Source organism: Psychrobacter sp. S1-30-MNA-CIBAN-0213 (genome assembly GCF_040309845.1).
In the GTDB taxonomy this organism is placed as follows: domain Bacteria; phylum Pseudomonadota; class Gammaproteobacteria; order Pseudomonadales; family Moraxellaceae; genus Psychrobacter.
In genome coordinates this window covers 1-57,671 of record NZ_JBEOPE010000013.1, presented here as the reverse complement: position 1 = coordinate 57,671, position 57,671 = coordinate 1, and the positions used below count along the sequence as shown (strand labels likewise).

The 57,671-nt window shown below is 43.2% G+C and carries 45 protein-coding genes (1 of these 45 running past the window's edge); 23 read left to right on the top strand and 22 right to left on the bottom strand.

The annotated features are described in order from the left end of the window. Nucleotides 1–2,437, bottom strand: the 5' portion of a protein-coding gene (gene acnA, locus AAEY87_RS11610) for an aconitate hydratase AcnA (protein WP_350657303.1). Its footprint begins 371 nt before the window's first position; 2,437 of the gene's 2,808 nt are visible here — the first part of the coding sequence; it begins with the start codon at nt 2,435–2,437; its stop codon lies beyond the left edge, outside the window. A gap of 286 nt (nt 2,438–2,723) precedes the next feature. After that, a complete protein-coding gene (locus tag AAEY87_RS11605) occupies nt 2,724–3,791 on the bottom strand; it encodes a DUF3025 domain-containing protein (protein ID WP_350657302.1) in 1,068 nt (355 codons plus the stop codon). A gap of 114 nt (nt 3,792–3,905) precedes the next feature. Here AAEY87_RS11605 and AAEY87_RS11600 point away from each other — a divergent pair, with 114 nt between their 5' ends. Then, complete coding sequence (locus tag AAEY87_RS11600) at nt 3,906–4,622, top strand: metal-dependent hydrolase (RefSeq protein ID WP_350657301.1); 717 nt, start codon at nt 3,906–3,908, stop codon at nt 4,620–4,622. A 51-nt stretch (nt 4,623–4,673) separates the two neighbouring features. Continuing rightward, a complete protein-coding gene (locus AAEY87_RS11595) occupies nt 4,674–5,258 on the top strand; it encodes a YchJ family protein (RefSeq protein WP_502945474.1) in 585 nt (194 codons plus the stop codon). A 164-nt stretch (nt 5,259–5,422) separates the two neighbouring features. On the opposite strand, the gene AAEY87_RS11590 is transcribed toward AAEY87_RS11595, so the two are convergent. From AAEY87_RS11590 to AAEY87_RS11575, 4 genes are read right to left on the bottom strand one after another with little or no spacing between them, the layout of a single operon-like run. Beyond that, nucleotides 5,423–7,081, bottom strand: a complete 1,659-nt coding sequence (locus AAEY87_RS11590) for an RNA-binding domain-containing protein (protein ID WP_350657299.1) — start codon at nt 7,079–7,081, stop codon at nt 5,423–5,425. 8 nt (nt 7,082–7,089) lie between these two features. Further along, nucleotides 7,090–8,013, bottom strand: a complete 924-nt coding sequence (locus AAEY87_RS11585; protein ID WP_350657298.1) for a class II glutamine amidotransferase — start codon at nt 8,011–8,013, stop codon at nt 7,090–7,092. Next, nucleotides 8,014–8,379: a hypothetical protein gene (locus AAEY87_RS11580; protein ID WP_228138873.1), complete on the bottom strand. Its 366-nt coding sequence runs from the start codon at nt 8,377–8,379 to the stop codon at nt 8,014–8,016. A gap of 48 nt (nt 8,380–8,427) precedes the next feature. Then, a complete protein-coding gene (locus tag AAEY87_RS11575) occupies nt 8,428–9,588 on the bottom strand; it encodes a homoserine kinase (protein ID WP_350657297.1) in 1,161 nt (386 codons plus the stop codon). Between the two features lie 190 nt (nt 9,589–9,778). Between AAEY87_RS11575 and hisF the strand changes: the two genes are divergently transcribed. From hisF to AAEY87_RS11535, 8 genes are all read left to right on the top strand, one after another. Next, nucleotides 9,779–10,561, top strand: coding sequence for an imidazole glycerol phosphate synthase subunit HisF (gene hisF / locus AAEY87_RS11570; protein ID WP_350657296.1), 783 nt, complete (start codon nt 9,779–9,781; stop codon nt 10,559–10,561). A gap of 204 nt (nt 10,562–10,765) precedes the next feature. Beyond that, nucleotides 10,766–11,287 (top strand): 6,7-dimethyl-8-ribityllumazine synthase, encoded by a 522-nt coding sequence (ribH, locus tag AAEY87_RS11565; protein WP_350657295.1) that lies wholly within the window; start codon nt 10,766–10,768, stop codon nt 11,285–11,287. Nucleotides 11,288–11,550: 263 nt separating this feature from the next. Further along, nucleotides 11,551–12,648 carry a transcription antitermination factor NusB gene (nusB, locus tag AAEY87_RS11560; RefSeq protein WP_350657294.1) on the top strand — a complete coding sequence of 366 codons (1,098 nt, stop codon included), beginning with the start codon at nt 11,551–11,553 and terminating at the stop codon, nt 12,646–12,648. A 2-nt stretch (nt 12,649–12,650) separates the two neighbouring features. Continuing rightward, the gene (gene thiL / locus AAEY87_RS11555) at nt 12,651–13,706 is read left to right on the top strand and encodes a thiamine-phosphate kinase (RefSeq protein WP_350657293.1); all 1,056 of its coding nucleotides are present in this window, start codon (nt 12,651–12,653) and stop codon (nt 13,704–13,706) included. A gap of 3 nt (nt 13,707–13,709) precedes the next feature. Continuing rightward, nucleotides 13,710–14,291: a phosphatidylglycerophosphatase A family protein gene (locus tag AAEY87_RS11550; RefSeq protein WP_350657291.1), complete on the top strand. Its 582-nt coding sequence runs from the start codon at nt 13,710–13,712 to the stop codon at nt 14,289–14,291. Nucleotides 14,292–14,447: 156 nt separating this feature from the next. Then, nucleotides 14,448–15,830, top strand: coding sequence for a bifunctional UDP-N-acetylglucosamine diphosphorylase/glucosamine-1-phosphate N-acetyltransferase GlmU (gene glmU, locus AAEY87_RS11545; RefSeq protein WP_350657290.1), 1,383 nt, complete (start codon nt 14,448–14,450; stop codon nt 15,828–15,830). A gap of 175 nt (nt 15,831–16,005) precedes the next feature. After that, nucleotides 16,006–17,850, top strand: a complete 1,845-nt coding sequence (gene glmS, locus AAEY87_RS11540) for a glutamine--fructose-6-phosphate transaminase (isomerizing) (RefSeq protein ID WP_350657289.1) — start codon at nt 16,006–16,008, stop codon at nt 17,848–17,850. Nucleotides 17,851–18,252: 402 nt separating this feature from the next. After that, nucleotides 18,253–19,209 (top strand): GlxA family transcriptional regulator, encoded by a 957-nt coding sequence (locus tag AAEY87_RS11535; RefSeq protein ID WP_350657288.1) that lies wholly within the window; start codon nt 18,253–18,255, stop codon nt 19,207–19,209. A gap of 41 nt (nt 19,210–19,250) precedes the next feature. Here the strand turns inward: AAEY87_RS11535 and caiE are convergent, their stop codons facing one another. The 3 genes from caiE to AAEY87_RS11520 are packed head-to-tail and all read right to left on the bottom strand — an operon-like array spanning nt 19,251 to nt 21,439. Beyond that, nucleotides 19,251–19,841: a carnitine operon protein CaiE gene (gene caiE, locus AAEY87_RS11530; protein WP_350657287.1), complete on the bottom strand. Its 591-nt coding sequence runs from the start codon at nt 19,839–19,841 to the stop codon at nt 19,251–19,253. Between the two features lie 16 nt (nt 19,842–19,857). Further along, nucleotides 19,858–20,640, bottom strand: a complete 783-nt coding sequence (locus tag AAEY87_RS11525; RefSeq protein ID WP_068038549.1) for an SDR family oxidoreductase — start codon at nt 20,638–20,640, stop codon at nt 19,858–19,860. A gap of 13 nt (nt 20,641–20,653) precedes the next feature. Beyond that, on the bottom strand, nt 20,654–21,439 hold the full coding sequence (locus AAEY87_RS11520; RefSeq protein WP_068038552.1) for an enoyl-CoA hydratase-related protein: 786 nt from the start codon (nt 21,437–21,439) through the stop codon (nt 20,654–20,656). Nucleotides 21,440–21,720: 281 nt separating this feature from the next. Here AAEY87_RS11520 and AAEY87_RS11515 point away from each other — a divergent pair, with 281 nt between their 5' ends. The 5 genes from AAEY87_RS11515 (at nt 21,721) to AAEY87_RS11495 (ending at nt 29,239) form a co-directional block, all read left to right on the top strand. Beyond that, nucleotides 21,721–22,887: an acyl-CoA dehydrogenase family protein gene (locus AAEY87_RS11515; RefSeq protein ID WP_020444489.1), complete on the top strand. Its 1,167-nt coding sequence runs from the start codon at nt 21,721–21,723 to the stop codon at nt 22,885–22,887. 62 nt (nt 22,888–22,949) lie between these two features. Beyond that, on the top strand, nt 22,950–25,043 hold the full coding sequence (locus AAEY87_RS11510) for an acetate--CoA ligase family protein (protein WP_350657286.1): 2,094 nt from the start codon (nt 22,950–22,952) through the stop codon (nt 25,041–25,043). 163 nt (nt 25,044–25,206) lie between these two features. Then, nucleotides 25,207–26,835 (top strand): BCCT family transporter, encoded by a 1,629-nt coding sequence (locus tag AAEY87_RS11505; protein ID WP_350657285.1) that lies wholly within the window; start codon nt 25,207–25,209, stop codon nt 26,833–26,835. A gap of 805 nt (nt 26,836–27,640) precedes the next feature. Next, nucleotides 27,641–28,414: a tRNA pseudouridine(65) synthase TruC gene (gene truC, locus AAEY87_RS11500; protein ID WP_068329804.1), complete on the top strand. Its 774-nt coding sequence runs from the start codon at nt 27,641–27,643 to the stop codon at nt 28,412–28,414. Nucleotides 28,415–28,891: 477 nt separating this feature from the next. After that, nucleotides 28,892–29,239, top strand: coding sequence for a hypothetical protein (locus AAEY87_RS11495; protein ID WP_350657283.1), 348 nt, complete (start codon nt 28,892–28,894; stop codon nt 29,237–29,239). 168 nt (nt 29,240–29,407) lie between these two features. Here the strand turns inward: AAEY87_RS11495 and AAEY87_RS11490 are convergent, their stop codons facing one another. The 4 genes from AAEY87_RS11490 to AAEY87_RS11475 form a co-directional block, all read right to left on the bottom strand. After that, nucleotides 29,408–30,241 (bottom strand): sulfite exporter TauE/SafE family protein, encoded by an 834-nt coding sequence (locus tag AAEY87_RS11490; RefSeq protein WP_350657282.1) that lies wholly within the window; start codon nt 30,239–30,241, stop codon nt 29,408–29,410. A gap of 217 nt (nt 30,242–30,458) precedes the next feature. Continuing rightward, nucleotides 30,459–30,974 carry a flavin reductase gene (locus AAEY87_RS11485; protein WP_350657335.1) on the bottom strand — a complete coding sequence of 172 codons (516 nt, stop codon included), beginning with the start codon at nt 30,972–30,974 and terminating at the stop codon, nt 30,459–30,461. 176 nt (nt 30,975–31,150) lie between these two features. After that, on the bottom strand, nt 31,151–32,179 hold the full coding sequence (locus tag AAEY87_RS11480) for a methionine synthase (protein WP_350657281.1): 1,029 nt from the start codon (nt 32,177–32,179) through the stop codon (nt 31,151–31,153). 153 nt (nt 32,180–32,332) lie between these two features. Further along, nucleotides 32,333–33,370, bottom strand: coding sequence for a DUF1852 domain-containing protein (locus AAEY87_RS11475; protein WP_350657280.1), 1,038 nt, complete (start codon nt 33,368–33,370; stop codon nt 32,333–32,335). Nucleotides 33,371–34,273: 903 nt separating this feature from the next. On the opposite strand from AAEY87_RS11475, the gene AAEY87_RS11470 reads away from it, so the two are divergent. Continuing rightward, nucleotides 34,274–35,368, top strand: coding sequence for a sugar-transfer associated ATP-grasp domain-containing protein (locus tag AAEY87_RS11470; protein ID WP_350657279.1), 1,095 nt, complete (start codon nt 34,274–34,276; stop codon nt 35,366–35,368). A 126-nt stretch (nt 35,369–35,494) separates the two neighbouring features. Continuing rightward, nucleotides 35,495–36,217, top strand: a complete 723-nt coding sequence (locus tag AAEY87_RS11465) for a hypothetical protein (protein WP_350657278.1) — start codon at nt 35,495–35,497, stop codon at nt 36,215–36,217. Nucleotides 36,218–36,345: 128 nt separating this feature from the next. Here the strand turns inward: AAEY87_RS11465 and AAEY87_RS11460 are convergent, their stop codons facing one another. Both AAEY87_RS11460 and AAEY87_RS11455 read right to left on the bottom strand, forming a co-directional pair. Beyond that, nucleotides 36,346–39,456, bottom strand: coding sequence for an efflux RND transporter permease subunit (locus AAEY87_RS11460; protein WP_350657277.1), 3,111 nt, complete (start codon nt 39,454–39,456; stop codon nt 36,346–36,348). Then, nucleotides 39,453–40,730: an efflux RND transporter periplasmic adaptor subunit gene (locus tag AAEY87_RS11455; RefSeq protein ID WP_350657276.1), complete on the bottom strand. Its 1,278-nt coding sequence runs from the start codon at nt 40,728–40,730 to the stop codon at nt 39,453–39,455. The genes AAEY87_RS11460 and AAEY87_RS11455 overlap by 4 nt, the downstream gene beginning before the upstream one ends. A 538-nt stretch (nt 40,731–41,268) precedes the next feature. Between AAEY87_RS11455 and AAEY87_RS11450 the strand changes: the two genes are divergently transcribed. Further along, complete coding sequence (locus AAEY87_RS11450) at nt 41,269–41,433, top strand: hypothetical protein (RefSeq protein WP_350657275.1); 165 nt, start codon at nt 41,269–41,271, stop codon at nt 41,431–41,433. 216 nt (nt 41,434–41,649) lie between these two features. On the opposite strand, the gene recG is transcribed toward AAEY87_RS11450, so the two are convergent. Next, entirely contained in the window at nt 41,650–44,010 is a 2,361-nt protein-coding gene (gene recG / locus AAEY87_RS11445; RefSeq protein ID WP_350657274.1) for an ATP-dependent DNA helicase RecG, read from the bottom strand. A gap of 267 nt (nt 44,011–44,277) precedes the next feature. Here recG and AAEY87_RS11440 point away from each other — a divergent pair, with 267 nt between their 5' ends. Further along, a complete protein-coding gene (locus AAEY87_RS11440) occupies nt 44,278–45,315 on the top strand; it encodes a patatin-like phospholipase family protein (protein WP_350657273.1) in 1,038 nt (345 codons plus the stop codon). A gap of 107 nt (nt 45,316–45,422) precedes the next feature. Here AAEY87_RS11440 and AAEY87_RS11435 read toward each other — a convergent pair whose 3' ends face one another. Beyond that, nucleotides 45,423–46,013, bottom strand: a complete 591-nt coding sequence (locus AAEY87_RS11435) for a hypothetical protein (RefSeq protein ID WP_068038602.1) — start codon at nt 46,011–46,013, stop codon at nt 45,423–45,425. 343 nt (nt 46,014–46,356) lie between these two features. Here AAEY87_RS11435 and argA point away from each other — a divergent pair, with 343 nt between their 5' ends. Continuing rightward, a complete protein-coding gene (gene argA / locus AAEY87_RS11430) occupies nt 46,357–47,679 on the top strand; it encodes an amino-acid N-acetyltransferase (protein ID WP_350657272.1) in 1,323 nt (440 codons plus the stop codon). Between the two features lie 120 nt (nt 47,680–47,799). Here argA and bamJ read toward each other — a convergent pair whose 3' ends face one another. Next, nucleotides 47,800–48,531, bottom strand: a complete 732-nt coding sequence (gene bamJ / locus AAEY87_RS11425) for a BamJ family beta-barrel-assembly machinery protein (RefSeq protein ID WP_068038609.1) — start codon at nt 48,529–48,531, stop codon at nt 47,800–47,802. Nucleotides 48,532–48,947: 416 nt separating this feature from the next. Between bamJ and AAEY87_RS11420 the strand changes: the two genes are divergently transcribed. Continuing rightward, nucleotides 48,948–50,660 (top strand): mechanosensitive ion channel, encoded by a 1,713-nt coding sequence (locus AAEY87_RS11420; protein ID WP_350657271.1) that lies wholly within the window; start codon nt 48,948–48,950, stop codon nt 50,658–50,660. A gap of 275 nt (nt 50,661–50,935) precedes the next feature. Here AAEY87_RS11420 and AAEY87_RS11415 read toward each other — a convergent pair whose 3' ends face one another. Next, complete coding sequence (locus AAEY87_RS11415; protein WP_350657270.1) at nt 50,936–52,342, bottom strand: hypothetical protein; 1,407 nt, start codon at nt 52,340–52,342, stop codon at nt 50,936–50,938. 291 nt (nt 52,343–52,633) lie between these two features. Here AAEY87_RS11415 and budC point away from each other — a divergent pair, with 291 nt between their 5' ends. Next, nucleotides 52,634–53,416 (top strand): meso-2,3-butanediol dehydrogenase, encoded by a 783-nt coding sequence (gene budC, locus AAEY87_RS11410; protein WP_350657269.1) that lies wholly within the window; start codon nt 52,634–52,636, stop codon nt 53,414–53,416. A gap of 124 nt (nt 53,417–53,540) precedes the next feature. Here the strand turns inward: budC and AAEY87_RS11405 are convergent, their stop codons facing one another. From AAEY87_RS11405 to AAEY87_RS11395, 3 genes are all read right to left on the bottom strand, one after another. Continuing rightward, a complete protein-coding gene (locus AAEY87_RS11405; protein WP_350657268.1) occupies nt 53,541–54,230 on the bottom strand; it encodes a lysophospholipid acyltransferase family protein in 690 nt (229 codons plus the stop codon). Nucleotides 54,231–54,377: 147 nt separating this feature from the next. Further along, a complete protein-coding gene (parE, locus tag AAEY87_RS11400; RefSeq protein ID WP_350657267.1) occupies nt 54,378–56,267 on the bottom strand; it encodes a DNA topoisomerase IV subunit B in 1,890 nt (629 codons plus the stop codon). 140 nt (nt 56,268–56,407) lie between these two features. Further along, complete coding sequence (locus tag AAEY87_RS11395) at nt 56,408–57,067, bottom strand: YqiA/YcfP family alpha/beta fold hydrolase (RefSeq protein ID WP_350657266.1); 660 nt, start codon at nt 57,065–57,067, stop codon at nt 56,408–56,410. A gap of 187 nt (nt 57,068–57,254) precedes the next feature. Here AAEY87_RS11395 and AAEY87_RS11390 point away from each other — a divergent pair, with 187 nt between their 5' ends. After that, on the top strand, nt 57,255–57,515 hold the full coding sequence (locus AAEY87_RS11390; protein ID WP_350657265.1) for a DUF1289 domain-containing protein: 261 nt from the start codon (nt 57,255–57,257) through the stop codon (nt 57,513–57,515). Nucleotides 57,516–57,671: the final 156 nt, after the last annotated feature.

The following is a 57,671-nucleotide window of genomic DNA, read 5'->3' as shown; positions in this document are numbered from 1 at the left end:
AACCATACTCTGCACCGCCAAGTACTACTAGCGGACGCTTATCTTCTTTATACTTCATGGCTGCATCATAGATAGCCATTTCTTTGCCGTCTTGTAGCGTAGCTTTGTCGTCTTTGAAGTAATAAGTATAACCACCCTCTTTACCATCCATCATTGAGTTTTTGATACGGATGTTGGCAAAGGTACCACGAGTCATGACCGCGTCATTACCACGGCGCGAGCCATAGCTGTTAAAGTCAGCTTCCATTACACCGCGCTCTTGCAAGTACTTACCTGCTGGTGAGTCGGCATCGATGTTACCGGCTGGTGAGATATGGTCAGTAGTGATTGAATCACCGAATAAACCTAGGATACGCGCACCTTCGATATCTAGGATACCTTCTGGCTCCATGGTCATATCATCAAAGAACGGTGGGTTCTTAATGTAAGTAGATTCTTCACTCCATGGATACAGCTGGCTATCTGCTGAGCTAATAGCATTCCATGCTGCACTACCGTCAAATACTTCACCGTAGTTTTTGCGGAACATTTCAGCATCGATATTATTGGCAATCAGCTCGTTGATCTCTTCCGAGGTCGGCCAGATATCTTTTAAGAAGACATCATTACCCTCTAGGTCTTGACCTAGTGGATGCGTGGTCAAGTCAATATCGACCGTACCTGCTAGTGCATAAGCAACAACCAGTGGCGGTGAAGCCAAGTAGCTCGCTTTCACATGTGAGTGGATACGACCCTCAAAGTTACGGTTACCTGATAGTACGGCTGCGGCTACCAAATCACTTTCTTCGATAGCCTCTTCAATCGCATCTAACAGTGGACCTGAGTTACCGATACAAGTAGTACAACCATAACCGACCAGATAGAAACCTACTTTCTCAAGTTCATCCATTAGCTGAGACTTTTCAAGATAATCGGTCACAACTTTTGAGCCTGGTGCAAGAGAAGTTTTAACCCATGGTTTAGCGGTCAGCCCTTTAGCCGCTGCTTTTTTAGCGACTAAGCCTGCGCCAATCATAACGGCAGGGTTTGAAGTGTTGGTACAAGAGGTAATGGCCGCAATCACGACAGAACCATCACGTAACTTATACTCTTTATCTTCGATTCTGATAGTACAAGAGGTGCTACCATCCGCGCAGAACGGATTCGGTTTGGCTGCTAACTTTTTAGCCTGCTCTTGCTTACCGCCTTCTTCGTCAAAACGCACCTTGGCTTCGACATCGACTTTACGACCCTTAGTCATCTCTTTTAAGGTCTCGCCAAATTTTTCGTGCATATCAGATAGATTGATACGCTGCTGCGGTAAGTTAGGACCAGCTAGTGCAGGTTGGACAGTACTGAGATCTAACTGCAAGTTGCTTGAATAAGTCGCCGCTTTAGTATCGGCATCATGCCACATGCCTTGCGCCTTGGCGTATTTTTCAACCAATTCAATTTGTGCTTCGTCACGACCTGATAGACGTAAATAATCAATCGCCATTTGGTCAATTGGGAAAATACCACAAGTCGCACCATATTCTGGAGACATATTGGCAATAGTTGCTCGGTCAGCAAGTGGCATTTGGTGTAAGCCTTCACCGTAGAATTCAACGAACTTGCCAACTACTCCATGCTTACGCAACATCTCAACCACACGTAATACTAAGTCAGTTGCCGTAACGCCTTCAGTGAGTTTGCCCGTCAGCTCAAAACCAACGACTTGTGGAATCAGCATCGATGATGGTTGACCAAGCATCGCCGCTTCCGCTTCAATACCGCCAACACCCCAACCAAGGACACCAATACCATTAATCATGGTGGTGTGACTGTCAGTACCAAATACCGTATCAGGATAAGCCGTCAGTTCACCGTCGACATCAGCAGCCATCACGACACGCGCTAGATACTCTAAGTTAACCTGATGCACGATACCCGTTGCTGGTGGTACAACAACGAAGTTTTCAAAAGCATTACGTCCCCAATGCAAGAACTCATAACGCTCATTGTTACGCTTAAATTCAATTTTTTCGTTCAAATCAAGCGAGTCTTCGCGACCATACACATCGACTTGCACCGAGTGGTCAACGACGAGCTCACTAGGAATGAACGGATTGATTTGCTCAGCTTTACCGCCAAGCTTGACCACCGCATCACGCATCGCTGCTAAATCGACGACCGATGGTACACCAGTGAAATCCTGCAGCACCACACGCGCTGGCATAAAGGCGATTTCTTTTGAGGCCTCTGCTGCTGCATCCCAGTTGGCAACCGCTTCGATATGGTTTTTGCCGACAGACTGCCCGCCATCTTCGTTACGTAATAGGTTTTCTAGTACTACCTTCATACAAAATGGTAGCTTGCTAATATTTTCATAAGTTTTGGTCAGCTCTGGCAAGCTGTAGTAGGCGTGCTCCTTGCCATCGACCGAAATGGTGTCTTTTACATTAAAGATATCACTCATGGTAGCTTCCTTATCGTTGTTATAGATCCTGAGCATAAACTATTATAAATTTATGCTTATGACTGGTGGCTAGATAGTTTATTTATTGTTTTATCAAAAATTATAATTTTATGAAACAGTCTGAATGAGCTAAAGATATAAGCATATCTTTAGGGTTAACAATAGCTTCCTTTTACCATAACAAATATACGACGCTTTGTTAACCGCCTAGACGTTATCAAATCGTGGCACAATCGTAACCGCAACAGTAGCTTAGCGGTTTATTGGCAAGGTATGCCATCGTATTTCAATTTTTACGGCGACGACCGCTACGAAACACGAAAGAATCCTCGTAAAAGCTAGAATCTGTATTCTCTGGCCAAAAGTGTGGTACGCCCAAAATAGGCAAGGGTGCAAGTTGACGTGGTGTAACCCCATCTTGTGATAATAAGTTATCCATATGTTCGGCAACTTTATTATCCAAATATTGCATACGCTCAGATAATGATAAGGCAAAGAAATCTGGCGTTACATTTATCACGATACTATGGGCACATAAAGGTTTGCGTGGTTGTATTAACTGCTCGAGCAAGGCATGACCAAAAATATAGACCGCCGCCTGAGAATGACTATTAATTTGTTTTGGGTCATCCCACTTCGAACGCGTACTTACCAGACTGCCCAGCCAATCAAAATCAATGAGCGCCTTGCCAATACTAAGGTCAGACGTGACTAACACTGCGCCATTTTCATCAAATACCGTAATGGTATCGCGGATGCGCCCTCGACTAGCGCTAATACCTTGCTGCTCGATTTCAAGCATATGATAATAATTGAGCAAGGCTTTAGTCTTTGGAAAAGTTAGCCAAATACTGCCGTTAAATAAATCATGCAAGTTGTCACGCGTCGGAATACTGCCAGTCGTGGCGATAAAACTCTCGTAAGCCTCGCCCTCCGGTAATGCATTTTGCGAGACAAATTTTAGAGTTTGGGCCTCATTGTTATGCGCAGGTTTGGTTTGCGGCAGTGGCTGTTGTAAGCCATCAGCCTGTTTCTGCAACGCTGTATTTAACACTTTTGCGATAGTATCAGGCGTATTTTCGATTGTATTTTTATTGAAGAATTCAGTTTCAGAAGCTTTAGCATCAGAGTGCTCAACACTCAAATTACTTAGCTGAGTGATAGTTTTACTGATGTAGTTCAACTGGTTCAAATGACATAGCCATGGTGCTTGCCAGTTGATTTCTGCAAAGCTGTCATCGAGCCTGCTGTCGCATACAGACGGATTATTGATGGACGCATCAAGAGTTGCATCAACAGGCGCATCAGAAGAAGAAGCGGAATAAGGTTTGACAGGTAAATCAGTGGCGGTCATGTTCACTATCTCTATTAGACGATTGGCATGTCTATGGTATCATGGAGCGCTTTTTTACGGCTAGACGAGCCGCTCGAAATGAACGTTTCGCGCGCTATTTATTGATGAGTTTTTATGGCAAATTTTAACACCCACTTAAATGTTGCATTCATGGTCAGTGGTACGCTCAGTTTGACAGTTTACAAAGCGGGACTGATTGATGACTCAGGGTTTTTGATGTGCGTGGCGCTTGGCACCATTGGTGGGCTGCTACCTGATTTGGATTCTGATAACTCGACACCGATTAAGCTTGGGTTCAATATCACCTCCTTTATCTTTGCCTTTGGACTGGTGATGCATTGGCGCAGTGAGCTGAGTTTGCTGGCGTTGATAGCATTATGGCTAGCGGGCTATGGTTTTATGCGCTACGTGGTGTTCTATATTTTTACTAATATGACTGTACATCGCGGTGTCATCCACTCCGTGCCTTATATGGCGATACTGGGGCTTGGAATGACCTATGTCAGCTACGATATTTTAAACTTACCGTTAACGGTTAGCTGGTTTTACGGCTTGTTTTTATTCGGCGGTGCGATGGTACATTTGGCTTTGGATGAGTTATATAGCGTTAATTTATCAAATATGAAAATGAAGCGCTCATCGGGCACGGCGATGAAATTTTATCAGCATAAAGATAAATGGTGGTATCTGCTACTGTACGTCATCCTTGCGCTCTTGGTATATTTTGCACCACCGTTTGATGCATTTTGGCAGCAGCTACGTGACCCAGCACCTTGGGCACAGCTAAAAGTTGGCATCTTGCCAGAAATGCTAGAAAACTGGCTGAATTAAAATTCATAGAACCGCTAAAAATGTAAATAACAACTTGAGTAAATAATGTCAATTTCCGCACAGACCTGCCCTTGCCAAATTAATCCGTCATCAGATGACATCAGCACGCCCCTACCTTATAAGGATTGCTGTCAGCCTTATTACGATGGCATATGTAATAAAGAAGCTAATGAAGAAAATGATAATGCAGACGGTATAAAAGCGGACACGGCTGAGCGATTAATGCGCACGCGTTATAGTGCCTTTGTATTGGTCAAGCCAGAATATATCGTCAAGACCACGCTACCCGCGCAGCAAAACTTGTTAGATATCAAGGCGATTGAGTCTTGGGCAAAAGAGACAGATTGGGCAGGTTTAGAAATCGTAGCACACACGCCAAAACTCGGTAAACGCCATGCACAGGTTGAATTTAAGGCTTACTTCCATACAACAAATAATGCGGCTGATAGTGTAGAAGAAATGATACAAGCGCATCACGAACTGTCTGCCTTTGTAAAGGTAAAAGACAAAGCAAATAATGATGCACGCTGGTACTTTTTAGATCCTACGGTCGCAATGACTGTCAGCCAAAAGCAGCCATGCATTTGTGGTTCAGGTGAGAAGTTTAAACGGTGTTGTGGAGTTTATTTGGGTTAGTTTCTCTCTCAATTTTTGGTGTTTCTCTCTCAAATTACTAGTTCACTTATAATCATTCATTTTATAAAAGCTATATACATCAACGCTTTGAAAAAATTATCGCTCTTTCTCTCTCTCATTTAGGCTTTTTCTCTCTCAAACCTCTCTCAATTAAAATGCTTCCCTCATTTCATAACCCACTTAGAGTACCGACCCACTCCAACATTTTCTATCTTTTCTGTTTTTCTAAGCTTAGTTAATAAATGACCTATTTTAGTGATTTTCTGTTTTTCATCGAGAACTTCACTAAGTGTTGGTATTAGCAAACTGTCGATATCAGGCCTTGTAGCACATTCGTATTTGTCTATATAGTCCAAAATAAGTTGCATATAGAAAGTATCATCTTGAATTCTATTACGTATGTATTTAGCTTTTTTATTAGTGGCTTCTGCCACTGATGATGATACATAGTAATTGGGTCTTCGTCCTTCTATAAGGTTCTTCCGTTGTAACTCCCTAGCCATACTCTTAGAAATATTCTGACCTTTTTGAACTCTATCTAAAGCTATAATTTCCATTATTGATAAATCTGTATTTTTAATTAATAACTTGCTATATGCAGGATCTACAACATCACCGTATATAATTAACTTAACAGCCTGAGGCATTGTCAAATCGTAATCAGGTAACGGTAGATAGCGCTTCGCCTGTTTCTCGTACATTTCATGGATTCCATAACCCATTGTGTCAATCATATTCAGTTGAACCATAGCTTGCGCAAGCTTATAATTACGATACTTTTTTGGTCTTCTCTCTTCTGTTACATAATCTACAGGTTTACCTTCGAAAAAGCTTCCTTCACTTTCAAAGATTAAACGATCTATTTTTTCAGACACGATAATTCTAGAGTTTTTAGTATAGTCCTGATGGGCTATACAGTTATGCAAAGCTTCTAAAACGACACGTTGATTATATTTATCGATTTCAACAGGAATGAGCTCATCATCAGGTAAAATTCGTATTTGGAAGTTACGTATCTTCTGGTATAGCTGTGTTGATGTTAATAAAAAAGGTGGATAGAAGTGTTCGTAAGCTCTTTCTTCCGCTTCTAAGCTCCATACCATAGCCGCAGGGTGCGGTGAAAGAAATCTAGCTGACTCTGGTTTTCCAAGAAGTAAAAGTGTAGATCTAGTAATTTTGCCATTTTCAGTTAATCTAGCTTTGTTTAGAAAATCTAAATCGTCTAGCTCAAGCACTGTTTCATTTTCAAGCCTTTGACCCATTTTTCTAGCAAAACCTTGCTTTGCTTTATTTAATGCATCGGGATCTAGGTCATTTATAGTCGCTTCTGATACTATTTGTGCTGACCAATCTATCCATTTTTCTTGTTGATTAATCTCATTTAACTTATCCAATCCTAGTGCTACTAAGCTTTCACCAGCTCTAGCGTAGTAATGCCCGTTGTAAGATATTGGCGAACCTTTAGGTGCTGCTGGAATTTGAAACATAACAACACCCCCTTTAGGATGCTGCAATTCAAAAATATTTCTAAATGTGATTGTTGGTTGCGTATCTTGAGAAATCTGCTGACTCACTGCTTGGATACGTTCAGAACTCTTAGCTTTGTAGTCTGTGCCAATGACTTGTCGGGTCTTATCATCAATACCAAATACTAGCCAGCCAAAACTTTGCCCTCGCAAATTGGCTTCGTTAGATATAGCTGAGAAATACTTCCCGATATCAGATAAAGAGAACTCTTTTTTACCGCGCTTAAATTCGACAACTTCATTTTCCCAACATTCAATAAGAGTATCGAGTAACTCTAAAAGCTCATCATAGTTCATATCAACCCCTAAACACTCGCCCCAACCGACCGTGCAATCGCAATCCCTTCATCAATCGTCAAAAACTTACGCTGACTTGGGCTGTCTTTATAAATGACGTCACCATCTTGGAATATCAGACATTCATTGACCGCTAACTGTTGCCATTTTTCATTTTCAGTCAATGGCACAGTCACTAGAATCGTCACTTTGTCAGTGTCTGTGGTCACATCACCAAAATTAATCGCCAAATCATCATCTGCCAATTTTGCCTCACCAAACGGTGCTTTACGCGTAAGATAAAACAATAAGCTGCCGGCATAAGCCATTTGCCATCGACCGTTTGATATAAGGCAATTAAACAGACCGTTAGCAGATAAATAACGACATTGGGTGGTCAAAAAGTTAAACAGCGTTTGGTCATCAGGGCGGGTTTTAAAGCTGCTTTTAAGACGATTGACCAAATAACAAAATGCCATTTCAGAATCGGTTGAGCCGACTGGCTGGCAATGTGAAGCATTACCATTATCTTGCAGACGCTGACAGCGTTTAATAAACTCGCTATTCATCTGTCCGTTATGAGCAAATACCCACTGTTCACCCCAGACTTCACGGACGAATGGATGCGTATTCGCTAGGCAATTCTGTCCTTGGGTAGCTTTACGAATATGAGCGATGACGTTCATGGCTTTGATTGGATAATTATTAACCAAGTCTGCAACTGGCGATAAGTGGCTTGGGCGATTGTCATGGAACAAGCGCAGTCCGGTTGAAGCATTGGCCGCACCATCACCATTAAAGTTGTCGTTATTAAAACAGTCACTACGCTCAAAGAATGCAATACCAAAGCCATCCTCATGACTGTCTGTCATGCCGCCGCGACGACGAAACCCTGCAAAGCTAAAACCGATATCGGTTGGAGTATTACAGTTCATTCCTAAAAGCTGACACATTTATAAGTTACCGCCGTTATCAGTTTGATTGTCTAAGCTATCTGGATTGTCTTGACTATTTTGAGTGCCTTGAGAGTCTTGATCAACCTGAGTATCTGATATGATACCAAGGTCTGTGTCGCTCATATTGTCTAGCAGCACTTCACCACTAGTATCTGTATCAATATTACTTAAGATATCCTGTGCTTGCGCCAAATCCTCATCTTGCACCCAAAGAACGATACCAGAGTTCATACCCGGGATAGCGCTTAGCGGCTGCAAGGACACGGTAATGCCGTTATTACGTAGCAGGTTGGCGTGCAGCTCACCTTGCATATTGGTATCGTAGCGCGCTAGTTTGTGCCAGTTGTCGACTTGATTGGTCATGAGATCACCTTTGAGGTTTTGGTACATGAATAATTGAACAAAAATGGCTTATGCTAATGCATCTAACTTGTATTCTTTGATTTCAAACTCGCTGTTAGACTTTAGATTTTCACGTGCTTGCTCAGCTTGCTTAATATTGCTAAAAATGCCAGCTATTTGATTGTCTTTACTGGCATTTAAACTAGTATTTAACAGCACAAAAACGATGTTTTGCGCTTTTTCTACATGCGACCAATGATAAGCGGCAAGACGTTTCATTAGGTCAGGATTTTTGACCATGATGTTATCGCCAGTCCGCCCTTCGGTGCGATTGTAGTGAATGACGTTGAGACGTAATAGCCAAAAAATAACAGCCGCTTTTGCCAGCATAACAGGTAAGGCGCGTTTTTCATCGTTATTAAGCGGACGTTTTGACTCGTAGCCTTGTAAAAAAGAAGTCATCTTTTCACGGTCAAAGTGAACTCGCTCGCCTTGCTCTGCATCGCCCCAAGTAGTACAAAAGTCATTGATAGTAATAGCGATATCCATCACATAGTGCTCGACGCTGACTTCGGTAAAGTCTAACAGACCAGTCAGACGCTCTTCACCCTTCTGTAGATTCCATAGTGTATTGTCCGCAAACATATCTAAATGACATAGTCCTTTTGGCAAGCTGGCAAGCGGTAATGTGCTATATGACTGCCAAATATCGCTCATTAGCTTGGCTTCGTCACCGGGCATAAACTGCATTTCACGATCGCGTACATCGCTCCATGGATATAAAGGTACGCCGTATTCTTGCGCAGGTTGCAGCGCTTGCAGGGTCTCATGCAGCATCGCCAAAGCGCCACCAATCTCATGACACATGGCTTGCGTGGTTTGCTCTGGATGCGCGCCAGCCAGACAAGGCACCAAGGTAATCGCTTTATTATCATACTGAATGACATAGCATTTTTCTTCGCTATCAACCAATGATAACGGCGCAGCGACCGGTAATTTACCATCTAATTGATTTAAAATGACCGCCATTTTTTCGATGTCTTCTGGTGGACGCTCTTCAAATAAAGTAAATACGTAAGAGTGCGCGCCATCTACATCATCAGTTGTCTGAATAAACCAGTTAGAGTTTTTGATACCTTGGGTAATCGGAATGGCACGCACGAAAGATACGCCAAAACTTTGGCAAAAGGCGGCAAACTGATCATTGGTTAACTGGGTATAGACGGACATGACATCTCACTTTTGGCAATTAAATAAAAAGTTAAATAGGACGAATTTGGACGGTAATGACAGTAATTGTACCGCGCACGAGCAAACTATCATGAAAAGCGTAATAATCTTGCGAAAACCTGCCTGATATGGCAGTGATTTTGCTAGACTAGCGCTTACAGAATGAATTGATTATAAGGTGAAAGACCCTATGTTAGCAAAGCGTATCATTCCTTGTTTGGACGTTGATAATGGACGCGTGGTCAAAGGCGTGCAGTTTGTCGATATTAAAGACGCAGGCGACCCAGTTGAAGTAGCAAAACGCTACAACGAACAAGGCGCTGATGAGATTACCTTTTTGGACATTACGGCTACTAACGATGAGCGCGATACTACTTATCATACCGTTGAGCGTATGGCAGAAACGGTATTTGTGCCATTAACCGTCGGTGGCGGTGTGCGTAAAATCGCTGATATTCGTAACTTGCTCAATGCTGGCGCGGATAAAGTCGCGATTAATTCAGCAGCAGTGTTTACGCCTGAATTCGTCGGTGAGGCATCGCAGAAGTTTGGCAATCAATGTATCGTCGTGGCGATCGATGCCAAACGCGTCGCTGACATTGAAGTTGATGGCATCATCATGCCGCGTTGGGAAATCTTTACCCATGGTGGTCGCAAGCCAACCGGTATTGATGCGGTTGCTTGGGCGAGCAAAATGGCTGAGCTGGGTGCTGGCGAACTACTAGTCACGTCAATGGACGGTGACGGTACCAAAAAAGGTTATGATTTAGCCTTGATGCAACAGATTACTAGCCGAGTTAATGTACCCGTTATCGCCTCAGGCGGTGTCGGTAATTTACAACATTTAGCAGAAGGTATATTACAAGGCGGCGTAGATGCGGTACTCGCCGCCAGTATTTTTCACTTTGGTGAGTATACGGTTCAAGAAGCCAAAGAATACATGGCAGCACAAGGTATACAGATGCGCCTGTAATACGTTTGTAAAATATCAATGCATCTGCAAAAAATGTTATCATAGCGCTAACCACTTATTTTCGTTCATTTAACTACTAGTTCATTTAATAATTAACTAGATAGTCGAACATATAGTCGACCAAGCTATTTGAACCAATAATTATATTTAGCTACTAACTTACTCCTATATTTTAATTAAACTTTATTAAGCAAAGGATTTTTTATGTCGAATTTACAACAGCAACGCAATGACGTGACCCATATCGATGGCAACCTACACCAAAATGGAGATGCCCGTATTGGTATCGTCGTTGGTCGTTTTAATGGATTCGTCGTGGAGTCATTAGTTGATGGTGCAATTGATGCACTACTCCGTCATGGCGTATTGGGTAGCAATATTACCGTTATCCGTGTACCTGGTGCATTTGAATTACCATTGGTTGCCCAGCGCGCTGCTGAGTCAGATCGCTTTGACGCTATCATTGCTTTAGGCGCGATTATTCGTGGCAGCACGCCGCATTTTGACTTTGTGGCTAGTGAATCTGCAAAAGGCTTAAGCAGTGTTGCTATTGATTATAATATTCCAGTTGCCAATGGCGTATTGACGACGGATAGCATTGAGCAAGCTATTGAACGCTCTGGCACGAAAGCTGGTAATAAAGGCTCTGAAGCGGCGATGGTTGTGCTAGAGATGATTGCGGTTCTATCACAGTTAGATATTGACGATGATAGTGATGACGCTTAAGCTTTATTAACTCAGACTTTATTAAAAAGTGACCGTTTTTAAAGATATGATTAAATGATTAGCGTTGCTTAATCCCATTGTTTGATTGGTGCTGTTACTTAATGATAGCAGCACCTAAATAGTATTAGCCTGCTAAAAATTGGCTATTTTTTGAATTTTCGCCGTATTTCTATACTATTTTCAAAAAATAAAGTAGCAAATTTAATAATGCTCATTTATTTTTTGGATAGGTATCATCTCAAAAATTTAGGTACAGACCCCCTATGACTGACCAACTCAAGCGCGCTATTAGCGCTGCGAAAACCGCACAAACCGATGCTGAAAAGGCTGAAGCTACCAGTATAGCGAGCAGCAGTGCGGGTGATCAAAACTTCGATATGAGTGAGTCTTCTTATAAGACCAGTCACACCGCTGTCCGTAAGGCGCGGCGCTTTGCTATGCAAGGTCTATACGAATGGCTCGTTACTGATCGTCGCTTCGATATAGATGGTAAGCTTGGCTGGAAGGCCAATGCGCCGCATGATATCGCTGCACGTACGCGCGCAACCAATGCTATGCATACGGTACATATTGGCTATTATCATGAAATGATGCGTGATATTCCAGAGCAGATTGAAGCGCTAGATGCGCTAATTAGTCAGCAACTTGATCGTGAAATCGATAAGCTCGATACCGTTGAGCACGCCATCTTACTCATCGGTGCTTATGAGCTACAGAATCGCCTAGAGATTCCTTATAAAGTAGTGCTTGATGAAGCAATGAAGCTCAATAATCACTTTGGTGCGACTGATGCCCATAAATTGATTAATGCCGTACTAGATAAAATGGCAGTTGAGCTACGCGACGTTGAGGTGCAAGCAGATATCAAAACCAATCTACGCACCTCACAAAAAACGGCTGCTAAACCTGCAGTAAAAACTGATACGAATACAGATAATAATGCCAGTACACATGGCATTGAAGAAAAACCAACCGCTTCAAACAAACCACGTATCAGTGCTAATAATGCCACTATCAAACGCACTAGTGTTAGTAAAGCCAGTGCAAACATTAGTGACTTTAAGGCGAGTAAAAAAGACGAGGCTGAAAATACGGTTGAAAAAGAGAGCATTAAACCAGCTGTGATTGATAACGTGAATGAAGCTGCTGTTAGTACTGAAAGTGTCGTCAATGAAAAACCTGTAGAAGAAGACGTAGTTGCTAATTATGACAGCAACGAAAGCAACGAAAGCAACGAAAGCAACGACAATACTGCAGCAGATATTGGTCTAAGCGATTCTAATATGGTTAGTGTTGATGCAAAAGATACTGTACTAGATAGCGCTGAGCTAGACGTTACTGATGCAAAAAGCCAAGATTAACCATGAATGAATTTGAGCTGATTGAGCGTATATTCTCACAAATGCAAGCGGCACAGTCATCGCCTTATAATGTTGAAAAGGGCATTGGCGATGATGCTGCAGTAATGGCATTACCCACAGGAGCACGCTTAGTTAGCTGTATTGATACCTTAGTTCAAGGTCGACATTTTAGTACCGATTGGGATCAAGTTAACGAGCTGGCATTTGCCATTGGTTATAAAGCAGTGGCAGTCAATGTCTCAGATATTGCTGCTATGGGCGCGACACCGCATAGCATTCTACTAGCATTGGCATTACCAGAACGATTAGCCAATCAGCAATGGCTTACTGAATTTGGCAAAGGCTTATTTCATGCTTGTCAATTATTCGGTGTCACCCTTATTGGTGGTGATACCACGCGCAGCGATAATTTAATACTTAGTGTCAGCGCGCAAGGACTACTAGCCGCAGACACGCCAGCAGTCTACCGCTCAGGCGCGCAAGTCGGCGATAAAGTCTATGTATCAGGGTCACTTGGCGATGCCGCCTATGCCTTAAAGTATCCTGACAACGCTCAAGGCGTGGAGCTGGCGCATCGTCTGCACATGCCGACCCCGCGTATTGCATTAGGTGCAGCATTAGCCAAAATTGGCGCCACCGCGATGATAGATATCTCTGATGGTCTTTATCAAGATCTTGGACATATTTGTCAGCAGAGCAGCGTTAGTATGCGGATTAATCTAGAGCAGCTACCTACTAGCAAACCGTTAGCAAGCGTTGATTTATCTGAGCGCTTATTATGTCAGCTGGCTGGTGGTGATGATTACGAATTGGCCTTTACCCTACCTGCTCATATTGAGCCCCCTGTTAATAATAGCGGCAACACTCCAGTCACCTGTATTGGCGAGGTTATAGCAATGGTAGATAAGATAGACGCTGGCACAGATGCATCAACCAATCTATCTCCAAAAAAGTCACGTCCAGAAATTTTCTATCAAAACCAGCCAGTAACACCGACTCATCCCGCACCATTCTCTACATGGCCCAATCTTACTGGTTACCAACATTTTGCAGGTTAATCCATGACCGATCATGACCTATCTAAGCCTGATATCAGCAAAGCCAATGACTGCCCACCTCTACCAGCAAATGCTAGCATGCTTGATCGTGTGGTTTATTGGCTTGGTATTGGTTTAGGTAGTGGTCTGCCCCGCCGTGCCCCTGGTACTTGGGGAACGGTTGGTGGATTAATCGTCGCCATACCGCTATTAAGCTTAGGGTTTGTCCCATTTTTGATTATTACCATTTTATCCTGCATTATAGGTATTTGGATATGCGGTCGCACATCTGAGCTGATGCAAGGTCATGATGATCCGCATATTGTTTGGGATGAATGGGCAGGTATTTGGATTACCTTATTACCTTTCTCTTATATGGGTCTCACGGCAGCAAACTTTTGGCAAGATATATCGCAAAGTTTATCTATCATCGCCCTTATCGTCGCATTTGTGCTTTTCCGTTTTTTTGATATTATTAAACCTCCACCGATTGGTTGGGCAGATAAGAAGGTCGCAGGCGGTCTTGGTATTATGCTTGATGACATCATCGCTGGTATTATGGCCGCTGTCGTATGGATATTTGTTATGCTCGGCATGTTAGCGTAGATAGTTGCTGTTTAGAATAATAATGTTACAGACTACCTCATCATACTAAACTCGACGATAACAAAGCTCCATAATATTCACTTAAATGAATATGTATTTTCCCGACATTTGCGTTATAATATCCTTATATTTTGTTACACCTACTATAGAGTAATTATGACAAATTCCCTTTCTGTAATTATCCTTGCTGCCGGAAAAGGCACGCGCATGCAGTCTGCAAAGCCAAAAGTCTTACAGACATTGGCAGGCAAACCTTTACTTGGTCATGTTCTAGATACTTGCGATGAATTAACCGTAGCCAAGACTATCGTCGTATATGGCTTTGGTGGCGATCAAGTACAAACTGCGATGGATGATAAGTATGCGCACCTACCAATTACGTGGGTCGCACAGACTGAACAGTTAGGAACTGGCCATGCCGTTAAAGTTGCTTTAGAGCAACTACCAAAAGACGGTCAAAGCCTTATTTTATATGGTGATGTACCATTAGTAAGCTGCCAGACCTTGGCGACATTACAAGCGGCCAATACTGCCGGTATGTCTATGCTGACATTAACCGTAGATAACCCATTTGGGCTTGGTCGTATCAAGCGTGATGCATCAGGAAACATCGAAGCTATTGTCGAGCAAAAAGATGCCAATACAGATGAACAAAGTATCCAAGAGATCAATAGTGGAATTTACTGCGTTGATAACGCATTGTTGCATAAATATTTGCCTGAACTGTCAAACGACAATGCACAACAAGAATATTATCTGACTGATATTGTCAAAATGGCAGTCGCTGATGGCGTTACGATTGCTGCCATTGAGCCTGAGCATACGTTTGAGATTGAAGGCGTCAATAACCGTCAACAGCTTGCCAGCTTAGAGCGCACATGGCAGAACAAGCTAGTAGCTGACTTGCAAGAAGCTGGTGTACAGTTTGCCGACCCTACTCGTGTCGACATCCGTGGCACATTGACAGCAGGTCAGGACGTATTCGTCGATGTTGGTGTGGTATTCGAGGGTGATTGTACATTAGGTGACAATGTCTATATCGAAGCCGGCTGTATCATCAAAAACGCGCAAATTGGTAATGCTTGCCATCTTAAACCTTATTGCGTCATTGATCGTGCTGAAGTCGGTGCTGGCGTTGACATTGGGCCTTTTGCAAACTTGCGTCCTGAAACAGTATTGTCCGATAACAGTAAAGTGGGTAATTTCGTAGAAATCAAAAAATCAACGATTGGTCATGGCAGTAAAATTAATCATCTCAGCTATGTTGGTGATGCAACCGTAGGCGCTGACGTTAATGTCGGTGCTGGTGTTATTACTTGTAATTACGATGGCGTCAATAAATCGCAAACCATCATTAAAGATAATGCTTTTATAGGCTCGAATGCTAGTTTAGTGGCACCAGTAACGATCGGTGATACTGCTACTATTGCTGCTGGTTCTGTGATTACCAATGATGTTGATAGTAATGCTCTAGGCTTAGGCCGTGCTCGTCAGGTTCAAAAGGCTGACTTCCAACGTCCGACTAAAAAGTCAAAATAGTTAAGCTACTGACAGCGATGTTTGGGCAAACTTAGGCAGCGCGGCAATTTTTGTGGTGCTGCTTACTAATTTTAGGGCGTATTGATAAACCAACATCTAAATCAATATTGTCACCCTTATTACTTATTAATTTAATTTACCTAATATCATCATACATCTAAATTAAGGAATAGCTATGTGCGGAATTGTAGGCGCAGTTGCTGAGCGTAATATCGCTAATATTTTACTTGAAGGTCTCAAACGTCTGGAATATAGAGGTTATGATTCCGCTGGTCTGACTGTCATTCGTAACGGTGAATTACATCGCGAACGTCAAGTCGGCAAAGTATTGGCATTGGTCAATGCGGTCGCTGATGATCCAGCAAATTTTGACGGTCATATCGGTATTGCACATACGCGCTGGGCGACTCATGGTGAGCCTGCTCAACGTAATGCTCACCCGCATGTCTCAGGTAAAATCGCGGTAGTCCACAACGGTATCGTCGAAAACTATGCTGAGCTAAAAGAAGACTTGATCGCCAAAGGCTATGTGTTTACTTCTCAAACAGATACTGAAGTAGTCGCCCATCTAGTTAATGATATCTATCAAGAGACGTCTGACTTACTAGAAGCCGTTCGCGCTGTTATTCCACTATTACATGGCGCATTCGCTCTTGGTATTGTTCATGTCGATAGCCCAGAAGAGCTGATTGCAGTACGCTTGGGTTCTCCATTAGTGATTGGCGTAGGTATCGGTGAAAACTTTATTGCCTCAGATCAGTTAGCGTTATTGCCAGTCACCAACCGCTTTATGTATCTAGAAGAAGGCGATATTGCCAACATTACTCGTGATAGTATTCGTGTTTATGCAGACGGCGTAGAAGTTAGTCGCAAAATTCATGAGATAGATGCCAAGCAGCATAATGCAGATAAAGGCGAATTTAAGCATTATATGCTTAAAGAAATCTATGAGCAGCCAGACGCAGTTGCCCGGACGGTTGAGATGGCGGTAGATAACGGTGAAACAACTAAGCTACGTGATGACTTTTTACAGCGTCACGAAATAAAGCTTGCTGGTATTCAACACATCCAAGTACTCGCTTGTGGTACCAGCTATCACGCGGGTATGGTTGCAAAGTATTGGTTTGAGAATTTAACACGTCTGCCCTGCTCGGTCGAAATCGCCAGTGAGTTCCGCTATCGTAATCCTGTAGTTGTTGATAACTCGCTAGTTGTTTGTATCTCACAATCTGGCGAAACCGCTGATACCTTATCGGCACTACGTGAAATTCAAAAGCATAATCCAACAGGGCTAGTGAGCTTGGCGCTATGTAACGTGCCGACGTCATCGCTAGTACGCGAAACTGATATTTTCTTGCCGACGCTTGCAGGACCTGAGATTGGTGTAGCTTCTACCAAAGCCTTTACTACCCAGCTTGTAGCGCTAGTACTGCTATTATTGAAGATTGGAGTCGTACAAAATCGTATCGATAATGAGCGTTTATCATCGCTGCTAGAAAACTTGCATAAGCTACCTGGTCAGCTTCATGCCAGCTTAAAGCTTGATGCGCCTATTAAAATAATGAGTGAAAGCTTTGAAGAGAAAAAGAGCTGTTTGTTCTTGGGTCGTGGTTTGCAGTTCCCAATTGCCTTGGAAGGGGCGCTTAAGCTGAAAGAAATCTCTTATATCCATGCAGAAGGTTACGCAGCAGGTGAGCTTAAGCACGGTCCATTGGCATTGGTAGATAAAGACATGCCAATCGTCGTACTTGCACCGAAAGACAGTATGTTTGATAAGCTCAAAGCCAACATGCAAGAGGTACATGCGCGCCACGGTGAGCTGTTTGTATTCGCCAGTGAAGCCAGCCAAATGGTTGCAGAAGATCGCTTGCACGTGGTCTATGTACCGGATGTCTGCGAAATACTAGCACCGATCGTTTATAGTGTCCCTGTACAGCTGTTGTCGTATCATGTAGCTGTTATGCGTGGCACCGACGTCGATCAGCCACGTAACTTGGCAAAATCGGTTACTGTTGAGTAGGTTTATCCTTCACTAAAAAGCATATTGTCATTGAGTAATTACTTATCATACTGAATCCTCCGCCATCTTATATAAATTAGATGGCGGAGGATTTTTTTGTGAATAACAAGAGTAGAAAGAACCCGATGTAACTTGAAGATTATCTTTGCTATTCTCCCACTATCCGCTGTGCTGATAGCTGGCTGTGCCACAAACTCCGTTTCGACTATACCCTCTGAACAAAGGGCTGTGCTCATTTCTGAATTCCAATCATCACTGCTTTCTGGCAAGCAAGCTAGATGAGAAATAACTGAATGGATTTAGCCTAAAAAACTGAATTCGGGGGCAAATAAATTTATCTGATGTAGATACTTACATGTTCCGTTGTCTGTTATAGTATTCAGTAAAACTTGGCTTATCACTATGATCCTAAATCCTGATAACGATGGCGCCTTTACCATTTCCTTTCTGCTTTTACCTGAATACGCAATGGTAGCCCTGATGTCTGCCATTGAGCCAATGCGAGTAGCCAACCGCCTTGCCGGCCGCGAGATTTTTCGCTGGCAACTGCTTTCCGAGGACGGCCCACCGGTGGCAGCGAGCAACCTACTGGCATTGCAACAAACGGTTGCTATCCGGGATACCGCAACCCCCCTTAATCTTTTTGTCTGCTCCAGCTTTAATCCGAAAGATTATATCCGGGACGACACCGTGGCCTGGCTCAGAAAACTCCACCGCGTGGGTTCTTTAATCGGTGCCATAGACACCGGCTGCTACCTTCTGGCTGCAGCCGGGCTTCTGAAAAAGCACAGAATAGCCCTGCACTGGGAAGCAGCACCTTCCTTTCAGGAAGATCATCCCGAACTGGAACTCACCAACGAGCTGTTTGAAGTGGAGCACAATCTGATCACCTGTGCCGGCGGAACCTCTGCCATCGATATGATGCTTTATATCATTCAGACAGAGCTCGGCCACGCTCTCGCAATCAAGGTTTGTGAACAGTTTATAAAAAGTGGTATCCGTCAGAAATCGGACAAGCAACGCATCGACTTATCCGCACGGCTCAAAATATACCATCCACGCCTTCTGCGCGTGTTGGAGAAGATGGAAGCAAATCTGGAGTCGCCCTTGTCCACCAAAGAGCTGGCAAAATACGCCCACATTTCCGTTCGGCAGATGGAACGCCTGTTTCGCAGTTTTCTGAACGATTCACCTTCTGGCTATTACATGAAGTTGCGGCTAGAACGATCTCGACAGTTGCTGAAAGAGTCCAGCTTGAGCATTTCTGAAATCAGAATCATCTGCGGATTCAATTCAGCTCCCCATTTCACCCGAAGCTACCGCAAACAGTTCGCTCGCAGCCCGAGTGAAGACCGTTGACATGCATCAAAAAATCTTGAATATATCGCTTTGATTCTGTCTCATACTTTGGGTTGTACGACGGTCACTCCTTTGAGTCTAGGGCGATCCGCTTCCATCTCCAGCAGTGGCGAAACCACGTTCATGCTCGCGGCTGAGCGCCAGACCAGCGCCTGATATTCTTTTGTATTGAGGCCTTTCCAATGCAAGTCCTGTTCGCTAACCTCACGAATTACTTTGGCAGGCGAACCTACCAACAACTGGCGGGGTGCCCCTTTAAAGCCGGCCTTAACAAAACTGCCGGCGGCAACTATGCTGTCCTCACCAATAATGGCACCGTCCATCACTACCGCATTCATACCCACTAGCGCATTACGCTTTACTATGCAGCCATGAAGAATTGCGCCGTGCCCAATATGGCCGTTAGCCTCAACAACGGTGTCGGTGTCGCAATATCCATGCATCACACAACTGTCCTGAAGATTGGAACCATCCTCTAAGATTAAGCGGCCATAGTCTCCACGCAGAGATGCTAGCGGGGCAATGTAAACATTAGGGCCAACAATCACATCACCGATTAGCACTGCTGTGGGGTGAACATAAGCACTGGGATGCACCACCGGAATCAAACCTTCAAACTCATAACAGGGCATAGAATTCATCCTTTGATTAGCGTTGCGGAGACGCGCCTGTCAAGTGTTCACCACCATCCAGGGCGAGACATGTGCCGGTGATAAAACTAGCAGCAGGTGATGCCAAATAAGCTACTGATTGAGCAACTTCTTCGGGTAAGCCCATGCGCTTTATCAGTAGCTTATTGATGCCATCCTGCAGCGCAACTGGGTCATACTGATCCAATGCTTCAGTCTTAATAGTGCCCGGTGCCACGGCATTCACTCGAATACCAAGATTTGACCACTCCCAAGCTAAAGTTCGGGTTAAGTTGACGACACCTTCTCTGGCAGCACCCGCGTGCGCCATACCGGGCAGCCCGTTGGCCTGGCACAAAACAATATTAATGATACATCCGGGTAGCTTACGGTTCATACAGTGCCGGGCAAAAGCCTGACACATAAGAAAAGTGCCGGTGAGGTTAAGGTCAACAACCGACCGAAAGCCATTGGCAGAGAGCTCTAGGGCAGGCGCAGCAAATTGTCCACCAGCGTTATTAACCAATACATCAATACCAATTCCCTGTAGCTCCAGCTGTTCTATTAGACCTGCCACAGAGTCGCTATCGCGGATATTGACTGCCAGTTCGATCGCATCGACACCAGCCTCACGCAGGCTCTGTCCCGCTTCAATCAATCGCTCCTGGTCTCGAGCCGCAATCACCACCCGAGCCCCCAAAGTGCCGAAATTACGAGCTATTGCCAAGCCAATGCCGCTCCCGCCACCGGTTATCAAAACCGTTTTACCGGCAAACAAATCAGTTCTAAATATATTTTCCATAACCTATCTCCTTTTAACACCCTTTCCAGATTGGGGGGCGGCCTTCCGCAAAAGCATTGCTGCCTTCTTCGGCATCCTGTGATTGAAGCATGCGTTTGTAAGCCGGCAGCGATCCACTACGCTGAAGTTCAAACGCTTGCTGCACGGAAATTGATTCTCCGGCGGAGACTAGTTCCATGATTGCCTGTTGAGCTAAGGGAGCACTTGCAGCGACTCGTCCGGCCAGCGCCAGTGCCGTCGCTATCAATTCGTCCGGGGCAACAACAGCGTTCACTAATCCCCACCGCAGAGCCTCCTCTGCACTCAGGCGACTACCCGTTAGTAGCATCTCCATAGCAACTGCTCGAGGCAACCGCTTGGGCAGACGAAACACACCACCTGAATCAGGGACAATACCAATCTGAGCTTCGGGTAGGAAGAACTGAGCATGGTCAGCTGCCACGATTAAATCGCAGGCCAAAACCAGTTCAAAACCACCACCAACTGCCATGCCGTTAACGGCGGCAATAACAGGCTTGGTCAGACTGAAAAGTTCGGTCAGCCCGGCAAAACCACCAGGGCCGTGGTGAGCATCTACCGCTTCCCCCGCGGCGGCGCCTTTAAGATCCCATCCCGCTGAAAAGAAGCGTTGGCCGGCTCCAGTAATAATCGCAACCTGAAGAGAAGGGTTCTGCTCAAATTCAGCCAAGGCCTCGTAAAGCTCAAAACTTGTGGCGCAGTCTATCGCATTAGCTTTGGGGCGATTCAAGGTGATTAATAACGCTGAGCCCCTGTGTTCGGTATGTACAGACACTGACATGTTGTTCAATCCCTCTGTTGTTTTTGTATTGGTTGTTCCATTGCCACCACCTTAGCGCAAAGCCCGATATACCCATTGCACAAAATCGTCATAAAAATGCACCAAAACGACAGAACAGATTTTACGCCACAAAACAACACCGTTCATTGTCGTATTTCACGATAAATACGTCGTTTTTGGTCAACCACACCCTTGCACTCCTGCGTAGAGTAAATAATAGTTTAGGCCCGTAAACAAACGGCACATCATCATCAACACTAACATTCCCTGGAGACTTTACAATGGATTTTAATCTTTCCAAAGAGCATCTTGAACTGCAGGCAAAAGCCAAAGAATTTACCGAAACCGTTCTCTTCCCCCATGAAATGGAGTGTGAAGAAAATGACGGCATCAGCCGTGAAACTCACCAAAAGATTATCGATGCCACATTGGCGTGGGGCTTTAACGCACCAAACCATAGCAAGGAAGATGGCGGCCAAGGCTTTAGTATCTTTGAACAGACCATTCTCAACGAGCAACTAGGCAAAGCCACTGGCGCCATCTGGGACGCGCTTTGGTATCCCTCTTATCCCATGCGCTTCGCTACTCAGGCGCAAAAAGAAGAATATTTAATCCCGACTTGTCAGGGCAAACGTCGCGACGCCTATGCCATTACTGAAGCCGATGCAGGCTCTGACCCGACTCAGTGCATGACACGTGCAGACAAGGTCGAGGGTGGCTGGAAAATCAACGGTGAGAAGTGGTTCGTAACCATCGGAGACATTGCCGATTATATTCTGGTACACGCTCACGTAGATGGTGATTCAACCAAACCCACCGTATTTTTTGTTGAAAAGAACTTGCCTGGTGTAGAGCTCAAACGTACACCGCTTTATACCCACCATTTTGCGTTCAAGCACCCTGAGTACATCTTCAACGACGTGATTGTTGGAGAAGACAAAATTCTGGGCGAAATCGGCCAAGGCTACGATATGACCAAGGATTGGTTTGTTGAAGCGCGCCTAGGAATAGCAGCCCGTTGCGTTGGTGGCGCCATTCGAGCCGCTGAAGAAGCAAACAAGTTTGCCGCCGAACGCATCCAATTCGGCCAGCCAATTAATAACTTTCAAGCGATCGAATTCATGCTGGCTGATATGGGCGTCGAAATCATGGCCGCCAAGTCTATGCTCTACCGACTGAGCTGGGAAATCGACCAGACCAGCGACCGCAAGCTTAATCACGCCAAAGCGGCAGCATTGAAGCTGTATTGTTCCGAAATGGTGGGCCGAGTTTGCGACAAGGCTGTACAAATTCTGGGTGGTCGCGGTTATATGCGTGAACAAGCAGTTGAGCGTTTGTGGCGTGACACCCGAGTCGACCGAATCTGGGAAGGCACTTCAGAAATCCAACGTGTCATTATCAGCGGCCAAATTAAGAAGCGTGGCCTCGATATTTACACTGGTTGGTAAGTCCCCTAGGGCTCGCACGAGCGCGCCCTAACTCTTTTTTTGGGCTTATAAGGTTTCTAATCATGACAAAACAAGAAAATCTTCAACGACTGCTTTCACCGCGCAGTATTGTATTTATTGGCGGTTCCAACCTGGCACTTCCTATCCAAAACACTCGAGACATCGGCTTTGATGGCGAAATATGGGTGGTTAATCCCAAGTACGATGAAATCGCTGATATACCCTGTTTCGCCAGCATTGATGATTTACCTGGCACTCCTGACGCGGCGTTCGTATCCATCAATGCTAAGCTGACGGTTCAAGCCGTCGCCGACCTGAATAAAAGTGGGTGCGGCGGCGTGGTTTGTTACGCCGCTGGCTTTGCTGAGGTAGGCAACAATGGCGATGAACTGCAAGACTCACTGATAGAAGCGGCCGGAGATATGGCATTAGTAGGCCCCAATTGCTATGGCTTGCTAAATTTTACCAACGGCGTCGCGTTATGGCCGGACCGCCTTTGTGGTGAGCGTACCGATAAAGGCGTCGCTATCATCAGCCAAAGTGGTAACGTAGCGCTGAATCTGACCATGCACGGCCGCTCACTTTCAATCACCCATGTAATCAGCGTTGGCAATCAGGCAGTATTAGGCGCAGGCGACTATATCGAGCCACTGCTCGAAGACGATCGTGTAACCGCCATCGGTTTTTATATCGAGGGGTTAAAAGATATTGAAACGTTCAGCCGTGCGGCCTTGAAGGCTTTAGAGAAAGGCGTTCCTCTGGTAGTGCTCAAGGCAGGCACTTCGGAGATCGGCACCCAGCTGACCATGAGTCATACCAGCTCCTTAGCGGGCTCTGATGATATGTATCAGGCAATGTTTGATAGGCTGGGCATCCTTCGTGTGCACTCTTTGTCTGAGCTGCTTGAAACCCTGAAGATTGCCTCTCTGTGCGAACTTCCCAAAGGGGATCGTATCGGCGTGCTGACCTGCTCCGGCGGTGATAGCGCCATGCTAGCCGATAGTCTGGATCACTATAAGCTTCAGCTACCAAGCTTATCCAAGGTACAGGAACAAAAACTAGGTGAATGGTTGCCCGATTTTGCCAGTCTTTCCAACCCCTTAGACTACAACACCTCGATTTGGGGCAACCTTGAAGCCTGTACCGAGGTATTTGGCATTATGATGGAGGGCGACTGTGACGCTACCGTATTAGCGTTAGACTTCCCCAAACAGGGCATTGGTGACGATCACGAATGGCAAGTGGCGGTTGATTCTTTAATTGCCGCTCACGCCAACCACCCCAAGACCTGCGCCGTGATCTCTAACCTCAGCGAACTAATGCCGGAGAACGCCCGCCAGCGGTTAGCGAAAGCTGGTATTGCACCATTGCAAAGCCTGAAAGACGGTGTTGCAGCGTTGGCACGGCTTGTGCGTTATGGCGAGCGCCGCCGTCAAGTGGCCGCAATGGATGACCCTGAGCAATTACTTCTGCGCGGGCCTTTATTGGTGGAAGGCGAGAGCAAGATGCTAGATGAGTGGGCCTCTAAGCAACTGGTTGGCCGCTATGGCCTGCAACTACCCGGCGGTCGCTGTGTAAACAAAGCAGATGTGGTAGAAGCAGCGGACGAAGTTGGCTACCCGGTGGTGATGAAAGGGGTCAGCGACAGGCTGGCTCACAAGACCGAGGCTGGGGCCGTCATGCTCAATCTTAAAGATGGCAGCGCCGTGGCCAGCGCTGTTGAGGTAATGGCGGGCCGCCTAGCCGAACAGGGGCTCGCCGATGCCCGCTTTCTGATCGAACCTATGATTTCAGACTTTGTTGGCGAGCTGATCATTGGCCTCAAACGAGATGAACAGTTCGGACTGGCACTGATTGTTGGTACGGGCGGCATTCTGGTCAACCTGCTCAACGACAGTGCAATTATGCTGCTGCCAATTACCCGCGAAGCCGCTAGTACGGCTGTTCTATCACTCAAAGGCAGCGCGTTGCTGCGGGGTTTTCGAGGCCACCCGGAAGGCGACTTGGAAGCCGTAGTAGATGCCATTATGGCCGTAGCTGATTTTGCTATGGATCACTGGAACAGTGTTACCGAACTGGATATCAACCCCTTGATGGTCAGGCCTAAAGGTAAAGGTGCAGTCGCTGCCGATGCCTTGGTTCGATTACAACAGTAGCTTCTTTCTACCGGTTCACACACACTTTTATTTAAACGATTTTTTAAACATTAGAAAAATATAAGGCACCAATAATTGACAGTGCTAGTAATAATTACCTCAAGCAATAACAAATAAAACTTGAGGTACCCCTCCCTAAAGGACTACGTGCGAGGTAAAGGTAATGAATACCGTTCAAAAAAACAATAAATTAACGATCGACCCGGGAATTTTCTGGTCTTCGATAATTGCTATTTTAGCTGCAAGCATTCCTCTTGCTTTATATCCGGAGGCGGGAAAAGCCGCTGTTGATGGACTTTTAAGTTCGTTCACCGGCACCTTCGGCTGGCTTTACTTGCTAACCGGAATCGGCAGTTTCTTTTTTATGGTCTGGCTTGCATACGGCCCTCTGGGGCGGATCAAAATGGGCGCACCCGACGAGCAGCCGGAGTTCAGGACCGTTCCTTGGATTGCCATGCTGTTCTGTGCAGGAATCGGCATCTCAATCTGCAACTGGGCCTTTGTAGAACCGCTCTACCTCTTCTCAGGCCCGCCTTTGGGTATCGAAGGCGGCACCACTGAGGCAGCCGAATGGGCAGCCATGTATCCGATGTTCCATTGGGGCGTAGTGCCTTGGGCGCTGTATCTGATGCCTGCCCTGCCTATGGCGTATGTTCTGTACGTACGCAAGGTCAATGTATTGCGCCTCAGCGAAGCCTGCCGCGGTATACTCGGAAAAGCGGTGGACGGCCCTATCGGTAAGCTGATCGACGTCATTGTTATCTTTTCGATAGTCGGTGGTGTGGGAACCTCTCTGGGACTTTCCGTGCCTTTGGTGTCCGCCCTCTTTCAGGAGATGTTCGGACTGGCAGATTCGTTTGGATTGCAGATGGGGATCCTGACCGCCTGGACCGCGATGATAGCCTGGAGTGTTTATAACGGTCTGAACAAGGGAATTCAGACGCTATCAAATATCAATGCGGCGCTAGGTTTTCTGCTGCTGTTTTTTGTCTTGATTGTGGGGCCAACGATCTTTCTGTTGAACCTTTGGACTAACAGTGTAGGATTGTTCTTAGATAATTTTTTTCGCATTAACTTCTGGACTGATCCAGTGGCAAAGGGTGGCTTCCCCGAGAGCTGGACCATCTTCTACTGGGCTTGGTGGATCGCTTACGCGCCTATGATGGGGTTGTTTGTAGCACGTATCTCGCGCGGTCGTACCATTAAGAACATAATCGTTAATGGCGTAGTCTGGGGTACCCTCGGCTGCTGGGCCTTCTTTGCAATCTGGGGCGGTTATGCTATTGACCTGCAGCTTAGTGGTGCAGTCGATCTGCAGGGGATTTTGAGCAGCGATGGCATACCGGCAACAGTCGTAGCGATCTTGAAAACCTTGCCAGTAGCATGGTTGGTAATCCCGTTATTCACACTGCTATGCTTTGTGTTTCTGGCCACAACTGTAGATTCTTCCGCCTACATGCTGGCATCTATCTGCACCAAGGAACTCACCGGTTATGAAGAGCCCGCCAGATGGAATCGTATCTTGTGGACCCTTATGCTTGCCTTGGTTGGTGTAGGGCTGCTATCCGTTGGCGGCCTCAAAGCGGTTCAGACCTCCACTATCCTGGTAGCACTACCGATGATACCAGTACTCATTATCATGTCTGCATCTTTGGTTCGCTGGGCCTACCGTGACTTTGGCGCCGAACTCTCTCCATACGCCATCGCCCGCTGCCAGGTTCAGGGAAAGACTGTAGTGGTACAACAGTACGACGATGGCAAGAAAGTGACGCTCGACGACGGCAAAGAATAGGTGTTCAATTCTAATTCGGATGACTTCGCCAACGCCGAGCTAGAACTGAAGCCTTAAACTCAATGCAACAAGACTGACAGTTCAGCCCGCTTTTTAAATCCTTCCCGAGTTCAGAGGGCCCTAAGCGAATCATTCTTCACAAGTACGCTCTCGGTAATATTGGAGTTGGAGATAGCTCGATTAATCTAAAAAATAGATCCTGCATCTTGATACCCAACGTATCAAATATAGCGCCGCATTTAAAATAGAAGCCGTCAATAATATTGGAACATCAGTATGATAGCTAATTACTAAATATTAAGCTCAATAAGTAAGATTAACTAAACTAGAATGATAGTTAATTATTATTAGCCATTTACAGCTTCTATATTTATCAAGGATTTAGAACATTTCTAGTATGATAGATAATTACCTATCATACTGAATCCTCCGCCACCTTACATAAACTAGATGGCGGAGGATTTTTTTTGAATAAAAAAAATGGAAAATCTCAATAATTTGGGGATACTTCAATATAACCATTATATTAAGCTGGCAAGCACATTGAAAAAGATTAAAATACTAACGTCTAAATCCATTTACCATAACGTCTCTTATGGAAATAAGAAGCTGTCTTTGAGAGTGTATTTACGATCGTCAAACTTGCTTACATATGGTTGATTCTAATCACTGTTCATTGGTGTACCGCGTATTTTCTCTGAATCGCAGTCCAAATTTATTATGGCACTACAGATGCGATAAAAAGGATATGTATAAAAGATAGTAGATATATAATAATAGTATTTAAAGTAATAGTATCTAAAGTATGGGCACTGAAAACATGGATATCGAAAGCGACACTGCTAACCAAATAGAAATTATCTATGAAGATGAGTTTCTGGTGGCGATTAATAAAGAAGCTGGTCTATTAGTGCATCGTAGTTGGCTGGATAAAGGCGAGACGCGCTTTGCCTTGCAACTCACCCGTGATGCGGTAGGTTGCCATGTATTTCCGGTGCATAGATTAGACAAGCCTACCTCAGGCGTGTTGTTGTTTGCCAAGAGCTCAGCTGTGGCGCGCAGTCTTACCGAGGCTTTTACTGAACACAAAGTTACCAAGCAATATCTAGCCGTGGTGCGCGGCTTTATGCCAGAGCAGGGCACCGTTGATTATGCGTTGAGCTTTAAGCCCGATGCCATCGCTGATAAGTTTGCCAACTTGGACAAACCCGCTCAAGAGGCGGTGACCCATTGGCGACGTTTGGCACAAGTTGAGCTGCCATTTGCTGTGTCAAAAAAGCATGACACTAGCCGCTATAGTCTAATGCGCTTAACACCCGAGACCGGGCGCAAGCATCAGCTGCGTCGGCACATGAGACATTTATTCCATCATATAGTGGGTGATACCAGCCACGGCGACGGACGGCACAATCGATTTTTTCGTAGTCAATATGGTTGCACGCGCATGCTACTGCATGCCCAGAGTTTAGCGCTTAGTCATCCTGTTACTGGTGAGCCCTTGTTGCTAAAAGCAGAATTGGATGAGCAATGGATGAACATTTTAAAAGAATTTTCTTGGGTAGAGAGTGCTGAGGTTTAAGCAGTGTTAGGTTTAGGGTTGATCTTGGAGAGTTATATCAAAGCAGTCGAAATACTGGATTTACAGTGGTTAGCAGGTTTTAAGATAAGAAAGGCTGCAAATACTGGCCCTATTGTTGAGGGTTCGAGTCCCTAGTGAGGACTTGAAAGCTTGGTTGTACGCTACGTAATTCAATGCATTGACCTACTGAAATAGCGATAGTGTACTTTGTGGTGTACATGCATCGAGATTTTTAAATATCAATTAAGAAGTTTGCGTGCCTTTGATAATAGTTATTTGGTCGCGCCGACATTTGCACTAAAGAATTAATATGTCGCTTTCAATGTATGGCGCTTCTGTCATAGAATGCATGAGATACAGCCAGCTTTTAGCTTGCTACAAACATTGTCCAATAGGTAAATTGATTACTCACTCAAAGAGTTAGCTAAGAAACATCATAGCTGACTCCTTGAGTTTATTTTAAACAAGGAAATTAAGATGCAAGTAAAAATAGGTTTGTTATTAGCTGCTGTATTGGCGTCAGGGTCAAGCTTTGCTGCTGATTTCTATAAGGTTTCTACTTCTGTATTTAAAGATGGTGAGTTAATTGCTTCACCTGTGATGCTTGTAAATGCTGAGGAGATGGCATCAATCGCTGTTGACACTGAGTTTCAGTATAACCTGATAGTAAAGCCATATAATGAGCATACTGCTAAAGTCATTACGGCTCTTAAAGTTGGTGACGAGCTTACTGAACAAGAAACGACCGTCGCTTATGATAAGGAAGCTACAGTTGATAATGGTAAAGACAAACTTACTCTACTAGTTCGTAAGATTGCTAGTTAAGGTATACCCCAAGGGAACCAGTCTGATATGCCTGTAGGTACATTTATAGACTACTCAAAGTAGACCGTTGTCATGGAACTACTTATATTAGACTAGGCACGATTTTCGGTACTAAGCAATACAATTCCGTTCGTGAACTTTGCATCTTGAATACATCGATATAAATGCTCAAACCAGCCCCTTGTAAAGGAAGTAAAATCCCACGACGGTTAACAATACTGAAAAGCATTTCTTCAAAATTTCTGGCGATAGTATATGAGCGACTTTTGCGCCTATTTTCGCGGTGAAAAAACTCATAATGCTAATACCTAAAAACGCATAAATATGCACAAAGCCAATGGTGTTAGGAACGTCAACTTGCTGTTGCATACCAAAGAACATAAACCCTAACGCGCCAGCAATGGCAATCGGCAGACCGCACGCTGCTGACGTGCCCACTGCTTTTTGCATGACCACATTATAACGGGTGAGATAAGGCACGGTTAAGCTACCGCCGCCGATACCGAAAATGGCCGAAGCAACGCCAATAACTCCGCCTGCCGCTAATTGCTTGGGTTTTGAAGGCAGTTCTATATTAGTATGGTTGGCATTACTGACATCATTAGCATGACTAGCGACCTGTTTTTTGCCACCAAAAAACATCTTATAAGCGACCCAAAGCAAAAACACACCCACAATGAGCTGAAGATATAGCCCAGATATTTGTCCTGCTATTCCCGCGCCCAAAAAGCAACCAATCGCTAAGCCTGGTGCTAAATTCTTAAAAATAGGCCACATGACGGCGGCCTTTTTATTATGTGCCATTAACGAGCTGATAGAAGTGACAATGATGGTCGCCAATGAAGTGCCTAAGGCCAAATGCATGATGTTGTCAGGACTGTAGCCCATTTGCGTAAAGACAATAAATAATAACGGTACGATGATCGTGCCACCACCCACGCCAAACAGCCCCGCAGCAAATCCTGCTAGAGCACCTATTATTAAGAAAATGATTAATTCCACAGGATAGTTACTTCTCGGTTAAATGATAGTTTTATAGTCGATGCTAAATAACATGGATACGTTATCTTACAACGTGAAACTAGAATGAATTTTTTGTAGCCTCTGTCGGCGTAGGCACAGCAAGCTAGAAAAATTTGTACCAGTTTCACTGTATCTTCTTTATATTGAGCTGACTATAATTAGATGACAATTAAATAATCAATGTCAGAAAGTCAGCTTAAACAATTTCTACTTGACCTACTTGATGGTAAGCGCGGTTGAAATACACCAAGCTTTCACTAGCTCCGCTCTGTTGATCGCTGTATTGATAGCCATGTTTGATGGCGACGACTCGGCACATAAAGACACTATGCGTACCAACTTCTTGAATGTCCTCAATCTCACAATCAAAACTGATCAACGCATCTTCTAAAACAGGGGCACCTGTGGCTAACTCAGTCCAAGAACCATATTCAAATCGTTCTTCTGAGCATAATTTAGAAGCGAAGGCATTGGATATGGATTCATGCTGGGCGCCTAACACATTGACACTTAATGTTTTGTTTTCAAGAAAATGTGCATGTGACCGAGCTGCCTGATTCATACAAACTAGCAATGTTGGCGGGCTATCTGTGACACTACATACCGCAGAGGCGGTAAACCCATGCAGACCAGATTGGCCTTTTGTAGTGACAACATTGACCGCAGTTGTTAATAGAGACATGGCATCTCTAAAATCGTTGGCTTCAATCATATCTTTAATCATTGCTGTAATCCTGAGAAACGTTAAAAAATTGTGCTTCAATTTTAGTTTCGAAAGGGAAATTCTTTAAATATAATTTCCTCAACGACTGAACTTCAATAAGCATCATTCAAGTTAAAAACTCAGCCTAGAAGAATTCAATTTTGCATAAGCTGAGTTAATAAAACCTAAGCCGTCAATTCTTGACGCACGATTGCAGCGCCTGCACTTAACGCCTTTAGTTTGCCTTGTGCCACTTGGCGCGACAAAGGTGCCATGCCGCAGTTGGTCGAAGGATAAAGCTTATCCGCATCGACAAATTGCAAGGCTTTGCGTAGCGTATTAGCAACTTCTTCAGGCGTCTCAATGTCATTGGTTGCTACATCAATGGCACCAATCATCACTTTTTTACCGCGAATCAATTCAATCAAATCCATCGGTACATGTGAATTTTGACACTCTAAAGAAACAATATCGATATTAGATTGTTGCAGTTTAGGAAACGCTTGCTCATATTGACGCCATTCTGAACCCAGTGTCTTTTTCCAATCATTATTAGCTTTGATGCCGTAGCCATAGCAAATATGTACTGCCGTTTCACACTTTAGACCTTCTATTGCACGCTCTAATGTGGCAATACCCCAGTCGTTGACGTCATCAAAGAACACGTTAAAGGCTGGCTCATCGAATTGGATTATATCCACCCCAGCTGCCTCCAACTCTTTGGCTTCTTGATTGAGGATTTTAGCAAATTCCCAAGCCAATTTTTCACGGCTTTTATAATGACCATCATATAGCGTATCAATCATTGTCATAGGACCGGGCAGCGCCCATTTGATTGGCTGGTCGGTTTGCTGACGTAAAAATTTAGCATCGTCCACAAATACTGGTTTTTGACGGCTGACAGCACCAACGACTGACGGCACACTGGCCTCATAACGATCACGAATTTTAACGGTTTTACGATTCTCAAAATCGACACCGTCAAGATGTTCAATGAAGGTGGTCACAAAATGCTGACGGGTCTGCTCGCCATCACTGACAATATCTATCCCAGCATGTCTTTGTTCTTGCAATGTCAAACGTAGCGCATCTTGTTTGGCCTCAAGCAGTTGCTCCCCTTCTAATGCCCAAGGTGACCAAATTTTCTCAGGTTCTGCCAGCCAAGAAGGTTTCGGTAAGCTGCCCGCTGTTGACGTTGGTAATAATAATTCCATGTTGATTACTCTTTTATATTTTAGTCTTTTATATTTCGATTAGTTAACCTGACTCTCAACTTAGCATGAACTATTTGTAGGCTGAGTTTTTAACCCAGCCTACGCTAATAATTTTGGATAGTTGAGTGTGAGGTATTAGTTAATAATGGTTTGTTAAGCAGCGCGTTTTTTAACCGCTTCTTTTTGCACAGTATTGCTTGTCACAACATAGTTTGCCGCCCACTCATCAAGAATAGCCTGATACGGTTTGATGAACTCATTTTCCGTAAATTTACCTTGCGTCACCGCCATCTGACTGCGCTCTGCGCGGTCATAGACAATTTGAGTCAAGGAAAAATCTTGGTACTTCAAACTGGGTTGATAGATGTGACCCGCAGTAGAGTTGGCATTATAAATTTCGGGGCGGTAAATCTTTTGGAAGGTCTCCATGGTACTGATGGCACTGATTAGTTCCAAATCGGTGTAATCACTCAGCAAGTCACCGGCGAAGTAAAACGCTAAAGGCGCAACACTACCTGCAGGCATGAAATAGCGCACCGTTAAGCCCATTTTATGGAAATAGTCATCGGTTAACGACCTATTGTTTAAAGAATAGTCATCTTGTTTGTATTCAACCCCTAATACAGGATGCTGATTGCCATTACGCTGATAGACTTTACTGCTTGAAACACTGAGGCAAATCACAGGTTGTTTATTAAAGTTGGCTTTGTAGGCCTCTGAGTTCAACAAGTGTTGAAACAGTTTGCCGTGCAGGTCGCCAAAATCGGCTGGCGGTGGAGATTTTGGGTTTGTCTCAAGATGTTCTGGCAGTACGACGCTAAAGTCATAATCGCGCACGTAAGATGAGAAGCTATTGCCAATCATACCGTCAATACGCTTGTTTTCTTTATGATCGATAATCGTTGTTTTCAGCGTCTCAATGACTGGAAATGTGTGGCCATTGCCTTCGATATCTAAGTCTGCAGAGATGATATCAACCTCAACGGAATAACGGTCGGCAGTTGGGTTATCCCAATGCGCGAGATCATTAAAACGGTTATTTATCATAGTCAGCGTTTTGCGTAAGTTCTCTTGACGTCTCTCGCCACGCGCCAAATTCGCAAAGTTAGTCGTCAGACGTGTGCTGTCTGCAGGCTGATAGTTTTCATCAAAACGAATGCTCGAGATGGAATATGTAAACTGTTTACTCATGATAATCCGCTACCCTAATCTACTCTCATTATTTGAGATAAAGCCAAATTTCTGTATGAGATGAATCATACCTAAACCATTACATGAATAAAAACGATACTATTTAAACATAGGATGAATAAAATTCATGTTAATAGGATTATAGTATGAGATGAGATTGGATAACAGAGATTTTGACAACTTACTTGATGGAAAATCAGACCTGTAAAAGCATGAGCGATGCTAACGAAAGCCTAGAGAAAAACTTGGTAGATACTTTTGCCTTTACTAATTTGAAATAGGTCAGTGCTAATAGAGTTTGCACCTCTACACTAATCTCGCTTGAAAGATCTGATCTAGTACAAAACCACGTCTTGTTACTACCTAGAAAATTAACTCTCCTCCAAGAAAAGCTGACTATTTTGGATATTTCTTATTATATAAAAACATATATATTCTAATATCCGAATATATATTGCGGTATATTATACTTTATGTTATATCTATAATAACCCTTGCAACAATGGTGTTATTTTTCTTAGTTGACGTATTGCAACAAGTCTCAAATAAAATATTAGAAAGAGATAAGTTACTAACAGTCCATATAAAGCTGTGTCGGAAAAAGAATGGTACGACCAGTTAAAGATAGGCTTTTATATGTTTGAAAATAAACCTAACCATAAAAAGGGAAATAAGACCAAGAAGTCATTGATTTGAATCAGTATTTTTAATTAGGTTATCCCATAATATCTATAGTTTGGTAGACATTCTCTTAATCTATTGTTCTTTGCGAGTGTCTTTAATATTAACAATCACCTGCACTGTTAGCGTTTTTTCATCATAGTTAGCGTCAGTCTTATCTAGCCTGTTCACTAATTTATTAACCGTTACTTTGAGATCTTAATAAAAAACCCAGAGGATTATATGAAACTAAAAAAGATATACAACCGTATTAAATTCATATCCAGAACACCAGCAGACATATCAAAAATAGTGCGAGGACAAAGCTATTATCCTGAAAAAGAAAGGAAATCTAGTCCTACAATTTTTTTAGATAATCTGTTATGGATCATCAAAAATAAAGAGGTGAATTATTTTTATAACTCTAATGGTCTAGATATCAAAAAATGGAGAAGTCCGGAAGAATTTTTACCAGATATGAAATTTAGAAGAGAAAGAGAATCTGGTAACTCATGTAAAAATGAGAAATTCAACTACAATTATATAGCTATGCTAAGAGACAAATACGTATTTGCAAGTTATCTATCATACGTCATCGGAGAGGACAAAGTAGTTCCTACGATAGCTCTGTACAACAATGGAGAGGTTTATCTACTTAGTGAACGTAAATATATTAGCTTAGAAGATTTTTTTCAAGAAGACATTAAAGTATTTTGTAAAATTATTAACGGGGAAGGTTCAGAAGAAGTCTTTATCCTTGAAAAGAAAGAGGATAGTTATTTTTTAAATAATCAAAAAACTACTTTGTCAGAATTAAAGTCGAAAATGAAAGATTCTAAATTTATTTTTCAGAATGTTATTGAGCAACATGAACGTTTAAATAAAATAAATGATTCAAGTGTTAATACTATCAGGATAACAACGGTACGAGGAGTATCAGGGAAAATCAATATTCTTAATTCCTTCTTAAGACTCGGATCAACCAAAGACTCTTTTGTTGATAATGTTAAGACAGGTGGACTAGCGGTTGGTATCGACGATAGTGGATTATTGAGAAAATATGGTTTCTATGATGTACCTTTTGGTACTAAGGTAGAAAAACATCCGATTAGCAATACGGTATTTGAAGGTTATCAACTTCCCTATTGGGATGAGGTTAAGGACTTAGTAGAAAAAGCACATAAACAATTTTACTATGTGCAATCGATAGGTTGGGATGTCGCTATTACACCTAATGGCCCAATCTTGATTGAAGGTAACGACAACTGGGGCTCTATTCCATCACAGATTGTAGAAGGTGGTTTAAAAGAAAAATGGTATGAACTCAAAAATGGCTAGTGCTTGAATATTCTAGTCAATGTTTGCTTTTTGCAATAGATAAAATCATCAAAAATTACTTATGTTAGGTTTTTTCAAACTTATTTAATTAAAACAGTATGGACACTTTTTATTTGGAGCTTCGTCATGGTAGACACAACTATTTCAGATACAAACAGTAAGCAACCGGTCAATATACTATGGACAGGGGGATGGGACTCAACCTTTAGAATGGTACAACTTGCAGTTTCAGGGGCAGTGATTCAGCCTTATTATGTTATTGATACTGCTCGTATTTCGTCTCTAACCGAAATTAGACAAATGTATATCATTAAAGATGATCTTTCTCGCAAGTACAAAGACTGTGAAATTAAAGATATTAAACTTATAGAGCTTTCACGAATTGATATCCCTGATAAGTATGTGAAGACCCATAAAAAGCTGCTCAAAGACAGTTATATAGGGAGTCAGTATATATGGTTAGCGGCTTTATCAGAGCAGATTGCAGATTTGGAGCTCAGTATTCATAAAGATGATACGGCTGAGTACTTCGTAAGAAAGCTAGTAAATAAAGAGAAAGGCCCAGAGTCTGATGAATTTACTATTTTTGGTCGTTTAAAATTTCCTATTTTGGATTATACCAAGCCTGAAATGGAGGAAGAAGCCAAAACTACAGGTGATTTGGACATACTTTATAAATCTTGGTTCTGTCATAAGCCAATTAACAACACTCCATGTGGGATATGCAATCCCTGTAAATATACTATAGCCGAAGGAATGGCTAATCGTTTTACTATTAGAGGAAAAATATATAATAAGGCGCCACGTCTGTTTTCATTGACACGCAAGGTCGTTCATAGACTTATATAATTGGTTAGCATCATAGGTATCCAAAAAATTGTAGATCTCTAAAAGTAATAGTCAGTATGATAGATAGTTACTTTCTACCAATAAAGAAAAGGCCAAGACTTATTCAGTCTTGGCCTTTCTTGTGCTTACTATAACTTATCAACAGCCGGGCTGTCGTTATCTTTACCGTGCGGAATCAACCATTTAGCAAACCACCCTGACAAATCATCCATTAAAGTATACACGACCGGAATCACGACCAAGCTTAATAGCGTCGAGGTTACTAGACCACCTAATACAGCAGCAGCCATCGGGCGTCTGAAAGTAGGATCGGCATCACCCCAGCCAAATACCAGCGGCAACATGCCAGCACCCATTGCAATAGTAGTCATAATGATAGGACGGGCGCGCTTGCGACAGGCATCTATAATTGCCTCAAAACGTGCTAGACCTCTATTTTGCGCAATAATGGCATAATCCACTAATAAAATAGAGTTTTTGGTGGCAATACCCATTAGCATAATAAAACCAATCATCGAAGGCATCGATAGACTACTGCCCGTAATGACCAAACCCACAAATGCACCGCCTATCGATAACGGCAGTGCCATCAAAATAGTAAAAGGCTGTAAAATCTTACCAAAGAGTAGAATTAAGACGCCTAAGATACAGATAATACCTACGGACATGGCAATGACAAAACCGCTAAATAGCTCAGCCATATTTTCCGCTTGACCCTGTGCAATCATAGTAATGGAGGCTGGTAGTTGCTGCATGGTAGATGTGTTTTTGACTGCTTCTACCAAGTCGCCAAGCTCGCCAGCACCAGGCTGCACCGTAATCGTAATTGAGCGTTCACGATCGAGGCGACTAATTCGCGCAGGCCCTGTACCAAAGTCAAGGTCAGCGACTTCGCCGACTCGTACGCCTTGACCAGCTGGGCGTGTGCTAGGCACATACAACCCTTCTAACTGATTGACGTTTTGTTTGGCCACATCAGGTAAGCGCACCACGATAGGAATCTGCCGCGTATCTAAATTCAGCTTGGACAGACGCTGTTCATAATCACCCACTGTCGCGATCCGTAAGGTAGTTGCGATATCTTGTGTGGTGACGCCTTTATCTGCCATTGCTAGCCGATCAGGAGTCACGGTCAGCTCTTGTTGCGGTAAGCTGCGATCACTGGTGACAGCGCCTGCAATCGGTAGCGCGCGGATATCCGTCATGATTTGTTGCGCGGTCTGCTCTAGCACTTGCGGATTGGTACTGGTCAATGAGAAGCTATATCCCGTCTCGCCGCCACTCGATAGCCCTACCGTAAAACGAGCACTGGGCACTTCTGTCAATATGGCGCTAACCTGTTGCTCGATCTCTTTTTTAGAGATACGTTCGGCACGTGGGGCAAGGACGATATCTAGACTGGCAATGTTTTTTGCGCCGCCACTTCCACTACTAGAGTTTGGCCCCATCGCTTCTTGCGCCTGCCCAACTGAAGAGAAAACATGAGTTACCTCAGGCAAAGCTAAAATGCGTTCACGTGCCAATGCGGTTACCCGCTCGGTATCTTCGAGTTCAACATCAGGCGTCAGCTCAATGCCTACTCGCGTTTGATCAATGTCATTATCAGGAATAAACGAGGTCGGTAGCAGCTGCACTAGGGCTAATGACCCTATAAATAATAATAAGGTGGCGCCCATGGTTAACCAGCGATGATGAAGTGTCCACGATACTATCTTTAAATACCATGTCATCAATGCGCTTTGCTTTTCGACCCGCTGTTTTTCTGGTCGCAAAATATAGGCTGCCATCATCGGCGTAATTAGACGTGCTACCAATAGCGAGGCAAAAATAGCCATCGCTGCTGTCCAGCCAAATTGGCGGAAGAACTGCCCAACCACACCGCCCATAAAGGCTGTAGGTAAAAATACTGCAATCAAGGTAAAGGTAGTGGCAATAACTGCAAGCCCAATTTCATCAGCGGCTTCCATTGCCGCTTCATAAGGCGTTTTACCCATCCGTAAATGGCGGATAATGTTTTCTACCTCAACGATAGCATCATCGACCAACACACCGATGACCAGCGATAACGCCAATAATGAGATAATATTGAGGCTAAAATCAAACAGATACATGCCCAAAAAGGTAGGAATGACCGATAATGGCAAAGCCACAGCGGCGACGATAGTAGCGCGGATATTGCGTAAAAATAAGAACACCACGACAACTGCTAAAATACCGCCCTCAATCAACATGCGTAATGAAGACTTGTAGTCTTCTTCCACTGGGGTAGCACGGTCGTAGACTTTTTCGACCTCGATATTACTCATCTCAGCACTTAACTGTGCCAGTGCTTCATCCACTCTTTTGGTGACTTCAACTTCACTGGCACCGCGTGAACGAGTGATGTTAAATGCGACGACTGTTTCGCCATCTAGTTTGGCAACAGAGCTAGGATCAGCCGCACCATCAGTCACTTCAGCCATACGTCCTAACGCTTGCGTGCCTCCAGTAGGGACAGCAATCTGTAAATCGTTAAGCTCGCGTGCGCGCTCTACTGCTCCCAATACCCGAATAGTTTGGGTAGTATTGCCAACTTCAGCTTCTCCGCCTGCGCTGTCTTGCTGAATACCAGCGATCTGCTGAGACAACTGAGGGATGGAGAGTTGCAAGCCACTAAGCACAATAGGGTCAGCGGCAACGGTAATCTCACGTTCAAGACCACCAATACGACTGATAGCGCTTACCCCTTGGATATCAGATAAGCGCTTGGTAATCGTGTCATCCACGAACCATGATAAGTCCTCAACACTCATATTATTCCCAGTCACTGAATACGTGACTACTGGAAATCCTGCTGTCGACACCTTGGTAATAATAGGATCATTAGCAGCTGCCGGTAAGTCTCCACGTACCTCACCGACTGCTGAGCGCACATCATCCATGGCTTCTTGAATATCTTTTTCTAATACAAACTCAGTAGCGATAGTAGCTGCACCAGTTTGTAAGGTAGTACGAATATGCTTAATACCTTCAATACTAGTCAGCCTATTTTCAATCTTTTTAGCGACATCATTTTCGAGCTGTGACGGTGCGGCTCCCGGCAAAGTAACCGTCACGACGACCGCTGGTAAATCAATATCAGGGAACTGCTGCACTTTCATCTGTTGAAAGCCAAACAAACCGCCGAGTGTTAGCAAGACAAATAGTAAAATCGCAACAAGTGGATTTTTAATTGAATAGGTAGATACATTCATACTCATGATGTTGCCTGCATAGCTTTACTTTCTACAACGCGTACTAAGTCACCATCATTTAAAAAGCTACCGCCTTGCTTGACCAAGCTAATATCGTTTGGCAAAGGCTCTGCAAGTACAACACTGTCCCCGATACGATCTCCTAGGGTCACGCGCTGCTGTTGAATACGTCCAACCGTTTTGTCATTCTGGGTTTTGATATCCGTCACTAGCATCACATAATCATAGCCATCATTGCTGACAATAGCGCTATTGGGCACCGTTTGCATGCTCTCGCTACCGAGCAAAAACTCACCGGTTTGATACATACCCGCACGCGCTGCAGAGTTGGTTTCTAAACTCGCATAGATAGTAATCTGACGGTTATTATCCGCTGTCGGAGCGATACGACTGACTTGCCCCATCACTGATTGATCTCTTGGCAAGCTGACTTTGACAGGCGTACCTACGTTTACATCACCGATTAACTTAGGATCGATATCAGCACGCCACTCTAAAATACCCCCTTTAATAATCGTAAATAGGGGCTCGCCACCTGCGACCATGCCGACCTCAGCCATCTTGTCACTGATTACGCCACTCACTGGCGCGACGACTTTGGCATTCTCAAGGGTTAAGCGCTGATTGCTTAAGCGAGCTTTTGATGACTGCAAGGCAGCTTCTGCGCGTATTCTGGAAGTACGGTAACGGTCCGCTTCTTGTTTACTAATGGCATCTATATCAATTAGCGGTAGCACACGTGCCGCATCCGCGCTGGCATTAGCAAGCGTAGCTTCGGCTTCAGCCACATCTGCTTCTGCTTGCAAGACTTGTTGCTCCATAGCATCGGTATCAAATATCGCTAAAACTTGACCGGCTTTGACACGCGTTCCTTCTTCGACCAATACACGCTCAATTGCCACGCCATTGACCTTGGCACTGACATTTGCAATATCTTTGGCACTAATCGTACCGTCAGCTGTTAGCGTGTTGCCGACACTATCTTGACTAGGCTGCACTGTTTCAACTGACAAGACGGCTTGGTCATTATCTGCATTGATAGGCGCTATATCACTTTGAGTCCCAATGGTAACGGTTGACTCATCTGTAGTTGAGTCATTACCATCCCAATACTTGCCTAGCAGCACACCCATGACCAGCACTGCTACCAACACAGGCAATAGCCACACTGGCAGCTTCGACGAAGGTTTATGCTTGGGCATATCAGGATTACGATAAGGTGGCAGCTCAGGCTCAGGATTAGACACTTGCTTATCATTAGGGTCTTGCAGGTCACTCATAATCGGTCTCTATAAATAAGCGCATTGATAGAAAAGAAGCTAAACATTAATCTTTAATGGGGTGATATAGACAGTTTATATTATTGATATCTTTTTGCATTGTAGTCTATCTTACTAGCAGGTCAACTGTAGTTTATCCCTACTCTGTTAAAAAATAATTATAAATAACAGTCGAAAGACAGAGCAAGCGTTCAGTAATAATGATATGAATTTGGAAAATTATGAATTGAAGAGTAATGAGTTGATATGACTATCTATATGTGAATATTGGCTAGATATGACGATTAGATTTCGATCTTATTAACTTTTCTCTGTTATCATTTTTCGATGATAATCGTATCGCTATCGAATATTACACACTACATACGATATACAGTTCTGTCTTGTGTTGTTAGGTTGGTTTGATACTATTAACTCATGACATCATTCACTCAATGACATCATAATAATGGTGGAATTAGTCCATTAACTTTAACTGTATATTGATGTTAAGATGCTGAATACCCAGCACTTTAAATCATAAATCAAGGAGTCCATCATGGCTAATAAAGAAAAAGTAAAAGCGATAAAGCAAGAAATCAAAGAAACCAAGGCAAATATCAAAGACCAGAATAAAAACCTTAAAGATCTTAAAAAGGATCTAAAAAAAGCAAAAAAAGAGAAAACTGAGAAAAAATCTAAGAGTGAGAAAAAATCTAAATAAGCCTTTTTTAGACGCTTGTTAGATATATAAGCTCGTTAAACATAAAAAAGAGGATAGCAATTGCTGTCCTCTTTTTAACGTGTATAGAATAAAGCTTATCGCCATACTTCAGAGTATGAGGTATAGAAATATCAAGCACAATCTAGTCAATTCACTTAAAAAATGAATACCTCGCTACTCACCAAATCATCTTAGGCACTGTTTTAAGCAACTGGTTTAAGCATTGGTATAGCGGCTGGCCTCAGGCATCCAGCGGTGTATCAATTGGCTGACATCGGCTTTACGCGTGGGGTCTGCAATTAAATGCTTGGCCAAACGCTGAGCAATGGCAAATAACTGCTCATCACGAATCAAATCAGCCAGATAATAGCCTACATTACCCGTTTGCCGTTTACCGAGTAACTCACCTGGTCCGCGCAGCTCTAAGTCTTTTTGGGCAATGACAAAACCATCGGTGCTGTCTCGCAGCACGTTGAGACGTTCTGTACCTGTTTCCGACAATGGCTTCTGATATAGCAGAACACAGTAGCTTTTGGTTGAGCCGCGCCCAACGCGTCCACGCAATTGATGTAACTGCGACAGACCCAATCTTTCAGCGTTCTCGATGACCATTAATGATGCATTAGGTACATCAACCCCTACTTCGATGACCGTTGTGGCAATCAATAAATCAAGCTTGCCCGCTTTAAATTCTTGCATGATAGCTTGCTTATCAGCGGACCTCATTTTGCCATGTACCAGGCCGATTCGAATATCCAAACGCTCATGTAAGTCCTCATAAGTGGCTTCGGCAGCTTGCGCATCGAGTACGCTCGACTCTTCCACCAACGAACACACCCAATACGCCTGCCTGCCCGCCTCACAATTAATCGCAATGCGCTCTATCACTTCATCACGGCGATTGCGGTCAATTGTCACCGTAGTAATTGGCGTCCGTCCCGGTGGCAACTCATCAATGATAGAGGTATCCATATCACCGTAAACACTCATCGCTAGCGTACGCGGAATCGGGGTCGCGGTCATAATCAGCTGATGCGGGGTACTATTAGCCACGCCTTTATTGGTCAAGGCCATCCGCTGCTCAACGCCAAAGCGGTGCTGCTCATCAATGATGACCAGACCTAATTTGGCAAATTGTACTTGTTCTTGAAATAATGCATGAGTACCGACGACCACTTGCACAGTGTTTTCACTCACCGCTTCTAACGCTTCGCGGCGCTGCTTTGCCGTTTGCTTCCCAGCCAGCCAGCCGACACCAATACCTAACGGTTCAAACCATTGTTTAAAATTTAATAAATGCTGCTCTGCTAAAATCTCAGTCGGTGCCATGACGGCCACTTGCCAACCACTATCAAGTGCGTAGCCCGCTGCTCCTGCTGCAACCAAAGTCTTACCTGCGCCCACATCACCTTGTACCAATCGTAGCATTGGAATAGAAGTCGCCATATCGGCCGTGATATCTTTCATTACACGTTGCTGCGCGCCTGTCAAATCAAAGGGTAATGCCGCAAATAGCTTATCAGCCAATGGGCTTTGCGTGGTACATTTGGGTGCTTTATGCTGATGTAATTGCTGGCGGCGATATAGTAAGCTGAGCTGATGCGCGGTCAGCTCTTCAATAATGAGACGCTGACAGGCAGCATGCGTACGCGCGCTTAACTGGGTGAGTAGCTTATATTGCTGCCCAGCATCAGTATAAGTAAGCGGCGTATGCAGTAACACCAACGCTTCAAATATCGTCAAGTTATAGACATTATTATGAGCCGTTCGAGCGGCTACCGTATTGATATCATTGTTGACATCACTACTTGTATTGTAGGAAGTTGCACTGACTTTATTGACGCTATGACCAATCGTATTGTCAGGTACACTACGCGCCAATGTGGAGAATATATCTTCCGAATATTCTGTTTCTTCTGCTGACAGTTTTGTCAGCTCAAACGGTGCCAATGGCAAGTCAGCCACAACGGCAAAATCTTCTGACGTAAACAACGTCATCGGCAGCCCTTGACTGCGAACGGTTTGTAATGCCAACTTAATTAAAGTGCGCAGCTTGTTCTGATGCAAGCCTTTGACGCTTGGATAGATTGGCTGTAGACCCGTATTAGTAATGTCTGCATTATCAGTAATAATCTGATATTCAGGATGGTGCATCTGCTTACCGTAACGGCTGACTTTAACCTCTCCAAACAACTGTAGCCATGTACCCAGACTCATCGTTTGGGCAAGGCCAGGATAGACTTTAAAAAAACGCAGAGAGATTGTGCCAGTATCATCGTCTACAATCACTGTCATGCCACTGCGCTTGGTATCAACGTGTACTACGCGCCCAGTGATTAACGCAGCTTGCCCATGACCCACATCCGCTATCGGTACCAGTCGACTACGATCTTCGTAATCGCGTGGCAGATGCAGCAGTAGATCAAAGATGCGCGTAATACCCAATTGCGTCAGCTGCTCAGCAACTTTTGGTCCAACTCCTGCCAGCGCCGTCACGGGCATATCTAATGCCGAAATTGGCTGCTTTGACAATACATTGTCTGATAGGTTGGCTGTGGAATGACTAGAGATTGGCATTAAAAACCCTAACGATATTATTTTTAAATTCTGTATAGTTGAATGTTTTATACTTAATTTTCTTCTTAAAGCTGAATCATTTAACTATATTCAAACACGATAATAATCAACAAGCTATGAAAATAATGAACCTAAATCATTATAACTGACAACACTATCGATTATGCTAAGCTATTTAGTAATGATGCGTCTATACACTTAACGGTCAATCAGCAACTCTTTTGCCTATGATCTTTTCCTTTGGAATGTTTTTTACAAGGTCTTTTTATGTCCGTTTATCCTATTCATAATCAAGATTCTCAAACCTCCTATAAAAAATTAATCCGCCCAAGCCTACTGTCTATTTTAGGCTTAGTTATCAGCGCCTGTACTAATATTGTGCCATCCGCAACTCATGCACAAATTCAGCCAGTACCCATTGCACCAAAAGTTGCTTTGGTTTTAGGCGGCGGCGGTGCCAAAGGTTTCGCTCATGTCGGTGTCATTAAAGCATTAGAGGAGAGCGGTATCACACCAACACTGGTAGTTGGAACCAGCGTCGGTAGCTTGGTTGGTAGCCTATATGCTAGCGGCTACACACCGCAGCAGCTTGAGCAATTAGCATTAACCACACCTGATAGCGAGTTGACCGACTTTGTTTTATCCAACCAGGGATTTATAGAAGGTATTAAGCTCAGAAACTTTATCAATGCGAAAGTTGGTGGCCGCACGATAGAAGATTTCCCAATCAGCTTTGCGGCTATTGCTGCCGAAAAGGACACGCTACAAAAAGCAGTCTTTACTACCGGAGATGCAGGGCTTGCCGTACAAGCGTCTTGTAGCGTACCTAATATTTTTATTGCGCCGCGTATCCCTGAAAAAGTCGGCAAAAAATATATCGATGGTGGTGTGGTAAGCTTAATTCCTGTCGATAGTGCCCGTGATTTAGGTGCTGATATTATCATCGCTGTCGATGTGACAGTGCCTACATCGAGTAAAAAGAATATGACTAGCAATTTACTACCTGCTATCACCTCATTAAGTAGCTTTTGGGGATTACTTGAAAACAATTTAGCCTCTAATATAGCTTCTAATAATATAGCCTCTAACACTACTTATTCAGGCACTAATCATCGCTCATCAATGCGCAATGAACGTGGGCGTGCTGATATCGTAATTACTCCTGATGTCGGTCATATTAGCTCATTAGATACCAGTCAACGTAGCGCACTTATTACTGCTGGCACGCAAGCCACTACCCCGCAGATAAATGCTATTAAAAAATTAATCAGAGAAAAGTCTAATAGCAAATACGTGACTCTTTAACGATATACAAACTCAGCTCTAACATAGCCTAATTTTCGTTATAAAAAAAAGCACCGCAATCATCAATTGCAGTGCTTTTCTATTATTGAGCATACCAAATGTTTGCTTTATTTAACTTTTGCGCGATATTTAACCATCACTGTATCATTAAGACCAACGCCTTCGATATCCCAGCGTACCGCTTTATAGTACTGTAAAGGAATCTCTTGAAGTTGATTATCGACCCTGCCACGTAACGGCATGCGTGCAAAGGTCTCGCCATCAGCACTACCATACGGGAATTCAGGCGACACAACACGTAGCAACTCTACTTGCTCAGGGATAGTCAGAGTGACCGTCATTTTACGTACACGGTCAGCATTAGTATTGGTAAAAAACCCTTGATACTCTACAACATTGCCTGACTGCAAGCGTGTGTTGGCATCCACAGGTACCAAAGTCTCTTGTCCATTTGCATCAACGCCAATAAGAGAGGCAGTAATCTTGGTATTAACCGCTTGCACGTTTGATTTGCCGCTATTAGCGTTTGCAGCTGTCTGTACAGCAGCAGATCCGTCAAGTGCAGGCTCTGGAGTTGGCAACATAGCTGACGCTTGTGTTACTACCATCGCACCGATAAGCGTACCGGCGACGACTTGGAATAAGCGATGACCGCTCCAAGCAGTGAATGGACTAGCCAAATGGTTTATTTTTTTCATGATGTTCATTATTCCTAGTTAATGTATCGGTAAAACAATGCTGATCAAGGGTGTTAGTTTTGAGAATCTAAAACCTCTTTTGCAAAGCATATATAACGCACTTGAAGTATAAGTAACGCGAACAATCGATAATGCAGTAGGACTTAGCATAGCAAAAAGCTTTTATGGGTATACTAACCCCGTGTTTAGGTTGTGTATATAGTCAACTAAATAAATTCAGATGGAGATCGTTAAAATAAAAAGATAGCTCATACTGATGTTTTTTGCTATGGTAAATCTTTAATATTCAATAAATCTTTTATATCTCTTATCCTTTACTATACCTACTATTATTGCTCCTATTATGACTACTAGCGCCATGCCCCAGATTAAACCTGAATACGTCCATTGGTTCCGTAACTCTGCGCCTTACATCAACACGCATCGCGGCAAAACTTTCGTGATTATGTTTGGTGGCGAGGCTGTTAATCATCCCAACTTTAGTACCCTTATCCATGACTTCGCTTTGTTGCATAGCTTAGGCATTAAGCTAGTATTAGTACATGGTGCACGCCCACAGATTGAAAAAAACCTAAAAGAAGTCGGAATCACCTCACCTTTACACCGTGATATTCGTGTCACTCCGCGTGCAGCGATGCCATCCATATTACAGGCTGTAGGCGCTATTCGTTTACAAATTGAAGCTCAATTATCCATGGGGCTTGCCAACTCACCTATGTATGGCTCACGCATTGATGCAGTCTCTGGTAATTTTGTGACCGCGCGCCCTTATGGCATTCGTGATGGTGTTGATCATCAGATGACTGGCGAAGTACGATCTATCGATGTTGAGGCGATTAAGAACAATCTAATACACGATCATATCGTAATCTTAGGCTCGATGGGCTACTCGGCAACTGGTGAAGTTTTTAACTTACTAAGTGAAGATGTGGCACTTAGTGCGGCAGTAGCGCTTGGTGCGGACAAGCTTATCTTTTTAGGTGAAGAAGCTGACATTAATGATAATGGACGCTTGTTACATGAGATGATTCCAAATGAAGTTGATCGTTTTCTGCGGGAGCGTGATTTAAACAACGAGATAAACTACTTCTTACACTGCGCTAGTAATGCTTGTCGCCAAGGCGTTCATCGTACGCATATTATCTCTTATGCCAAAGATGGCGCTTTATTAGAAGAGCTATTTACGCGTGATGGCTCTGGTACATTAATCAGCCATGACCCATACGAAGAAATTCGTCATGCTAATATTGATGATGTAGTCGGTCTTATCGAGCTACTCACACCGCTAGAAGAACAAGGTATCTTGGTCAGTCGCTCACGTGAGCGCTTAGAACAAGAGATTGATAACTATAGTGTGATTGAGCGTGATGGCATGATTTTGGGCTGTGCAGCGCTATACCCATTAGATACTGATGCGGCAGAAGTCGCTTGTGTGGCTGTTCATCCTGAATATCGTAATGGTAGCCGCGGTGCCGACCTGCTTGCGTTTTTGGAGCAGCAAGCACGCAGCCATGGCTTGCATAAGTTGTTTGTATTGACAACGCGTACCGCGCACTGGTTTGTAGAGCAAGGTTTTGCAGAAGTTGATGCTAGTGTCTTACCGGCAGCTAGACAAGAAAAATACCATAACGGTCGTAATTCTAAAGTTTTCCAAAAAACACTTTAGAAGCTATAAGTCATACTATGTTATAAAAAACATGCTCCATCAAAAAAGCCCTCATATTAGTATGAGGGCTTTTCTATTCTATGATATTAAATGCTTAATGCACATTACTTTACTTTGATACTATTTTACTTTTAATAGCTCAACTGTGAAGATTAATGTGCTGTTAGGTTCGATACCTGAATTACCAGCTTCACCATAAGCGATATCTGATGGGATATAGAACTCATATTTGCCACCCTCTTTCATCAACTGTAGACCTTCAGTCCAACCAGCAATTACTTGATTCAATGGAAATTCAATTGGCTCACCGCGCTCGTAAGAACTATCAAACACAGTACCATCAATAAGTTTGCCTTCATAGTTTACTTCGACTACGTCAGTTGCTTTTGGTGATTTGCCAGTACCCGCTGTCAGTACTTTATATTGTAAACCAGAAGCTGTCTTTTTCACGCCCTCTTTCTTTGCATTTTCTGCCAAGAATGCTGCGCCTTTAGTCTTATTCTCTTCGGCTTTGGTTTGCATGTCTGCTACAAACTTCTCTTCTTGTTCCTTTTGATAAGCCATTAGCACTGCTTCCATTTGTTCTTGGGTTAATGCTGACTCTTTGCCTTCATAACCATCGCGGAAGCCTAGCTCAAAGGTATCAAGGTCTAAATCTTGTACGGCTTCTTTGTTACCTTCTGCCATCATAAAGCCTAGGCTATAGCCTACTTTTTCCTTTGCTGGGCTTTGCTCAGTAATAGAAACACTTGGCGTAGCGCTTTCCTGGTTACCATTGTTAGTACTACAGCCTGTAACTAATAACATTGCACCAGCCAGCGCGCTGACAGATAAAGTGGTAATTTTTTTCATATAGTACTCTCGAGTTGTCGAATCAGTTGTAAAAAAATATTGAGACGTTATTTGCTAGCTATCATAGCAAATCTTAGTTTTGTGAGCCATGTTTCCAATAAAATTATCGTAATAATGTACAGTCTTTGTTAATATTTGCCGTAAAAATAACAACTTATCACACAATTATAGCGTGAGGTTAAGCATTCTATCTTTAACTGCATCATTATATCAGCTAAGCTTAATCAGCTAAGATGGTAAGTAACTTAAAGTAATTCTACTTATCATGAATATTCGCATGGATAGTTTCGATAAAGCTTTCAATTAGTACATAACTTCAAATACAACAATACTATTTTTAAATAATCGTGTATCCGTCAAAACTAAAACTAATTATTGTTTTATGACTTGTTACAGGGTGATTAAAGGAGGACAGGATGAATCCAATGTTTGCATCTTTTAATGGTTATCTTGGTGGGCCTATCGGCTCCATCATTGGTGCTATTTTGATTTTCGTCATCGGTTGGCTCGTTGCACTTGGTATCGCAGCACTAGTACGTAATGTATTGGCTAAGGTCAATTTAAACCAGCGTATGAACTCTTCAACAGGCAAAACCTACGACCTAGAAGGCATTATATCTAAGGTCGTTTTTTGGTTTATCTTTATAATTGCTATTTCAGGCGCGCTTAGTCAGCTAAACTTAAACTCTATCTCAGCACCGTTTGCAAATATGGTTAATCAAGTGCTCGCATTTATTCCTAATCTTATTGGCGCTATTGCTGTTGGTATCATTGGTTGGGTTATTGCTACTGTTGCCCGTACTGCTCTTAACACTGCTTTATCAAAAACCACAATGGACGAACGTTTGAGCGCGCAAGCTGGCGTCAAACCTATGAGCAGCACGATTGCTGACATGGTTTATTGGTTTATTTTATTGGTTGTATTGACTATGGTGCTTGGTCAATTAGAGCTTGACGGTTTATTTGCCCCATTAACTAACATGGTAGATAAAATCTTCGGCTTCATCCCTAATATTCTTATTGCTATCGTGGTCTTTGTGGTGGGTTATATCATCGCCAAAGTCGTACGCGGCATTGTAACCAACCTTGTTTCTACCTTTAATGTACAAGCTCTTGCTACAAAAGCAGGTTTAAGCGAAGAAAACAGCTTACCTAATATCGCTGGTTCTTTAGCGTTCTTAGTAGTTATTATCCCAACGGTTATTGCTGCATTAAATGCGCTAAAAATCGAAGTGATTGCTCGTCCCGCTACTAATATGCTTAACAAAATCATGGAAGCACTGCCTAACATCTTTATGGCCGTAGCAATCCTTGTAGTGACTTATTATGTAGTACGCATGGTGGCGAATATCATTAGAGGTTTGATTGAAAACACTCAAATCAATCAACTACCAGCTAAAGTAGGTCTGCAAGAAACAATGGGTGACAAAAAGATTTCTGATCTAGTCGGTTATGCCATTATCTTCTTTGCTATGCTATTTGCCTCTATTGCAGCGGCTGATCTTCTTGGCTTCGAACCTATCTCAGCTATCATCACGATGTTTATCGCCTTCGGTGCGAATATCATCCTAGGTGCTATCATTCTATTCATCGGTTTTTGGCTTGCCAATATTATTGCCGGTGTCGTTGAACGCTCTGAGAAAGGCTCGCAGTTCCTAGCTAATATCGTACGTGTATTAATCATGGGCTTAGTACTAGCGATGGGCTTAAAAGCGATGGGTATCGCTGACTCTATTGTTAACCTAGCATTTGGCTTAACTTTAGGTGCGGTTGCAGTTGCTTTCGCTCTATCATTCGGACTTGGTGGTCAAGAAGCTGCTGCCCGTTTCCTACGTAAAATGCAGGACAAGATGGACAAAGAAAGTGATGAAGCAAAAGCGAAGTCTGCTCTTCATACTGGTTCAAGTACACAAGATAAAGTTGCTGCAGCAGTTCGTGAGAACACTCCTGCTGCTTCAGGTACAATGACTAGTGACTTACCTACGAGTACTGTTGATAACAACAATCTTAGTACTGGTCATGTAGATATCACTCATGTTGAGACAAGTGATAACGATATCGACACTGGTTTAAACTTAGCGCCAGGTAAAGACTTTACTGATATCGATAATAACAACGACTTAAAATAAGTCTTAGTTAACGATATCTTCTGAACATAAAAAAGACAGCCTAGGCTGTCTTTTTTTATTGCTTAAAATAGGGCGTGTCCTCATTTTGATAATGGTGATAAAGATGAGATAGATTTTTGTCAATCAAAGGAAATTTTGCAGAGAATATGAACATATTGTCTAGAAGCTTTCAAGGAGTGACAGAAATATAGCCATTTTTAGGCCGTTAGAGGTTCACTCGTTCAGATTGAGGACACGCCCTAGGTATATATAAAAATATCATTGCAATATTGCGCCTATAACTTAGCCTTCCGTGCAGGTATAGTCAAACTTAACTGCATTCGCATTGACTCAACTTTACCTGCTGATGGATTATTTTTTGCTGACTCTTTATGCTGCTGATTCAAACGCTGTAATTGCTTGGTTAATTGTCGCTCTTTTTGGGTCATAGCATCGACAGGTTGAATCCATGCATCAATATCTATATAAGTATCATTGTCCTTTTGAACGAATTCTATGCCAAGTACGATAACATGGTGTAGCTCTGCTAATGGCAAGCGCGTTGCTACATCTTGTGCAATTTTCTGCAAATTTGGCTGAATGGCTATTCTACTCTGCTGCGTACTCACACCTTTTCCATAAAATATTATTACATAGTGTCGACCTAGACTTTCATAAGAATGCTGGTGAATAACGTAACCGGCTTCTCTTATACTGGGCGACTGCTCAAGATGCTTATATATTGTGCGTATTAGCTCATGGCGCGAGAATAAGGATTCATCTAGTAATTGCTGTAGCCATTGTATGGACTGCTGACTTGCACCCTGTACGTCATCCATTACAGAATTATCGGTAGCCAATTCAAGCATTTGTCTACTAAGCTGTGACCATAGTGTGGCTGCTTGTTGTTGATGCTGCCTATAAGTCTGCTGTGCATTAGTATCTTTATGCTTTTGCGCCAAGCTCATCGCTACCAAAGCTAAATTCGGCTCATTCTGTAAACCATTTTTAATAAGTGCATTGTCTACAGTTATGGCTTGTGAGAATAAGGCGGTGCTATTCATAAATTGCGACACAAGCGCCTGTTCAGATTCAAAGCCAGCTATACCGCCTATTAATGATTGTTTAAGATTGTCTAAATGGAAGCTCAAAAACCGCCACAAATCACTGGGAGTTTGGACAGCTGCAATAGTTGACTGCCAATCTTGCCAGCTAAACACTTGTAGCATTTGTGCGTCTTCACCAATATCTAATACCAAGTTTTCCATAAAATAGTGCGCACCGAAGCTATGCACTATAGAGTTCATATCGGATAACGCGTTATCTTTTTCAATATTATTATCGGCATTTAGCACCGAATCACTTACCAGCTGGATATCCAGTATTAGCACTTCACGAGTAACGGCATTGTTGTTTTCGTCAAGCTGTAAACAGCGCTTTTGCCGTATAATTGCAGATTTAATAATAGATAGGCGTGCAGCTTCGATTTCAGACGCATTACTTGCAATAGGTAAATACAACGTCACCTCTAATACACGCAGCTCGCCTACTGGCAACTTGTAGAAGTGTTGTTCAAAGGAATGCTGTGTATTAGATGCGAGTGGCACAAAAAAGCCCATAGTAGATGTATTCGACTGTAAATAACAAGCCAGCTCATCTAAAGAAGATGGTCGTTTAAGTGATGAATTAATAGCATTTGACACAATACGTGACTCTTATTATTGAATAAATATAAATGAGCAAATGACTTTTAATGTAAAGCAAACATAGCTCGATAAATACATATATAAGTGACTTTAGGCACAGTAACACTCATATACAAGAAGACTATTATAGAGCGCTGCTTTGCTGTCGCTTTCAAAGCAATGAGTTGTTATGATGGCATAATAGCAGCATAACTAGCTGCTCGTTTTATAGATCATAAGCTGCTCTAGAACATATTAATTGATTTTACTTGTTTAGTTACTATCTTATAATAACAAGGATTGAAGACCATGAAACGTTTTAAAGAAAAAACGGTTATCGTTACAGGTGCAGGCTCTGGTATTGGCCGTGCTACTGCCATTCGCTTTGCTCAAGAAGGTGCCAGCGTCGTCTTAGTAGGACGCACTGCTGAAACTTTGGAGGAGACTGCAAAAGAGTTTCCACAAGATCGTACATGGATTCATACTGACAACTATTTAACTATCACTTGCGATATCAGTGTACAAAGCCAAGTGCAAGAAATGGTAAAACGAGCCATAGAAAAGTTTGAAAAGATTGATGTATTGGTAAATAACGCTGGTAAAGCGACGCAAGGCAAAATTACAGAGATGTCAGCTGAGGATTGGAAATCGGCAATTGATGTCAATTTGAATGGTACGTTCTATGTCTGTCAGGCTGCTATGCCGCATTTGATTAAGACTAAAGGTAATATTATCAATGTCTCATCACTATCAGGTATCGGCGGTGATTGGAACATGGCCGCCTATAATGCTGCTAAAGCTGGTGTTACAAATCTAACCCGTACACTAGCCTTAGATCATGGTCCTGATGAAGTACGTGTCAATGCGGTCAATCCAAGCGTTACTGAAACGAGTATGACTACTGCTATTCAGGACAACGATACCAAGACCGATCAGTTCTTAAATCGTTGCCCACTAGGGCGCCTTGCTACTCCTGAAGATATTGCAGCCGCTATTACCTTTTTAGCAAGCGATGATGCCTCCATGATTACTGGCGTTAATTTACCGGTCGATGGCGGTGTTAGCGCTTCCAATGGTCAGCCACATTTTTAAAATGAAGATAAACCAATCAAAACTGAATCTTATTCATTCAAAATAAAAAAGAAGCCCCTGATATTCTAGTATCAGGGGCTTTTTAGGTATGGATAACTAATAATGACCTGCTGTAACGAAAAACTTAATCAGATAAATTATTAATGTCTTGTAGCGGCTGCGATAAGCGCTCAGGATATCTTGGTACCACTCCCTGATATTGGCCATAAATTTTTGGTAAATCAGCTGTAATATCTCCAGTAGGATGCACTAAAGACATAAATCGTATTTCTTTAGTTTTATAATCCATGGCTACCGGCAAGATTGGCACATTAGCACCTAATGCTAAATAATAAAAACCTGTCTTCCAATCTTTGGTGTATTGACGTGTACCCTCAGGTGACAACCCTAAAAATAGCGGTTCTCCAGTTTTGAATTTATCAATACTCGCTTGCAAGACTGAACCTTTATTGCCACGATTAATTGGAACAACGCCCATCCAACGTAGTAGCTGAGCAAGGACTGGTATCTTAAATAAAGTGTGCTTACCCATAATACTAATCTGCAAGTCTAACGCAAACAAGCTAGGGATTGCATAGACACCATCAACGTTAGAAGTATGTGGAAGTGCCAAGACTACTGCCTGTGGAATATTCGGAATCTCCCCAACCGTTCGCCAACCAGATGCTTTTAACAGGGCTGAAGCTAATACTGGCGCTACTTTATTACCACGCCTTGGAACCAAGTTGCCCAAGTCTTTTTTGCTAAGTTTAGGAAATTTAGACAATGCTTTAGAACCTGTAGAGTTGGAGCGAGTAACAGAATTGGATGTCATAAAGGCACCACATAATAAGATATATTAATATAATAGCATTAAGCTAACGCGACCAAACTGCCTTTTGCAAACTTTTAGCGCCCCATAACTATGAACAAGCTGTGCGGCGCTATAACCACCAATCTAATTTCTACTAACCGTAAATATCTATAACGGAATATTAGCTAGGTTGCCTTTATTTTCAAGCCATGATTTACGATCAGCTGCACGTTTCTTCGCTAATAGCATATCCATCACGCTATTAGTTAGTACCATGTCGTCCATATCTAACTGCACTAAGCGCCGAGTATCACGGTTCATCGTTGTCTCACGCAGCTGCTCTGCACTCATCTCACCTAGTCCTTTGAAACGCGTAATTTGCGCTTTTTTATTGCCAGGAACCTTGGCTAAAATGTGTGCAAGCTCAGGTTCATCCAATGCATAATGAACCTCTTTACCCACGTCCACTCGATATAAAGGCGGCATCGCTACAAATAAATGACCGGCATCAACCAAGGCCGGAAAATGCTTGACGAATAATGCGCAAATTAACGTTGCAATATGTAGGCCATCAGAGTCCGCATCCGCTAAAATACATACTTTGTCATAGCGTAGCTCGGATAAATCATCAGAGGCAGGGTCGACACCAATGGCAATAGCAATATCATGAATTTCTTGGCTTGATAGTACGGTATCTGACGACACTTCCCACGTATTTAAGATTTTACCGCGCAATGGCAGTATTGCTTGATAATGACGATCTCTTGCTTGTTTAGCACTACCGCCCGCAGAATCACCTTCCACCAAGAATAGCTCTGCCCCATCACGCAAATCACCACGACAATCTGCCAATTTACCGGGCAATGCTGGACCTTGAGTAATTTTTTTACGGGCGACTTTTTTTGCCGATTTTAGGCGACGTCCAGCCTTATTAATAGCCAGCTCGGCAATTTGAGTACCCATATCTGCATGCTGATTTAACCATAGACTAAACGCATCTTTCGCCAGCGTTTGTACTGCTCCAGCAGCTTCTCGGCTAGATAAACGCTCTTTGGTTTGACCCGAGAACTGTGGCTCAGAAAACTTAAGCGACAGGATATAATTAACCCCATCCCACACATCTTCTGCGGTCAGCTTTACACTACGTGGCAGTAAGTTATGAATGTCACAAAACTCACGTAACGCTTCTAAAATACCCGTGCGCAATCCATTAACGTGCGTACCGCCTTGCGCAGTCGGGATAAGATTGACATAACTCTCTTGAATCGGCGTACCGCCATCAGGCAACCAAGACAGCGCAAAGGTAATGCCAGCACGTGCACCTTTTTTAGCCTCATGATGATAATAAAATGGTGCTTCAGGCAACGTTTCTAGACCATCTAGTTGCTCGTCTAAATACTCAACGACCCCGTCAGTAAATTGCCAAATGACTTTCTCATCATTAATTTCATCAACGAACTCAATCGTCAGCCCAGCTGATAAGACTGCTTTGGCTTTTAGGTTATGCTTGAGCTGCTTAACGTTAAACTTAGGGGTATCAAAGAAGCTACCATCCGCCCAGAACTGTACTCTAGTACCACGTTTACGCTTGTTTGAGCTTACTGTTTCGGTAAGAGTTGTTACTGGCGCGCCATTCTCAAATGCCATATCAAACTGCGTACTATCACGCCATACCGTTACTTCAACTCGCGTTGATAAGGCATTGACGACAGAGATACCAACACCATGTAGTCCGCCTGAAACCTCATAATTAGAGGTCGAAAATTTACCACCAGCATGCAAACGGGTTAAAATCAGCTCAATACCTGACTGACCAAATTCAGGATGAATATCAGTCGGCATACCGCGACCATCATCTTCGACTGATAATGATCCATCACTATGCAATTGAACTTTAATAATCTTGGCATAACCAGCCAATGCTTCATCAACTGAGTTATCAATGACCTCTTGCGCCAAATGATTGGGGCGGGTGGTATCGGTATACATACCTGGTCGACGACGTACTGGCTCAAGACCTTCTAAAACTTCTAACGATTGCGCATTATATTCACTCACAAATGCATCCTTAACTATTCACGTGCGATTAATTCTATTGAACCATTATAACGAAAAATAGCGACGTTAACGTTAATAGTCAGTCACTCACGTCACATAATGTCGTCTATTTAACTCTCTATGTCAACTTCCATTAGAACCTAAAGCAGTTGCCGTAGCATATCAATTACCATTGGCAATTGCTCACCGAAGTCACTAAATCTATGATCACCACCCGCTTGCAAAGCTACTGTCGCTCCTTGCTGTTGGTAAAAGGTTTTGGACAGATTAGGATCTAATAATTCATCACCTTCTTTAATTAAAACAGAAACTTTATCAGGATAATTAATTTTTAATAGCTGATTGTCTGCAAACCATTCTAAATCTGCTACCGTTATTGGCCAGCCACCTGTTGTGGTATAAAGAATCTGATTCTTCGATGCTTTGTCATCATTATTACTATTCAATATAAATTCATTGGCAAATCGCTGCAGGGTAACATGGGGTTGAGTACTAGGGTTTAACAATAGCGCTGGGCAACCTATATGGTTACTGACTAAGGTAGAAAAATAACCGCCTAATGAGCTACCGACCAATACCGTATTTGACGATTCAAATTGCTCAGCTTCAGCATTTTTGTTTTTTTTATTTAAACTTTCGATTAACGACAGTATTTGGCTGAAAACTTGGTCAGGCGTTTTATTTAAATCAGGGCGTAATACATTGATATCAGGTTGGTACTGGCGACAATAATCTTCTAACAACCTGCCCTTAGTAGAGTTAGCATCGCTGTCTAACCCATGAATATAAATAACGTTCACGTATAATCTCACTTATTCATTTTGTTATGATTACTATATATGGATAATAAAGACTCAGCATAGCATTGAGTCACCAAAAACAGTAACAATAAAACGGTACGCTATTATTCAGTATTTGCGACATAATAGTGGTTTACAATAAGATTACCGACGTTAAAGGAATAACGATAATAGCGATGGAGCAGCCATGAATCAGCAGTTTGAACTGTTCGAGATTGCCAATCCATGCATTGGTGTTTGCCAAAGCAATAGAAAAGGCTATTGCTTTGGCTGCTTGCGTAGTCGCCCTGAGCGTCAGTTATGGCATAACATGACGACGGAACAGCGTCGTGAAGTGCTACGGCTAATCGTTGGACGTAAGCAGCGTGTCGAGCAGATGAGGCAGCGTAAAGGCGAGCAGCTAGGATTCGACTTTAAAGAGATAGTGGAGACAGGTGGGTTGTTTTAAATTGTCCAGATAAATAGGATTTGCTGCACCAGTCACTAGGAATAAAAAACAAAAGAAAACCCCCCAACGAATTAACGTTGGGGGGTTTTCAGGGTATAGAGAGCTGACGATGACCTACTCTCACATGGGCGGACCCACACTACCATTGGCGCGACG

Bases quoted from the DNA above. Each gene is read 5' to 3' on its own strand.
- AAEY87_RS11495 (WP_350657283.1), top strand. From the start codon at position 28,892: ATGCAAGTAAAAATAGGTTTGTTATTAGCTGCTGTATTGGCGTCAGGG.
- truC (WP_068329804.1), top strand. From the start codon at position 27,641: ATGGGCACTGAAAACATGGATATCGAAAGCGACACTGCTAACCAAATA.
- AAEY87_RS11460 (WP_350657277.1), bottom strand. From the start codon at position 39,456: ATGAGTATGAATGTATCTACCTATTCAATTAAAAATCCACTTGTTGCG.
- glmU (WP_350657290.1), top strand. From the start codon at position 14,448: ATGACAAATTCCCTTTCTGTAATTATCCTTGCTGCCGGAAAAGGCACG.
- AAEY87_RS11550 (WP_350657291.1), top strand. From the start codon at position 13,710: ATGACCGATCATGACCTATCTAAGCCTGATATCAGCAAAGCCAATGAC.
- AAEY87_RS11580 (WP_228138873.1), bottom strand. From the start codon at position 8,379: ATGACCAATCAAGTCGACAACTGGCACAAACTAGCGCGCTACGATACC.
- AAEY87_RS11420 (WP_350657271.1), top strand. From the start codon at position 48,948: ATGAATCCAATGTTTGCATCTTTTAATGGTTATCTTGGTGGGCCTATC.
- AAEY87_RS11390 (WP_350657265.1), top strand. From the start codon at position 57,255: ATGAATCAGCAGTTTGAACTGTTCGAGATTGCCAATCCATGCATTGGT.
- AAEY87_RS11485 (WP_350657335.1), bottom strand. From the start codon at position 30,974: ATGATTGAAGCCAACGATTTTAGAGATGCCATGTCTCTATTAACAACT.
- AAEY87_RS11535 (WP_350657288.1), top strand. From the start codon at position 18,253: ATGATCCTAAATCCTGATAACGATGGCGCCTTTACCATTTCCTTTCTG.
- AAEY87_RS11465 (WP_350657278.1), top strand. From the start codon at position 35,495: ATGGTAGACACAACTATTTCAGATACAAACAGTAAGCAACCGGTCAAT.
- AAEY87_RS11475 (WP_350657280.1), bottom strand. From the start codon at position 33,370: ATGAGTAAACAGTTTACATATTCCATCTCGAGCATTCGTTTTGATGAA.
- AAEY87_RS11450 (WP_350657275.1), top strand. From the start codon at position 41,269: ATGGCTAATAAAGAAAAAGTAAAAGCGATAAAGCAAGAAATCAAAGAA.
- AAEY87_RS11455 (WP_350657276.1), bottom strand. From the start codon at position 40,730: ATGAGTGACCTGCAAGACCCTAATGATAAGCAAGTGTCTAATCCTGAG.
- AAEY87_RS11590 (WP_350657299.1), bottom strand. From the start codon at position 7,081: ATGAACTATGATGAGCTTTTAGAGTTACTCGATACTCTTATTGAATGT.
- AAEY87_RS11515 (WP_020444489.1), top strand. From the start codon at position 21,721: ATGGATTTTAATCTTTCCAAAGAGCATCTTGAACTGCAGGCAAAAGCC.
- AAEY87_RS11480 (WP_350657281.1), bottom strand. From the start codon at position 32,179: ATGGAATTATTATTACCAACGTCAACAGCGGGCAGCTTACCGAAACCT.
- AAEY87_RS11470 (WP_350657279.1), top strand. From the start codon at position 34,274: ATGAAACTAAAAAAGATATACAACCGTATTAAATTCATATCCAGAACA.
- AAEY87_RS11520 (WP_068038552.1), bottom strand. From the start codon at position 21,439: ATGTCAGTGTCTGTACATACCGAACACAGGGGCTCAGCGTTATTAATC.
- AAEY87_RS11405 (WP_350657268.1), bottom strand. From the start codon at position 54,230: ATGACATCCAATTCTGTTACTCGCTCCAACTCTACAGGTTCTAAAGCA.
- hisF (WP_350657296.1), top strand. From the start codon at position 9,779: ATGTTAGCAAAGCGTATCATTCCTTGTTTGGACGTTGATAATGGACGC.
- budC (WP_350657269.1), top strand. From the start codon at position 52,634: ATGAAACGTTTTAAAGAAAAAACGGTTATCGTTACAGGTGCAGGCTCT.
- nusB (WP_350657294.1), top strand. From the start codon at position 11,551: ATGACTGACCAACTCAAGCGCGCTATTAGCGCTGCGAAAACCGCACAA.
- caiE (WP_350657287.1), bottom strand. From the start codon at position 19,841: ATGCCCTGTTATGAGTTTGAAGGTTTGATTCCGGTGGTGCATCCCAGT.
- thiL (WP_350657293.1), top strand. From the start codon at position 12,651: ATGAATGAATTTGAGCTGATTGAGCGTATATTCTCACAAATGCAAGCG.
- AAEY87_RS11585 (WP_350657298.1), bottom strand. From the start codon at position 8,013: ATGTGTCAGCTTTTAGGAATGAACTGTAATACTCCAACCGATATCGGT.
- AAEY87_RS11510 (WP_350657286.1), top strand. From the start codon at position 22,950: ATGACAAAACAAGAAAATCTTCAACGACTGCTTTCACCGCGCAGTATT.
- argA (WP_350657272.1), top strand. From the start codon at position 46,357: ATGACTACTAGCGCCATGCCCCAGATTAAACCTGAATACGTCCATTGG.
- ribH (WP_350657295.1), top strand. From the start codon at position 10,766: ATGTCGAATTTACAACAGCAACGCAATGACGTGACCCATATCGATGGC.
- bamJ (WP_068038609.1), bottom strand. From the start codon at position 48,531: ATGAAAAAAATTACCACTTTATCTGTCAGCGCGCTGGCTGGTGCAATG.
- AAEY87_RS11440 (WP_350657273.1), top strand. From the start codon at position 44,278: ATGTCCGTTTATCCTATTCATAATCAAGATTCTCAAACCTCCTATAAA.
- AAEY87_RS11600 (WP_350657301.1), top strand. From the start codon at position 3,906: ATGGCAAATTTTAACACCCACTTAAATGTTGCATTCATGGTCAGTGGT.
- glmS (WP_350657289.1), top strand. From the start codon at position 16,006: ATGTGCGGAATTGTAGGCGCAGTTGCTGAGCGTAATATCGCTAATATT.
- AAEY87_RS11605 (WP_350657302.1), bottom strand. From the start codon at position 3,791: ATGACCGCCACTGATTTACCTGTCAAACCTTATTCCGCTTCTTCTTCT.
- AAEY87_RS11525 (WP_068038549.1), bottom strand. From the start codon at position 20,640: ATGGAAAATATATTTAGAACTGATTTGTTTGCCGGTAAAACGGTTTTG.
- AAEY87_RS11435 (WP_068038602.1), bottom strand. From the start codon at position 46,013: ATGAAAAAAATAAACCATTTGGCTAGTCCATTCACTGCTTGGAGCGGT.
- AAEY87_RS11505 (WP_350657285.1), top strand. From the start codon at position 25,207: ATGAATACCGTTCAAAAAAACAATAAATTAACGATCGACCCGGGAATT.
- AAEY87_RS11575 (WP_350657297.1), bottom strand. From the start codon at position 9,588: ATGTCCGTCTATACCCAGTTAACCAATGATCAGTTTGCCGCCTTTTGC.
- recG (WP_350657274.1), bottom strand. From the start codon at position 44,010: ATGCCAATCTCTAGTCATTCCACAGCCAACCTATCAGACAATGTATTG.